Here is a 54,802-nt window from a genome sequence, read left to right as displayed (position 1 = left end):
GTAGACGGGTGTTTTCCATGTATCGATGTCTTTATATTCTTTCATCAAGAGTGTATCGATGATGATCTCGAGACGTTGGTGCTTGTTTCCTTCAAGCCCTGCTCGATAATGAATGTAAGGATGAGTATTGCGGTCAAGAATATGATGAGTAACGAAACCAAGAATATAAGCCTGCAGTCGCGCATCTCCATTTCTTCCGTATTCGATCATATCGATGAGGAATGGACCACACTCTTTTTTATGAAGAACTTCACCGATCTCTTGAACGGGTGTTTCTTTCCATGGCCAAAAATTATGATAAAAAAAAGGGTCCGGCCCTTGAGCTCCAAGGCGAAAATATGGGAGGTGGCATTTGATCGAATTCCACAGGCCAGATTCCGTCATCGCATCTTCTCCGAACAAGATATGCGTCCAAACATTCGGCATCTGTATGTCCCCTCCTATTGAAGTCTTTCTTCTATTATACCTGAGATAGACCTGTCTTCTTGCTATATTTGCAAAGAAAAATTTGTGGAGGGTTGTCAAAGGTTGTCTAGCTTGATAAAAAATGAAAAAACCCGGTCAAAGACCGGGTTTTAGATTACTTCAAGAAAATCTTTTCAATGTCATCTAGTGTTTTGTTTGCTGAAATAACGCCGCCTGACGTGTTCCAGATAGCATCGCTCACTTCATGAACATTACCTTCTTTAACAACTTCGAGGTTGTTCCATAATGGATCGTTCGTCCATTCTTCTTCTGTTGAGTTAGCTTCACCATCTCCAGCTTCATAAGTGAAGTAGAAGAGAACATCTCCATCCATTTCTGGGATGCGTTCTTTTGTTACTTCTTCCGCAAAGTCTTCTTTTTGCTGTGATTCAGGTCGTGCAAAGCCTAGCTGTTCTAAAATTACTCCTGAGAATGAATCTTTATAGTAGATTCTTGTTGTTCCTGCAAGGAAACGAACAACAGAGACTTTTTTGTCTAGTTGCTCACCAAGTTCAGAGCTCATTGAATCGATACGCTCATTATAAGCGTTCATAACTTCTTTCCCTTTGTCTTCCATGTTCATTGCTTTTGAATAGAAGTTAAAGTTTTCTTGCCAGTCGCCTTTCAATGTTTCAGAGAAAACTGTAGGAGCGATTGAGCTTAGTTGATCATAAACAGCTTCTTGACGCAGCTTGTTACCGATGATGAGATCAGGTTTAAGAGCAGCGATTGCTTCAAGGTTAACTTCACTCTCTGTTCCAACTACTTCAACGTCCTTCATATCTTCAGAGATATGTTCGTACCAAGGATCACCTAACCAAGATTGAACGGCACCAACCGGTGTTACACCTAGAGCAAGAAGAGCTTCTGTCCCTTCATTTGTTAGGATCACGACTTTCTCTGGTTCAGCAGGTACTTCAGTTTCACCCATTGCGTGTTCTATTGTGCGCATTTCTGCGTTTTCAGAACTATCATCACCTGATGATTCCTGGTTATTTGTATTTCCTCCGTTAGTTCCACAAGCTGCAAGGATCATCACGACTGCTAGTAACGTAATCATCCATCCTTTTTTAAGCATAGCTTGTACCCCCTTATGTATAGTGATAATCATTTTCATTTACGGTGTTTATCATACTGAATTGTCAAACATGTGTCAACATTTAATTGATAGTGATTCTCAAAATCATTGACACGCTTTCAAACTTTTTCTACACTTAATTTGGAAGGTTTAGAAAGGGACTAATAAAATGACTAGCATAAAACCTATGACGTTAAGGTGGCTGGGAATTGCGTTTGGAGTACTTTTCGTAATGATCTTGATGGCGATGAGCGTTGTCTACGGTCTAACGAGCATTTCCTGGGAAACGGCCTGGAAGTCATTTACTAAATTTGATGGAAGTAATGAACATATCATTATAAGAGAAAACCGCGTGCCTCGAGCTTTTATAGGAGCAACGGTTGGGGCTAGTCTTGGTGTGGCTGGTGCATTGATGCAGGCGATCACACGAAATCCTCTTGCATCTCCTTCAATACTAGGTGTGAATGCAGGAGCGAGCTTTATGATCGTTATTGCAGTGACGTTTTTTTCTGTGTCCTCACTCACAGTGTTTAGCTGGCTAGCATTCCTAGGAGCAGCGGTTGCTTCAGTAATCGTGTATGCGCTTGGATCATTAGGAAGAGAAGGTCTTACTCCAATGAAGCTAACGCTCGCTGGGGCAGCAATCGCTGCGATGTTCTCTTCTCTCACACAAGGGATGCTCGTACTGAACGAGAAAGCGCTAGAGGACGTTCTTTTTTGGTTAGCTGGATCTGTTGAAGGACGCAGTCTTTCGATTTTAATATCAGTTCTTCCTTACATTTGTATCGGTTTGATCGGATCCATTCTTATCAGCTCAAAAATCAACACACTCGTTATGGGAGAAGATGTTGCGGTTGGGCTAGGACAGCGAACGCTTCTTGTAAAAGTGATGGCAGCCGTATTTATCGTCTTGCTTGCAGGAGGATCGGTTGCGATTGCGGGTCCAATCAGCTTGATCGGAATCGTCGTACCCCATCTAGCGCGCTATGTTGTAGGTTTTGACTATCGCTGGGTAATTCCATACAGTGCCATTTTTGGAGCGGTTCTACTGTTACTAGCAGATATTGCAGCACGGTATGTCATCATGCCACTAGAGGCACCTGTTGGGGTGCTGACCGCTGTGATCGGAGCGCCGTTCTTTATCTACATCGCTCGAAGGGAGTTTACAAAGCTATGATGAAATATGCTTCCTTCAGAACGAGATTGTTTTCATATTTAATCGATCGAAAAGCAGTGTGGGTGACATTCATCCTCGGTTTATTCGTTATCTTAGCAGGGCTGATCAGTATAGGCGTCGGTGAGATCTTTATGACGCCTGTCGAGGTTGGAAAAGCGCTTTTTGGATATGGAACTGAGATGAATGAGCTCGTAGTAAAACAGTTTCGTTTTCCAAGAGTAGCCATGGCGATCCTTGCAGGTGGAGCGTTAGCTGTTTCTGGAGCCATTCTGCAAGGGATGATACGAAACCCGCTCGCTTCACCAGATATACTAGGAATCACATGGGGAGGAGCTCTTGCAACGATTGGATTCTTGACGATTTTTAGCGATCGAGCAAACGCCCTTACTGTCAGTATCCAGTGGCTGCCTCTTGCCTCATTCATCGGTGCGATCGCAACTGGATTTCTCGTGTTCGTTCTCTCCTATAAAAATGGGATCTCTCCAATCAGGCTCGTGTTGATCGGAATAGGGCTTGCCGCCGTTCTTCAAGCACTCACGACGCTTCTCATGATTGTTGGACCTATTTACAGAGCGTCAGATGCAAATATATGGATTACAGGGAGTGTTCATGGGACGAATGGGAAGGATGTTCTCACTCTTCTTCCATGGGTTGCGATATTACTACTCGTGTTGATGGTGTATTCGAGGCGCGTCAACCTACAGGAGCTAGGTGACGATGTCGCAAAAGGCGCAGGAGCCATTCTCATGAGAGACCGAATCGTTCTGTTGTTCATCAGTACTGGGCTTGCCGGTGGTGCAGTCGCATTTGCAGGAGGAATCGGCTTTGTTGGCTTGATGGCACCCCACATTGCAAGAAAGCTAGTCGGGGCATCTTTTGGTGTACTCGTTCCTGCCTCAGCACTAGTAGGGAGTATGCTTGTCATCATTGCGGATCTGATCGGTAGGACGCTGTTTTCACCTCTAGAAGTTCCAGCGGGTGTGTTTACAGCAGCGATCGGAGCCCCTTATTTTGTTTACTTACTCTATCGCTCTAGAAACTTATAAATTGACGAGGTGAAAGCCATGTATGCTCTGCAGACAAAAGACCTTACATTGGGATACGGTGAACATACCGTTATAGAAGATCTGAATTTGCTTATTCCTGAAGGGGAACTGAGTGTATTGATCGGTGCGAACGGATGTGGCAAATCAACGCTACTGAGAAGTTTAGCGCGTCTCTTAAAACCACATTCTGGTGGAGTTGTGCTTAATGGAGAAGCAATCTCAAGCATGCAGACGAAAGAGATCGCACGTAAGATGGCTATTCTTCCTCAAGGGCCGGTTGCACCTGAAGGTCTTACTGTGCTTCAACTCGTCAAGCAAGGGCGCTATCCATATCAAAGCTGGTTGAATCAGTGGAAGGAAGAAGATGAGGAAGCCGTCCAGAGAGCTTTAAAGTCTACGAATCTTGAAGAGTTAGCAGAGCGGAGCGTTGATTCTCTGTCAGGCGGACAGCGACAGCGAGCGTGGATCGCTCTGACACTCGCTCAAGATACAGATATTATTCTGTTAGATGAACCAACAACGTACCTCGACCTTGCTCATCAGGTCGAAGTGCTGGATCTCTTGTTTGAGTTAAACAGACGCGATAACCGTACGATCGTTATGGTACTGCATGACTTGAACCTTGCGTGCAGGTATGCAGACCACATTATTGCAGTGAAAGATAAAGGGATTTATGATCAAGGAAAACCTGAGGATATTATATCAGTCAACCTTGTGAAGGATGTATTCGGACTGGATTGCAACATACTAGAGGATCCGCTCTTTGGGACGCCGTTATGTGTACCACATGGAAAGGGGAGAAACATTCATGCTAGCCAAACCGCAAACGTTTAGTAATGAAGAAAAAGCGATACTTGAGAAGCTAAGACTCCATGTGGGAGTGGACCCTTCAGCTACCGGTCAGCTCGGAGAAGTGAAAGATCTATTAGATGCAGATCATCTGAAACGTTTCCTTCAGAAACTTGTTGATGAAGGTCACTTTCCTTCCTTGATCGTCGCAGGATCGCAGTTTGTAAAACGATATGCTTTCATGCTTCTCGTCCCTTTCTTTTATTCGTTCACGAAATGGAATAAGCCTATTGTCGCTGGGCCGGAAATGCTTAAGTACAATGTCGATACAAGTACGACACCATGGATGATGAACTTTGTTCTCCCGAATGACACGATGAGTAAGTCTGCAACGAGAAGCGAGATGAGAGCAAAACTTGCTGATGAGTTGATCAATAAAAACCTTGCTCCACTTATCGAGACCATCGTAGGATCTACAAAACTTTCACCTACCATTCTATGGGAAAATGCTGCAATCTATTTATTTTGGTTGTACGAAACGGAGCTTCAGAAGGATGCGGACGAAGAACAACTAGCTAGGATCCAAGAGGATTTTCACTACCTACTAAAAGAGTTTCAGTGCACGAGCTTTACGTGTGGCGTAAATCCATTCATTCAATATCACACAAAAAAAGAAGATTCAGCAAACGGCATACAACGCTTTCGAAAAACCTGCTGTCTTTTCGATCAAGCGTCAGATGACGGCCGCTGCTGCAAAACATGCCCTAAGATGAAGTGACAGGCACCACCCGGTTTATGTTGAACTCTGTCGAACTGTCTGCTCATCATATAGGACCTCTCGCCGATACGTTCTTGTGAATAGGAAGAGCCCAGTCAAAATGATCCCACCTCCTACCCACTGCAGGAGGTGCAGTGTTTCGCCGAGCAGGAGATATGCGAGAATGCTAGCTCCGATGGGCTCAAATAGAATGCTCATGGCGATAACGTTAACACTGACCCATTTCACTGACCAGTTTAGTAGTGAATGCCCTAGTAAAGTAGGAAAGACCGCTAAAAGAACAAACATCATCCAATCCGAGCCTGCGTAACCGATGAAGGGGTACGTGAGTACAGCGTTATACAGGATGAGCGTGATCGCCGCGATTCCATATACGATGAATGTATATGGGATAAGATCGAGTCGCTTCCGAACGTTTTGACCGAATAACAAATAACCCGTCACCATCGCACAAGCAGTGAGGGCAAGCATGTCGCCGAAAAGGGCGATGCCGCTCACTCTGAAATCTCCCCAGCTAATCACAATAGAACCTGCAATGGCGGTTATTCCACCAACAATTGCAGGCCAAGATAGTTTTTCTTTAAAAAATAGATAAGTACCGATAAAAGCAAATAATGGCTGAAGCGTGACGAGTACAACAGAACTTGCAACTGAAGTGTAGTTGAGTGACTCGAACCAAAGAATAAAATGAAAAGCGAGGCTGATGCCTGCAAGGGTTCCAAAACCCCAGTCTCTTTTGCTAACTCGTTTGAAATCGCCTCGGTACCGGAAGATTACGAGGGGCACCATCAAGCAAGTCGCAAAGATCAGGCGGTACATCGCGATGATCGAGGCAGGAGCGGACGTTAGCTTAACCATAACCGCTGATGTTGAAATAAAAGCAACCGCAATCGCGATCGCTACATACGACTTTTTTTGTTGGGAAGTAGACAACAGTATTCCTTCTCTCTCTTCGTAATCTATTAAACGAGTTCTGCTTCAGCTTCTTCATTCGAATGCTGATCAAACGCATCACACCTTCTGTATCCTCCAAACTTTTCTTCAAGTTTCTCTCCCATTTGAAAAAGTGCTTCTTCGTTTCCATTTCGACTAACAAGCTGAACACCGATAGGCAAACCTTCTTCTTTACTTGTTCCGATTGGGACCACGAGCGAGGGAAGTCCCCAAACGTTTGCGAATGCAACGTAGGGCATATAGTTTAAGAATGTTCTTCTGATCGAGAAAATTTCTTGGTATAGTTCTCCATGCAGCGGAGCAGGTGTATGATAGACCGGCAATACTAGTATACGTCTATCTAAATACTCTTGAATGAGATCCTCACCACGCGTGATCATCATGATGATGTTGTCCGTCTGTTTTCGATTCGGTTTAAAGAGCTTTGCTCCGATTAATGCCCAAGATAAGTAGGAATGAACAGAAGAGGTTCTGAAAAACTTCTCCTTCATATATTCTGCAATCGGAACAGCGCTTCCATCTTCACTCATAAGTTTAGCAAGAGATGCGCCACCGTCGATCGACATGATCTGTTGCCACAGAAGTGCTGCTTCATTAAAGAATGGAGGGTTATTCTGCTCGGTGTCGATTTCTTCTGTAAATGTATCACGAATACTCGAGAGAAGCTGAAACGTCTCACGGTTAATCGGAATACGGTGATGAGGAGTTGGGAAAACGAGTTTAAATTCATCCAAGCTAGACGTTTCCGAACGTTCGTCTGAAATGATCTGGTTGATCAATCGGGCATCTCGAACGGATTTACTTATCGCTCCAATCCCAAGCATCCGCTCCTGTTCACGGATGTGAACGAAAGGAAAGGTTCCTTCGTGGGATACTTGGCGATTACCAGACTTGAATCCTATGACACCATTAAAATGAGCAGGTATCCGAATTGATCCACCGATATCTGATCCGATCCCAACAGCTGCACCTCCTGCAGCGATCAAGCTTGCTTCGCCACCACTTGATCCACCAGCCGTTCGAGAGATGTCCCAGGGATTGTTTGTCCTTCCATAGTGTTTATTATCTGTCTCCTGACAAAAACAAAGCTGCGGCGTATTCGATTTACCCAAAATGATCGCACCCTCGTCCTTTAAGCGTTTCACAACGTGGGCATCTTGCTTTTCACGATGTGTTGTACGATAGCTAAGTCCTCCGGTTGTGTACATCCCCTCCACGTGAAAGCATTCCTTCACACTGATCGGAACACCGAACAAACGACCTTCTGCCTTTTTAGTTGCAAGAGTATAGTCTGCAAGTTTGGCTTCTTCGAGCGCCTTATCAAAACGGTCTTCAACCAGACAGTTTAGAGTAGGATTGATCGATTTAAGCTGGTCGATATACGTTTTGACAACTTGAGAAGACGAAACTTCTCTACTTGCAATCTTCTTTGACAGGGAAACGGCATCCAAATCTACTAGTGACATCTTATCCCTCCATCGTGTCGGACTGAGCCCCGACAAGGTTTACTTAATTAATTCGTCCCCTAACAACATAATCCTTTAAATGACAGGTGACAGGCACCACTCACATATGCTCGAAGAATGTCGACAGAACGGCAACAAAAAAAGCATTTCGTAACGTACGAAATGCTAGTTTCGATTATGAAACAGAGTGCTGAGAGGGAAGAGATGACTGAAAGAGTTCGCTTCTTGAGGTTTTCGGATCATAGTAAACAACAAGAAGCTCCTTTTCACCGTTATTTATCATCGTGTCGACGATCGTATGCTTTTGAAGTTCTCTCTGTGTAAGGCTCAACGATTTAAACCTTTCCCCAAGTAACTGAGGCGTATCTGCAAGTGTATGAAGAAGAGATAGCTGAGTTGCTTTCTCAAGACGATTTTCCCACCAAACCGTTCGTGGTTTCGTTTTAGCGTTCGTTAAGTAATCGATCTTCATAAGAGCAATGATCTGATCAATCTGTTCAGGTGCTCGCATTCTAAGGAAAGTCGCAAGTCTTTTAAACAGATCTTCAAGCTGATGACCGATTCGAGACCAACCATTCTCCTCCCAATAGCTACCGAACTCCTGGAAAAAGTCGAATGGAGAATCGAAAACCTCTGTGACAAGGTACTCGATTGTACGATCCATTCGATGGTCATTCCAGTACTTTTCTAACACATCTTCAACCTGCTTAATTCGGATGATGTCATCAAAGGACAACACATTGTTTCCTAGTATTTCATACGGAGCGTGGTCCATGTAGAGGTAACCATGGTTTGCAGCATTAATCCGAACCCCGGTTCCTCTTAGCATCTTAAGAAAACCAAGCTGTAGCTCTTCTGGTCGAAACGCAAAGACATCGTTAAACGTTTTACGAAACGAGCTGTAATCTTCCTCAGGGAGTCCAGCGATCAAATCGAGGTGCTGATCGATCTTTCCGCCGTCTTTGACCATCGTAATGGTTCTCGCAAGCTTTTCGAAGTTTTGTTTTCGCATCACGAGCTCATTCGTCGCATCGTTTGTAGATTGAATGCCGATTTCAAAACGAAACAGGCCAGGAGGTGCTTCACGATTAAGAAATTCCAACACCTCAGGTCTCATGATATCCGCCGTAATTTCAAACTGAAAAACGCACCCAGGTCGGTGGTGGTCAATAAGGAATTGAAACAGATCGATCGCGTAATTTCTTCGGATGTTAAACGTTCTGTCAACAAACTTAATCGTTTTTGCTCCGTTATCCATCAAGTAAAGAAGTTCATCTTTCATGCGCTCGACTGGAAAATACCGAACACCCACTTCGATGGAAGACAAGCAAAACTGACAGGAATAAGGGCACCCTCGACTCGTCTCTACATACGTTACACGCCGTCCTAATTCTGCGATGTCCTCTTCAAAGCGAAAAGGGGAAGGGATATCACTCAACGAAAGCTTCACAGCAGGAGCGTTGATATGATTTTTTCCATCTTTTCGAAAAGCGATGCCTTTCACGTCGTCCACTGACTCACCAGCTTCAATACGCTTTAGAAGCTCTTTAAACGTAGCTTCACCTTCTCCCATGACGATGTAATCCACCTCAGGAGCCCGATCGAGCCACTCGTATACATCATACGAAACTTCAGGACCGCCAAGAACGATCTTAAGAGAAGGGTTCACTTTTTTCAGCATCTTGATAACTGGGAGCGTTTCTTCAATATTCCATATATAACAGCTGAACCCGAGGACATCGGGCTTCATGGTGTGAAGATCACTAACAATATTCATAACGGGGTCTTTAATCGTATACTCAGCCATCTTTACATCGAACTCCGGTGCAGCAGAAGCTTTCAGGTAGCGTAGCGCAAGACATGTATGAATATATTTAGCGTTCAGCGTACTAACAACAACGTTCATCTTTCCAACTCCTGTAAAATTATTCATTACAATTATAGCACCTCTTGATCAAAAGTAATCAGTTTTAAACATCTGATTATTCAGAATAATAGTTGAAGCAAGTGAAGCTCCGTGAGATGATAAATAAAAAAAGAGGAGTGACTGTTTTGGAAATCGCTTCTGTAACGAGGGAACATCCGTTTACGGAACAGGATCTTGAGTACACTGCGCTTTTGCCACATTATCGTGTTGACCTCAGAAGAGGTAGTGATGAAAAACGCGATCACTTTTACAATGCCGGTGTGAGTGACTGGTCACAGCTGTCCTGGAAAGAAGTAGGAAGGCCGTTCGAAGTTAAAAAGCTTGCAAAGGATCGTGTGGAGTGGGAACAAAGAAACGATACGACAATGCCGGTTAAAACCTCTTGGGAGCATTTTAACCGTTCCTTCCACAGTTTGTTCATGCAAGATGTACCAGCAGAACAGTACAGGCTCAAAGCTGAATTGAAAGATAGTTTCAAAGGTTTTCGGATGCAGGATGTAAAGCACGGGCTGGGTGAGATGATTCGACTATCACTATGGAATTACGTTCATCGAATCGAAGACGGCATCTGGGATCCAAGAGGAAAGCGGGCGTTGTTTGAAGGATTGGATGTGTCAAAACCGCGTATTCTATTTCTAGGGGCAGCTGAAGGGTACGAAGCGATGCAGCTTCATGCGATGTATCCCGGCGGAGAAGTCGTGATGGTGGATTATGATGCGTTTTGTAAAACCGATCGTTTCGGCAAATTTCCAAACACGTACCCTTTTCTTGGAACGAATCCTCAAACAGGTGCAACGAAAGTCTGGTACAAAGACGAGATGAACATTACGTATCTAGTAAAAGATATTCGTGACCTCGATTTTCAAAACGAATTTGATATCGTGTTAAGTGTTGGATTACTAGAGCACGTTCCTGACGAATTTAAGCCGGACATCTTAGAATGGCATAGGAAGTTTGTGAAGCCAAGCGGCTATGTCATCATGACGACTCCACGAAATCAAGTGAAATCGAGAATCTACTATCACATTATGGCGGATATTATGAACCACACGTATCGTGAATTGATGGACATTCGTCAGATGGGACTATACGCTTACGAAAATGGATTCGAGATCTTAAGGAACGGCTATATCAAAGTTCATAACGGAATTATTGCAAGAGCACGCTGATCGTTGGTGAATCTCTCAAATATATGGTATGTGTAGAGGGAAACCAATAGGAGGGATAAGATGACTGTACATTCATTTACGGTAAAAACGATCCAAGGTAACGATGTTCAGCTATCAGAATATGAAGGGAAGGTTCTTCTCATTGTAAATACGGCTAGTAAATGCGGCTTAACACCTCAGTATGAAGGCCTTCAAGAACTCTATCGATCATTAGAAGAACAGCCTTTTGAAATTCTAGGTTTTCCATGTAATCAGTTTGGTAGTCAAGAACCTGGTTCTGAAGAAGAGATCCAAGCGTTTTGCTCGCTTAACTATGGCGTTGATTTCCCTATGTTCTCAAAAATCGATGTGAACGGTGACGATGCTCACCCGCTGTACAAGTATTTAACGCACGAGGCACCTGAAGTCGAACACGGCGACATTCCTTGGAATTTCACAAAGTTTCTTGTCGATAAGGGTGGCAACGTTATCAAACGGTATTCCCCAGAAACAGAGCCACAAGAATTGAAGAAAGATGTCGAAGAAATGCTCTGATTGAGGTTCAATTTTTGTCGGATGCGGGTATATCACCTTTGAGGTGATATCAAAATGAAATGGTGGATTCCGTTTTGCTATATGATTGGAACGTTTTCAGGAGCCATGCTCAGCGGTTGGGGCATGGACAGAGAATGGGATGTGTTTCCTTCGTTTGCAATGGCGATCACAGCGTTTTTCATTAGTTTGATATACATGGTCTTCCGAGACATCGTTCCTAAAGTGTTTCAGGAAACGCTGCGCAACTAAGCGCAGCGTTTTTTGCAACATACAAAAAGCCCTGCTTATAGGGCTTTTAGCTGTAAGTATGTGTCGTACTAGGTGTGATTCGCGAAACCATTTCCTCTAGTAATGACTGTACGTTCCCGGATTCATACAAAGCAAGAAACCTCTCTGCCGAATGTTTGTCTACGTGATACGTTAATCCAGTGTGGTAGTCAATCATAAAATACGTTTCTTCGCCGTTATGATTTCCTGAAAGCAGTTCATACTTCTCATACTCGTAATACACTTCAGTTCCATTCTGGGTCTTTTCTAAATACGTCTCAAAAGGTGCAATCGTAAACACAGCTTCCTTTTTCATCATACTTCCTCCTCTAAATGACTTACCTTAATTGCTAGTTTGTCCAGAAGGAAACGTTTTATACATAGAAAAATAGTTTACGAGTTTGTTAACGCTAGCATCCAATTTCGAATGGATGGATCGGGGGATCAGGTGGAAATAAGAAAGAAGATTTTCCGTTGTTCCATTTCCATGCCGCATAAGCCGCTAGACAAGCGTCGAATGAATGCGTTGACTCAAGAGCTTTTTCCGGAATAGCGAGCACACCTTCACGTTCTAAGAACGATTTAATTCTTTTCCTTGAAATGATGTCCGTTTTATAGGTGAGTACAGCTTCCTTATCTAGCATCCTAAGGCCCACTGCTGCTCCTGGATGAACCTCTACGATACTAGAGTTTAAAGCAGCAAGTCCCCTTGATAAAGCAACTCCTCTCAACGTGAGGTAGACCATTCGGGTCATCGTAGGTGTCATGATCGACCCACTCTTCATACCAGCTTCTTTAGTGCGGTTTCTAAGTGCTCTGTCACCAGGGCGATCTCCTCCTCCGGGTTGATAGGAGAGCGGGGCGTCCATTCCGATCACCATGTGCTTCTTTTCACTACTAAACCGTTTGTAAATTTCCTCATCAGAGGCTCCTTCTATCAATTCGTTGAAGCAAATTCTATTTTCATCACCTGAAAAGATACTGATCGATGTGTCTTTCGTATTAGAGGGACCAGATAGGTCGATGCCAATATATAGCGTCATCACGTTTCTCCTTTTTACACAGTATAAGGTAACAGTAAGCCCAAGCGTTGTTTATGTAAACTCTCATGTAAGATATAGTGAAAGGACAGAAATGGACTGATTAACGATGGATCTGAAACAGAAATTATTTAAATTTGTAGGAGGACGAATACTAAAAACGGGTCTTGCCGCGTTCATTACGGCTTGGATTTGCGATGCGCTTGGATTGCCTGTTCTTTTTGCTGTCATCACAGCGATCGTAACGGTTGAGCCCACCGCTTCTGACTCGATCAAAAAAGGAATCGTACGATTTCCAGCAGCGGCGATCGGCGCAGGCTTTGCGATGATCTTTGAGTCGTTCCTCCACCAATCTCCTTTTACTTATGCACTAGCAGCAACACTTACACTCATCGCATGTCACAAACTACATCTCGATTCGGGCATGCTCGTCGCAACACTTACCGCTGTTGCGATGATTCCAGATGCGACGGGAGATCATATGACGACCTTCGTACTGAGACTCAGTACAACGTTGATCGGGATTGTCGTATCCACTGCGATAAACTATTTTGTTATGCCTCCAAAATTTCACTCGATGATCAACCAGAGCGTTGAAGGGCTGTATCACAGTGCCGGCGATCTTCTTGATCAAATTATGAAAGACCTTCCGCACGCACGAAAGCAAAACATGGTGTACCAACGCGTAAGTCGCGAACTTCAACGAACGTATCAATTGATTGAATACCAAAGGGAAGAATGGAAGTATCGCCGCCATAGCATGCAGGAGGTGAGAAGTTTTTCCGTCATCCTAAAAAAGCTCGAATATATGCAGAAAATCCTCTATCACCTTGGAAACATGCTTTTTGTCGATACAAAAAAAGGGTTTGATGAAGGTGACTACGACACGATCATCGATGCAGGGTGTTCGATCTCCAAAGCCTTCCATGATCCAACGAATCAGATTGGGGAAGAGCACCTTTTGAAAATAGAAAAACTTGATCAGCTTTTTCATGAGCTCGACGATACGAGAACGATCTCGTCAACTTCCCGTCATCATTTTGATGATAAGATGATCATCATCTTCGAGCTTCTATCTCTCAACGATGTACTCGATGATCTCTATATGCTAGAGCAAAAAGAATTACGTCACTACAGAAGGAGTCCTCATCATGACGCTGAAGTTTGAGGAGAAATGGGAGAGAACGATTTCCGAGAAAGATCGCATGCTTTTCTATGAAACATACAAGCAGTATCCGATCAAGTTACATACGGTAGCATTCGCGCCTGTACGGATCGCCATCAATCATCACGGTTCACTTCTTGCAACCGTCCTAGTCTTGAACGGCAAGGAACGTGAATGGAAGCTGGATGACACAATTCTTCACTATTGTGAGAGAGATGAATTGGTCGCTGAATATACTTTCTCACATCCATCTCTTGTCGTTCCACCTCGTTGTGCGATGCCCTGGACGTTCATATTTAACTCGAATACGTTTCAGAAAGAGCCCAATTAAAACATTGGGAAATAAAATTTTTGTAAAATACGAAAAAGTCTATCGGAAAGCGGTTCCAGTGTTTTACAACAGTAGAATATAAGGCTTCTGTACCACCTTACTGTATTAAAAACAAAAGAAATATGTTACAATTGTTTTTGGAATGTGTCTAAAATTACAAAGAGGGGGACAAATGGATGGCGAAGAAAAGAGTATTCAGTTTGTTCGTAGCATTATTATCGATCTCTATGATTCTTGGGGCTTGTGGATCTGGAGGCGGCGATGGAGCTGGTGGATCACCTAAAGAGCTAAGCCTACTAACTGGTGGTACTGGTGGTACATACTTCCCGCTAGGTGGAGAAATTGCAACTTCAATCCAAGACAACACAGACATTGAAAGTGCTAACGCACAGTCTTCAGGTGCATCTGTAGAGAACATGCAGACACTACAGAGCGGAGATGCAGATGTTGCGTTCACTCAAACAGACATCGCTGCTTATGCAACAAAGGGCGAGCTAATGTTTGAAGATGGAAAAGTTGATAATGTACAAGCTATCGGAACGCTTTATCCTGAAACGATTCAAGTTGTAACACTGAAGGAAAGTGGAATCGCTTCAATCGAAGATCTTAAAGGTAAGAAGGTTTCTGTTGGAGCTCCTGGAAGTGGAACATATGCAAACGCTGAGCAAGTCCTTGAAGTTCATGGCATCACGATGGACGACATCGATGCACAGCACCTTGCATTCGATGAGTCTACTGAAGGAATTCAAGATGGTAACATCGATGCAGCATTCATTACTTCTGGAACGCCGACTGGTGCAGTAGAAGGATTGTCTGCAGTAAAACCTGTTAACGTTCTGCCGATCGAACAAGATATGATCGATAAGCTTATCGAGAAATACCCTTACTATGCAGAAGACACGATCAAGAGCGGTACTTATGGACTTGAAGAAGATACAACAACTGTTGCAGTACTTGCAATGCTTGTTGCTCGTTCTGACCTTGATGAAGAGTATGTATACAACATGACGAAAGCTATTTTCGACAACGCAGATAAAATTACACATGCTAAAGGTGAATTCATCACAGCAGATAGCGCACTTAACGGTGTAGGAATCGATCTTCACCCAGGTGCAAAGAAGTATTTTGATGAAAAAGGAGTCAAAAGCGAGTAAGCTTCTTTATAATCTATAAAAAAAGGATGTGATGGACGCAGGCTGCGAGCAGCCTGCGTCTTCTTACAATGATACTATCAACCTCAACCAGACAGTTTCTGTTTCACACAAGCTTGGCGATCGTTCTGATTATGGTTGTTTTTACGTACCCCTTTTTTACAGTGATGGGTCTTGAGAATGGAAAGACTGGTAAGTTTTTAGCTTATGTTCCGATTGATTCTGCACCGGAAGATTTTGATATCCGCTACACGCACTCTGTACACCGCACGCCTGTCTTAGAGTCTTACTATATTTCAGAGGACGGCACGATTGTTCAATATGAACTTTCTTATGAAAACTTTGCAGTTGGAATGCCGGCGAATGCGGGTGAAGGAGAGCGGTTTATTCAAGACGAAGAGGGATACAAAATCAAAGACATGAACCGTGAACTGCCGTCGATCGACTTGCGTACCGGTAAGGTCATAGCAGATCATACGCTTCTTGTGGAAGATCAAGAAGTGAAGCTTAGCAAGGTGATTGAACCTGGCTCATGGCTTCACATGGAACCGGGAACAATAAGTTTGTGGAAGTGGATGAAAGGAGTTAATTTGCTTGAGTGACAAAGACAAAGAAAAAGATAAACCAATAGATCGTGAAGAAAACGAAGAATTTACAGAAGAACAATCCAGGGACTTAATGGCGAAATTTGACCCAGAAGCAGGACACCGTACGCTTACCGGCGTTATAGGGTGGATTTCAGTTATTGGACTCGTTGGATTCTCTGTATTCCAATTGTATACTGCAATATTTGGAGTTTTTACCGCTCAACTGCAGCGTTCCATCCACTTAGCTTTTGCGCTTGGTCTGATCTTCTTGTTGTTTCCTGCTTCAAAGAAGCGTCTTAAGGATAAGAAAAGAAGGTTTCAAGTAGCCTGGTATGATGGACTGCTTGCGCTTGTCGGTGTTTATGTCGGTATGTACTGGCCGCTCAATTTCGAAGAACTTGTGTTTCGTGTTGGTCGTTTGACGACGCTCGATTTAATCGTTGGATTCCTAGCGATTGTTCTCGTCCTTGAGGCAACGAGACGTGTCGTGGGACTGCCAATTACCATCATTACGTCGATCTTCCTTCTTTATGCATATTTAGGACCATATATGCCAGGGTTCTTACAGCATAGAGGATTGAGCATCGATCGTATTATCCGCTCGATGTATTTTACAACAGAGGGGATACTCGGAACCCCACTTGGCGTTTCGGCAACGTTCATCTTCCTCTTCCTCCTATTCGGAGCTTTTCTCGTCAAAACTGGCGTGGGGCAGTACTTCAATGACCTTGCGCTCGTGATTGCAGGAAAAAGAGTCGGTGGACCGGCAAAAGTTGCGATCTTCTCTAGTGCACTACAGGGAACGATCAGTGGAAGCTCGGTTGCGAACGTTGTGACATCAGGTTCCTTCACAATTCCGATGATGAAACGTCTCGGTTATAAAAAGGAATTCGCTGGTGGTGTTGAAGCGGCCGCTTCGACTGGTGGACAGCTTATGCCACCGATCATGGGTGCCGCAGCCTTCCTAATGGTCGAATTTATTGGAGGGGGCATCACGTACTGGGAAATTGCAAAAGCAGCAGCAATACCAGCTGCTCTTTATTTCACAGGAATTTGGATCATGACCCACTTTGAAGCAAAGCGTATCGGACTACGTGGGCTTACAGAAGATGAAATGCCAGATCGTAAGCAAGTATTGATGAAAATTTACCTTCTGCTCCCGATCGCAGCTGTTATTTTCTTCTTGATGTCAGGTACGTCTGTTACTAGAGCGGCGCTTTATGCGATCTTAACGTCGATCGTTGTTGGAGCGATCAACAAAGAAACGAGAATGGGTATCGGTGATTTCGTCGACGCACTAGCAAACGGTGCACGTACCGCACTTGGAGTAGCAGCTGCAACGGCAGCCGCAGGTATGATCGTCGGAGTCGTTACGTTAACAGGACTTGGATTAAAGCTTGCGAACAGCTTAGTGTCACTATCTGGTGAGAACCTCTTACTCACGTTGTTCTTCACGATGATCGCATCACTTATCCTTGGAATGGGATCACCGACAACCGCGAACTATGTTATTACCTCTACGATAGCGGCACCAGCACTAATCGTGCTATCTGTGCCTGAACTATCTGCTCATATGTTCGTATTCTACTTTGGTATCGTAGCGGATATCACGCCACCAGTAGCACTTGCGGCCTTTGCTGCAGCTGGTGTGTCTGGAGGTGAGCCGCTCCGAACCGGGGTCAATTCAGCCAAGCTCGCCATCGCCGCGTTTATCATCCCATACATCTTCGTGCTATCGCCGGAGCTCATGATGATCGATACAACGTGGCAAGAACTTCTGTGGGTACTGTTCACATCACTCACTGGTATGATCAGTATCGGTGCAGGTATGATCGGGTACTGGTACAGAAAAACGCATGCCATCGAACGTATCGCTGGCGTAGCCGCTGGTATCATGCTGATCTACCCTGAAGGATCTACAGACCTTTACGGCCTAGGTCTCTTCATCGCACTACTCGTTCTACAATTTGTAATCAAACGAGACGACCAAGATAAAAAGCAAGTTGCGAACGCGTAATTTGAAAGCCGCTCATTTTGAGCGGCTTTTTTTAGGTTGTGTTGATGGCCGTTTTTTGAAACCTATGCAAGGATAACGTTATGTGGAGGTCTGGGAAGTTTGTCTGCGTTGAATACGATCTAGTAGGAGTGAATGCCGCTTGACGCATACGATACGCCTAGTGTTCTCTGATCGAATTCATCAACGACTTCCTTTACTTTCTGACAGCGTGCTAACATACTTACAAGCAAATTGGTTGCTACTAACATCGAAATTTTCTTCATGATGTTACCTCCTTTTATCTACCTCTCTTCTTATATTCAAGTTGATCTTTCTTGGTAAGTAACGAACTCCATTGAATTTGAAGGAAAACAAATGCGTTCACAAGTTCTCTCCAGACAAAAAACACCACCTAACGAAGCGTAGTGTTTTCTTATTCATGTTAAATTGGGTAGTTGGAGCGGGTCTTTTTTGTAAGCATCCCAATACCAAAAAACATACTTCTCAACAAATTCAGGCTTCTGTGAAGCTTCTAATTTTAGCTTTCTCTTTTCGAGATAATCTTCTTTCGTTAAGCCAAATACTTCACCAATCACGGGTTTTTTCTCTGTGAAATAAAACATGTCCGGGGTATAGTTCCCATATTCCGGTATTGGTTCGAATGGCTTGTAAAAGAGAAGGTCATTTTCAACCGAAGCTTCATACGCTTCTTTTTCTTTAGAGCTTTCTACAAAGAGACCCTGTTTCGTGATTGGCATGACCGTAAAGGATGTGAGGGTTAAGATCGATGTTCTTTTCCTCTTTTTTTCAGCGAACCCGGCGATAAAATATTCTTTGCTATGCTCAGATTCCTTTTGATACTCTTTGACCCACAGCTCCTTATCACAATAGAATTTGGCAGGTTTGCCAAATGCGCTTCTACAATAGACAAAGAATTTTTCGTCGGTATCATATATCACTGTCTCAGAACTTTCGTATGTCATATAAACAAATCGAAAATCACCTTTCTTCATAGAAGATATGTCCTTCCGTTTATAAATCAACTCTTGTAATGAGCGTTTGGTGCGTTTTGAAATGTAGATGTCAATGAACTTTAGTTGCCCAAACACTTTCTTTAGTACATCCTCTTTATCCTTTGGCATTATGGATTGTTTCATGACAGCATGTTTCCAAGCCATAAGATTTAGCCGACTCGAAAAACCAAGCATGGTGGCTTCTCCCTGCTGTGTTCCACCTTCACCTGAATACGAACCGGGCTGCGATTGCGTTGATTCTTCTGGAGCCTCTCTTTCTTTTTTCGGGATCAACCCTTCAATGCGAACAGCGAAACGATCGCCGTTTTTCTTCCATCCTGATTCATAATGCACGTTCGACTTGTAGTGATTATAGCGACAACAGTTCCGATCGTGTTCAACATTCTTCTTTGCGTTATAAAACGCCATGTCTTTTCGGATGCGTTGTTCAATCTCGTTTTGACAGCAACACGTTAAGATAACCTTCCCGTCATCTATCAACTTTTTTAACTCCTCTTTTTTTGAGTTTGATGCGTTCTCATAGGAATGATACGCAACTTCATGTGTGACGAGGTTTAAAACCTTAAAGAAATAGTTTTTTCTCATTCATTTCCCTCCTCTCTTATTTCCAAAGTCTTCTGTCTTATGTGCGCAATTCCTGCATTTACGATTCTACGATTTCATTTACTTACTGCATTAAAGAAGGTGTGTATTCTGATAAAACAATTCCACCTTCTAAGAATGGAAGGTGGGTACACGAATAAGCGGTTTTCGGTTCGGTATCTTCTGCAAAACGTACCAATATTGGCCTTCCTCACATCCATTTCTCTTACTTGTTGATTACTAGGGATACTACTTGACTCCCGCGGTAAAACGGGGGACAGAGACCCCGGACCGGACGTTTTTGATCTGACCCCTAAAAATTGGACACTTATGTAATTATGCTGCTTTCTGGACATGAGTCCGGTATTTTACCGGACTCATGCTTTTTAGTTTGGATTTAATTCGTACATGATTGTAATAATGGATATATGTTTCTAGCTCTTGTTTGAAATGCTCGATATCTTTGAACTCTTTTCTGTGTAGGAATTCGGATTTCAAAATGCCAAAGAAACTCTCGATAACCGCGTTATCGTAACAGTTGCCCTTTCGGGACATACTTTGCGTAATATTATTTTCTTTTAGTTTTTCCTGGTATTTTGCCAATTGATAATGCACACCTTGATCCGAATGGACAAGAAGCTCATGGTTCCCATCCAAATGCTCTAGAGCTTGATTCATCATCGTTTCCACTAGCTCATAAGTAGGTCTAGAGCGAATGGTGTAGGAGATAATCTCCCGATTAAATAAATCCAAAACAGGTGAGAGATACAGCTTCTCACCGAAAAGTTTGAACTCCGTAATGTCTGTGACCCACTTCTGATTTGGCTTTTCTGCATCAAACTCACGATTGAGGATGTTGTCTGCAAGTTTACCGATTTTTCCTTTGTAGGCCTTGTATTTCTTCATTCGGACTTGGCACTTTAGCCCCAACGCTTTCATAATTCTGTATACCTTTTTGTGGTTCACATAAATACCTTGATTCCTGAGGTCATCGCGTATGCGTCGATAGCCATAACCCCGATCATGAAAGTAATACAAAGAAGTGATTTTCTCTTTTAGCTCTTGGTCAGGGTCAGGTTGACTCATCTTATTAATCATAAAGTAGTACGTACTGCGCGGCAGACCAGCAACCTTGAGTAGTTTCTTCACAGGAAAATTGTGCCTTAGCTCAAAAACTATTTGGGCTTTTTCTTGTTTTGAGACGATTCCTTTTCTTGAACTAAGGCTTTCAACTTTTTTAGGTACGCATTCTCCATTCGAAGGTATTCAAGCTCTTCCTGCATCGCCTCGACAGAGTCTTTCTCTTGCGCTTCTTTATTGGTATTTTCCTTTTTGTGAGATGACATATGGCTACGCCCCCTTCCGGATGGTTCAAGGGCATCGATCCCACCTGTTTCCCATTTCTTCTTCCACCTTCGAACCATAGAGAAGTCTGGGATATGAAAGCGCGCCGAAGCCTCTCGAACAGAAGTATTCGTTTCTTGAATGTACTGAATTACACTCAGTTTAAAGGCTTTGGAATAGTTTGTATAGGGATTGGTAAACGCACGGTCTCCATGATACTCATACAATTTCACCCAGTATCGAAGGATAGAGTCGTCTACTCCTACCTCTTCAGCAAGTGTTCTATAACTTATATTTTCGTTAAAATACCTCTTTACTACTTCGTTTTTTTCATAAAATGAAAACTTGCCCAACTAAAACAACCCCCAATGTTAGATTTGTGTCCAACAATTGGGGGTCGCTTCATTTTTTGTCCGGGAGGAGGCTCGAGCGTTCGTCCGCAGGAAAGCAAGCGGTATTCGTACTGCTATGGCATAGGGAGGGCAATAACTAGGGCTTCCCAAATGTATGTAAATTGTAACGATACCATCGTAAAAATATGATATGATGAAAGCGTCGTCATAAAAAAGAGAGAAGGTTTAGCCTTCTTTTCATGGAAGTGAATCTTGTTAGTCTTTTACTTAAAGGAGGATCACAATGGATTATAGAATTGAACGCGACACAATCGGAGAAATAAAAGTACCAGCAGACAAAATGTGGGGTGCACAAACGCAACGAAGCAAAGAAAACTTCAAAATCGGTAACGAACAAATGCCGATCGAGGTTGTGAAAGCATTCGCTATCCTTAAAAAAGGTGCAGCACTAGCGAATCAGCGTCTTGGAAAGCTTGAAGATGTAAAAGCCGATGCGATCGTACAAGCTGCAAACGAAGTGATCAACGGAGAACATAACGAGCACTTCCCGCTAGTTGTTTGGCAAACAGGAAGCGGCACACAATCGAATATGAACATGAATGAAGTCATCGCATTCCGTGCGAATGAAATATTAAAAGAACAAGGTAGTGACGCGACAGTTCACCCGAACGATGATGTGAACAAATCACAATCATCGAACGATACATTCCCAACGGCGCTTCATGTAGCAGCTGTTTTGGCAGTCGAAGATCACCTATATCCAAATCTGATTGAATTAAAAGAAACGCTTTATCAGAAGATGCAAGATTTCGATCACATTATCAAGATCGGTCGTACGCATTTACAGGATGCAACGCCTCTTACGCTTGGACAAGAAATTAGCGGATGGCATCGCATGCTCGTGAAATGTGAAAACATGCTTCTTGAAAGCGTGAAGTACATGAAGGAACTTGCGATCGGCGGAACTGCAGTCGGTACGGGCCTTAACGCTCATCCTGATTTCGGTGACATGGTTGCAGAAGAAATCAGCAAGATGACTGATCGCACGTTCAGTTCTGCGCTTAACAAATTCCATGCGCTTACGAGTCATGACGAAATCGTTCATGTACACGGCTCACTGAAAGCACTAGCGGCAGATCTGATGAAAATCGCAAACGATGTGCGCTGGCTAGCGAGTGGTCCACGCTGTGGCATCGGCGAAGTAACGATTCCAGCAAATGAGCCAGGAAGCTCGATCATGCCTGGTAAAGTGAATCCAACACAAAGTGAAGCTCTTACGATGGTAGCAGCTCAAGTGATGGGGAACGATGCGACGATCGGTTTCTCTGCAAGCCAAGGTAACTTTGAACTAAACGTGTTCAAACCGGTTATCATCTATAACTTCCTTCAATCTGCAAGACTGCTTGCAGACGGCATGAAGTCGTTTAACGACAAATGCGCGGTTGGTATCGAACCGAACGAAGAAGTGATCGGTGAATACTTAAAGAACTCACTGATGCTCGTTACAGCACTGAATCCTCATATCGGATATGAGAATGCAGCGAGCATTGCGAAGAAAGCTCACCAGGATGGTACGACACTTCGCGAAGCTGCACTAGAAAGTGGTCATCTGACAGCTGAGCAGTTCGATGATATTGTACGACCTGAAGAAATGATTTCACCTAAATAAACACGAAAAAAGCGGGGGCTTGGAACCCCGCTTTTTTTCTTTCTTTCAAGATTAGGTAAGCGCTTACGATTTTGACGGAAGAACAGCCCTGATGCCTTTGTAGATCAACACAAGTGCAAATAGCAGCGCCGCTAAGTATCCAACCACTTCGAATACCGGGTTGAGACTTGATAGGAAAGAATCAGCCTCAGATAATCGAAGCATTGCAAAACCAGCAATCATAGCAGCTACGAAAAGCAATGTACGATCCAACATAATCAGCACTCCCTTTGAAAGAAGAATTTTTTATTGCCATACAAATATATGCAGAATAAGCAGTTGGCAGACCCTAACTGTCCTAATTATTCATAAATATTTTTTGTGGACAGGCGCATGCCTTCCATTAAAAAAAGAGCTTGGCACGTGCCAAACTCCTTTTGATCTCTATTTCCACTGCGCTACTTTATCCGTATCCGTTACAAACATAAAGATTTTTCCTTTATCCATTTCTGATTCATACCGTTCAGCATCTTCTTCGGAGAAGCCGATCTCTTCCATCTTGTTACGTAGTTCGTCGCCTTTTCTACTGAATACGTTCTTAAGGCTTTTCAGACCCATTTCTTTTCTGTCGATCGTGTTGGCATCTACACCGTCTGCAACGCGCTCTGTACGGTCATCGTCGTGAGAGAGGACGTAGATATCATCCTTTGAAATTCCGATGTTGCTTAGCTCTTCAATGTCGGCCTTTAGCTTCTCATCGTTCTGGTATTCACGGACTAATGGTCTACTCATGGTCAATGCCTCCTTGGATATCTGAATTCATAGGTAATATAGACGCTAGGCTGAAGAAATAAACATAAGATTGAGAGTTGTGCTCGTGAATTGGTTACAATAAGTGCATAACGAGCCGTAAAAGGGTATAACAAAGAAGAACGGTAGAAAAGGAGGCGAAACCGATGAGCGAAGAACAATTAGGTGTAAGAGATGGCAAGTTAGCACCTTGTCCGAACAAACCAAACTGTGTTTCAACTCAGAGCGAAGATGAAAAGAATAAGATGGAATCATTTTCTTACAGCGTGACAGAAGAAGAAGCGCTAGCGAAACTGAAAAGCATTTTACAAAACAGAAAACGTACGAAAATCGTAAAAGAAGAAGCAAACTACATAAGAGCTGAAGAAAAATCGAAGCTTTTTAAGTTTGTTGATGATATTGAATTTTACCTTGATGAAACATCAAAAACCGTGCACTTTCGGTCCGCATCACGTATGGGCTATTCAGACATGGGCGTGAATAAAAAGAGAATGGAAGAAGTTAGAGAAGCGTTTTTAAGTTAAACAGAAAACAGGTGCCAGCGTGGCACCTGTTTTTTATGAAAAGTCTTTCGCTTTTTCACTTTCTTCTTCTAAGGTATCTTCGTTTTCGTCTTCACGTTCACTCTCATCACGCTCAGAAGAGAGGAACCATCCTCCAAGAGCAATCGCGACGAGGACGCCCCAGAACGTAATTTTCCATGCTGGTTCTTTCGGGAAGGATTCTTCAAGAATACCGAGGTTCGGGTGAGCGAGCGTATAGATCGCTAACTTTACCCCGACCCAACCGACGATGATGAACGCAGCTGTTTCAAGTCCTGGTTTACGGTGAAGCAGCTTTACGAAATAACTGGCTGCAAATCGCATGATGATCAGTCCGATAATTCCACCGGTAAGAATAACGGCAAATTGTGCACCATCTAACCCACCGACTTTTGGAAAGTTTGTGGTCGGAAGAGTGAGTGCGAGCGCGACTGCAGCGAGAATGGAATCGACTGCAAAGGCAATATCAGCTAACTCTACCTTAAGCACAGTCGTCCAGAATCCTGATCCTTCATTATTCGGCTTATTTTCTTTCTTCGCTTCTTTCTTATCGCTTAATAAGAATTTTTTCACGAGATGATTGATGCTAAGGAACAGAAGATAAAGTGCACCGATCGCCTGCACCTGCCAAATATCAACTAAGAAGGAAATGATGAAGAGTGAACCAAAGCGGAAAACGAAGGCCCCGCCTAGACCATAGAACAGCGCTTTTTTACGCTTATTTGGTTCAAGATGCTTGACCATGATTGCCATAACAAGCGCGTTATCTGCTGCAAGTATGCCTTCGAGCCCGATCAAGACAAGAAGCACCCATGCGTATTCAAGAATTAGACCAGCATCCATGACGATCTCTCCTTTAGTACTAATTAGTCTCCCCAATTTTTATGACCTTACTATAGGCGCTGCTTATCCAAAAGTCATACGTTTAAAGGTATGTTCAGACGATGGGAAAAAATACACACCGAGGGAAGGGCTACATTACGTTTTTAATACCCTCAAAAGGTTTCAAGAAACCCGTCGTTTTGAAATGAGCACAAAATGGTATATCGTTAAGGTGGAGGTGAAAGTATGCGTTTATCAAATAAAAAAGTAATCAGTCTCGTTCATCATGAATTTGAAGACCTTGAGCTAACGTATCCTTACTACAGATTGATCGAGGAAGGTGCAACCGTTCATTATGTAGGTGAAAAAGCTGGAGAGAAGTATGTTGGAAAGTATGGGGTTCCCGTTGTATCTGACTATGCATACAGCGACATCGACCCTTCAGATTATGACGCCATCCTCGTACCGGGTGGATGGGCACCGGACAAGATTCGCCGCTTTCCTGAGGTGTTGCAGATGGTGCAGCATATGGAAGAGAACAAGAAGCCGATCGGTCAGATCTGTCACGCAGGATGGGTGCTGATTTCTGCACGTATCCTTGAAGGGAAGAAAGTGACGAGTACTCCAGGCATCCGTGACGACATGGAGAATGCAGGAGCAACATGGATCGACGAACCTGTTGTCGTTGATGGCCATCTTGTATCCGCAAGACGTCCGCCAGATCTACCACCTTATGGGAGGGCGTTCGCAGATCTTCTTGCATCGCAATAAGAAAAAGCTCACTCGATCGAGTGAGCTTTTTAAATGCTTATTTTTCTACAAGATCAAGCTTTCCAGTCTTTGGATCGATCACTAAACCATGAACAGGCGTTCCTTCCGGCAATAGAGGGTGGTTTTTGATCGTTTCCACACTTTGGCGAACGCCATCTTGAACAGTTGAAAAACCTTGAAGCCAATTTTCTACATCGATGCCTGCATGCTCGAGTGTTGAAACCACTTCTTTAGAAACGTTGCTCGCCATTTTATCGCGAAGTTTTGCAGGATCAACTTTACCCATTCCACAGTCATGATGACCGATGACAAGAACAGCATCAGCTTGAAGTTCGTATACTCCGATTAGGATGGAGCGAACAACGCTATCTAGTGGATCCGTTACATAAGCGCCTGCATTCTTAACCATTTTCACATCGCCATTCTTTAAGTTCATCGCACGAGGAAGTAGCTCGACTAAACGAGTATCCATGCAAGAAAGGATCACCATTCTCTTATCAGGAAGACCTGACGTTATGTAAGGTTCATAATCCTTGTTCTCAACAAACTTCTTATTGAATTCTAGAATGTCACTTAATGTTTCCATGAAATAAATTCCTCCTACGTTGATTTTTTTATTTCCTTTTTGTTTCTGGTACACTTAAAGCAAGAATCCCTTCCTAATGAAAAAGGAGTATGCATATATGAAGGATATCCCTATTGAACAACTTGTTCAACAGATGAATAGCAAAATGAAACAGCTTACTTATCATGTTGAAGAAAATGATGCCGATGTCAATGGTATCCGTGAAGATCTAATCGCGATTAAAACATACTGCGACATGCTTTTACAGGCGTCAAATGGTATGAAAGAAGCGCCGACCCCTTCTCCACAGAAACCAGCATACACGGCTCCAGTACAGCCCATCCAATCTCCATCAAAGCCGATGCAAGATGATGATGCAAATGAAGATTCAATCTTTGATTTCTAAACGCGTATGTCCAAAGTGACATACGTTTTTTTATATGCCGAATGCCGCTGGATAATGGACGTGTCCTTTTTCAGGCAACGTCCCTTTCTTAAGTTCTTTTACCATGAATGAATCTCCTGCTTCTTTAAACGGACCTGTTATCCCTTTCTCAGAAGCCGGAATAAAACCAAATTTTGCATAATAAGCGCTGTGTCCAAGAACGATGACATGGCGATAGCCAAGGGCAGTCGCTCGCTTGAGGCTTTCATTGATCATGAACGTTCCGATTCCCTCATTTTGAAACAGAGGAGAGACAGAGACTGGCGCAAGAGCAAGGGATGTGACGGTATCCTCTGCTTCGATTTCGATCTCACTTAATAGAATATGCCCAACCAGAGTCGTTCGATTATGAAGCGCAATCAGTGCTAATTCTGGAATATAGTGCTGCGAATCCCTAATCCGGTGAATTAATGCAACTTCGTCTTCTCCATCAAATGCATTCCTTACGATGTCATCAATTCCCTCTACATCACTTTTCAATTCTTCCCTTATTTCAATCATGCCAACACCTCCTTATGTGTCCTTACTTCACGAGTAACGCAAGTCCTAAAGCCCTCAATAAGTGATTCAGTCAGTGAAAGATTTCCAACATAAAAAACGTGTGAGGGGACAAATTGATAGTAATCCCAAAGAAAGGAGGGAGACAGAATGCCGGATCTACATCCTTATTCAACGGATGATTTTATAGAAAATGAACAGAGCTACAACGTATATGTGAATGATAATTATATCGGCAATAAAATTTTGTTCTCTTCTCAAGATAAAATAGAAGATGTAAGCGACTATTTAAATAATAAAGGCTTCTACAACTTCCAAGCAGAGGTGGAAGGGGACCATTACCGCCTCCAGATGACAGAGCTCGATCAAGGTGAGCTTGTCATCGACGAACTGCACAGTTATTTAGGTCATCCTTAGCGAACGATTTTCTCCCAAACCCTAAAATCACGTTCCTGAGCGATCGCAATCTCTTGTGCTTCTTCAACCGTGATCTCTTTAAAACGAACCGAACCACCAGGAGCGAGCTGGGCGATCAATGGAAGATCAGGGCCGATGACTGTACCGATGCGAATGTAACCACCGGTTGTTTGCCGGTCTGCCAAAAGAATGATCGGCTCACCGTTTGCCGGTAGTTGAATGCCGCCAAGCGGCACAGCATCAGAAATAATATCGCCTTCATGATCTGTTTTGATACCGTCGCTCACCAACCGGTATCCCATCCGATTCGATTGCGGGGATACCTCATGCCGATTCGAGAAAAACTTCTCCAATACTTCAGGACTGAGCTTATCATCGTGAGGCCCTTTTACAACGCGAACGATAGCGTCGCGGTCATATGCAGGAATCTCGGTATGAAAGAGCCCGATTCCTGTTTTTTGCTTCTTAGGATTCCCATGTAGTTCATCCCCAGCTTCTAGCTTACGGCCTAGTCCTGCTGGTTCATAAACCGATTTGCTCCCCATGTACTCTTCTGCTTCAAACCCACCGTTTACCGTTAAATAGGCACGAACCCCGCTTCTTGGGCGTCCGAACTCAAGTACCTGTCCCTTCTTAATAGTGAGAGATTTCCACATTTGGATGCGTTCACCGTTGATCATCGGTGATAAATCGGCACCTGTTATGCTAATCACTGCATCCACTTCTGCTACCAATTCTGGACCCTTCATCGTAATTTCAAGTCCTGCTGTATTCCGTGGGTTTCCGACTAGGATGTTCCCTACTTGTAGAGAGAAGCGGTCAAGTGCACCAGAAGCCGGGACTCCGTATTTTAAATAACCTGTTCTTCCTAAATCTTGATACGTTGTATAAACGCCTGGTTTTTCTACTGAAAATAACTTCAACGGTTTCCGATCCTTTCCATCAGGATATTTTCTGCTTTAAATCTTTTTCTTAGTGACTGGATAAATGCAAGTGCCGACGGTTCATCGCCGTGAACGCAGACGGTGTCAGCCTCGATCGAAATCGATGAACCATCTACCGCTGTCACTATGCCATGTTTCACCATCGAAATCACCTGGTCGATCGCAGTCTCCTCGTCTGTAATCATCGCATTTTTTTCTGTTCGTGGCGTGAGGGTGCCATCTGGCTGATACGTTCGATCAGCAAACACTTCTGAAGCATACCGTACTCCTGAAAGCTTAGCCGCTTGTATCAGTTCTGAGTTAGCGAGTCCAAACAGGATCAGCTCTGAGTCAAAGTCTTTCACAGCTTGTGCGATCGCATTCGCAAGTTCGGCATCCTTTGATGCCATGTTATATAGAGCTCCATGAGGTTTCACGTGCTGCAGTTCGACTTCATGCGCACTGCAAAACCCATGCAGTGCGCCGATCTGATAAAGAACAAGCGTATAGGCTTCTTCAGGTGTGATAATCATCTTTCTTCTTCCGAACCCTGTTAAGTCAGGAAAACCAGGATGAGCCCCGATCCCAACGTGATGTTCTTTTGCCCATTTGACCGTTCGGTTCATGATGCGGGGATCGCCCGCATGAAAACCACATGCTACGTTTGCTGACGAAACGAGCTCGAGTACTTTTTCGTCTTGCCCGATGGAATAAGCACCAAAACTTTCCCCAAGATCACAGTTAAGGTCGATCGTCGTCATCTAGAAACCTCCTCACGCTGAACTTCATAAGCCCCTTTTTCTAATTGCTCTAAAATTTGATTGAACTCTTTTTCACTAACGGATTGGAACTTGAGGTAGTCACCTTGATTCAGTAAGAATGGATTGTCTTTTTCAGGCTGAAAAAGGCGAAGTGGTGTCCGGCCGATAATATTCCATCCCCCTGGAGATTCGATTGGGTAAACGCCAGTTTGCGCTTCAGCAATACCAACTGAGCCTGCAGGAACCTTTTGCCTTGGCGATTCAAGACGAGGCGCTGCAATACGCTCGTTCAGTCCGCTTAGATACGGAAAACCAGGTAAAAAGCCAATCATGTTGATAAGATAGTCTTCGTTTGTATGTAGTTTTATGATGTCATCTTGGGACATTCCTTTTTCCTTTGCAAGATCTTCAAGGTCTGGTCCGTGCTCTCCGCCATAAAGGGTCGGAATCGTGATGATCACTTTTCTTTCAGACGCCTCTGTTGCAACGGCTGTGATATCTTCCAATATGTCCGTTATCTCATCATAGTTGAGGACCCATGGCTCGTAATAAACGGTAACAGAATCGTACGCTGGTACCCATTCTGTGATGCCCTCTTTGTTAATAGACGAAAGTTCACGGCAAAAAGCTTGAATGCGGCTAGTGAGGGATTGGGACACTTCTTCATGATACGTAAGCTTTACGCAAGCTTCACCGAGCGGGTGTAAGGTGACGTTCATTTCGATAGACTCCTTTCGTAATTACAAGAAAAGTTCTAGTATTCCAAGCGAATGAAGGGCGAGAACGAGCGTTACGAGTAGCACGATACCGCCGAAAATATTCGAATATGTGCGATTGACGTATTCACCAAGTAGTTCTTTATTATTCATAACGTAAAGTAAGAAAATCGAGATGATTGGCAGCATCAAGCCGTTTGCATACTGTGCGAATAGAATAACGGTCGTAGGACTCATCCCGAGAGCTGAACCAACGATCCCAATTAAAATAACGACTCCCCAGATCACTCTGAATTTCGTTGCTTTAAGATCCATCGACCACCCGAAAACACCGCTGATCGCATAGGCGGCTGCGAGTGGAGCAGAAATAGAAGATGTGATTCCTGCTGATAACAACCCGATCGCAAAAAACACCTTCGCCCATGAACCGAGAAGGGGTTCTAACTGAACGGCCATTTCAGAAGCATCCGTTATGTTTGTACCGAGCGGGAACGCAACTGCAGCCGATACAACGATAGAAAGTGAGATCAACCCTCCGACGATGATCGAGAAAACGGTATCAAAACGACTTTCCTTTAACCCTTCCTTTCCTCGCCAGTGCTCTTGAACTGTAGAAGAATGAAGAAAGATGTTATAAGGAACGACCGTCGTCCCAATCAAGGCGATCGCAAACAGTGTACCACCAGTTGGGAACGTTGGCACGAATGCGCCTTTAATCATTTCCCCAAGATCCGGCTTAATGACGATGGCAGTCGCTACAAAGCAAACGCTCATGACAAGTACGAGAACGACGAACACTTTTTCAATTGCTTTGTAGTTTCCTGAGTAAAGAAGAATCGCAGCGATGATCCCGATGACTGGTCCCCATATGTTCACTGAAATGCCCGTCATGGTAGAGAGACCGAGCGCACCGCCCAGGATGTTGCCTGTTTCGTAGGCGGCCGTTCCAACACCGATCGCTCCAAGAACGAGAATAATGCTGATTCCTTTCATCAACGGGCTGCTGAACTGCTTCCTCATCGCTTCGCCAAGCTGCATTCTCGCCGTGATTCCAAGTCGCGCTGACATCTCATGAAGGGTAATCGTTGCGAGTATCGAGAAAACAAGTGCCCACATCAACGCAAATCCGAATCCAGCTCCTGCCTGAGTAGCGGTCGTGACGGTTCCTGGTCCGATAAAAGCTGCGGCGACGATAGCGCCAGGGCCAACGCTTTTAAGTTTCTTTAGAAACGTGTTTTGATCGCTCATAAGCTCCTCCTTTAAGTGTATCGAATTTTAAAATTTTCAACAAATTCAACCTGTTAAAAGACGACAAAAGACTTATAATGAGGATAGACTTTTACAGATAAAGGAGTTTTTTCTATGAAAATCCTCACGACCCGCTTTGGTGAATTAGAAGTGAACAAAGATTCCCTCATCACCTTTTCGAACGGAATTCCCGGCCTTGAACAATACACCACATATTGTCTATTACCCGCTGATGAACAGAATGAGTCGCCGTTTTTCTTTCTGCAATCAACGGAAGAAAGCAGTTTGTGCTTTATACTAGCTGATTCATTTTCTTTCTACCCGGACTATGAAATTCATTTAGATGAAGACTTGTTGCAAGAGTTAGCGATTGAAAAGCCTGAGGAGGCGATGGTCCTCTCCGTCCTCACCGTACAAGGATCATTACAAGAGGCAACGATGAATTTAAAAGCCCCGATCATCCTGAATCTTTCGAGCGGAAAAGGAAAGCAGATCGTACTCAGTAAAGATTTTCAAATTAAAGCGCCATTGGTGAGTGCGATAGAGGGAGGCAGATAAGATGCTTGTACTCGGACGGAAAAAAGATCAGTCAATCATCATTAACGATGAGATTGAACTGAAGGTCATCAGTATTGAAGGCGATACGGTGAAACTGGGGGTGGATGCTCCGAAAAACATTAGCATACATAGGAAAGAAGTGTACGTGGAGATTCAAGAGGAGAATAAGTTAGCATCCTCACAAGAAATTAACCTAAGCGATTTACAAAACTTTCAATTGAAACGCTAGGAAAAGAACCGCTATAAAGCACATAGCGGTTCTTTTTAATTTATTTTTCAAAAAACTATAAACAACTGAATTTTCCAGCCGATAATGAAAATATCAGGAAGTCCAAACGGATGTGGGCTTTCTAGAAAACACAATACACGGAGGTAATTTAGAATGAGAATTAACCATAATATCCAAGCGATGAACACGTACCGTCAGATGGGTGTAAACCAGAATGCAGCTAGTCAGTCAATGGAGAAGTTATCTTCTGGACTTCGCATTAACCGTGCTGGTGATGATGCGGCAGGATTATCTATTTCTGAAAAGATGCGTGGGCAAATACGTGGTTTGGATCAAGCTAGTCGTAACGCACAGGATGGTATTTCAATGATTCAAACTGCTGAAGGTGCATTAAGTGAAACACAAAGTATCTTACAGCGTATGCGTGAGCTGGCTGTACAAGCATCAAACGATACGAACACAGAAGCAGATCGTAAAGAGATTCAGAAAGAAATTAATCAGATGAATACTGAAATTAATAGAATTTCAGATACGACAGAATTTAATACTCAAAAGCTTCTTAATGGTAGCATGGGAGCTACAGGAACATCTAGTGATTCAACGAAAGTACAAATTGATACTCTCAGTGGGCTAAAAGCCGGTGATTATAACTTCACTGTTACTCAAGAAGCTACTAATGCACAATTAGTAGGCTCCGTTACTTACGCTGATGATAATGCAATTAATACAGCATTCGGTGCAACTGATAAAGATATTACTATAAATAGCGTACAAATTGATACTACAGGTGCTACTACAGGGGCATTGTTAGTGGATGCTATCAATGCTAAGAGTGACGAAACTGGGTTTACAGCTAGTTGGAATGCAACAGAAGGTGTTACATTTAAAGCAAACGAGTTTGGTTCTGGAAAGTCACTTGCTATCGCAGGTGCTGACTCTGGTCTAATTGACAATGGCAATACGAATCTGACAGATGGGGATGACGTTAGTGTTACTATTGGAGGTCCTGATCAAACAGTTGTTGTTAATGGGACTGGACAGGAATTAACTTATGGAAATGCTGAATTTACAATTGCTGGTGCAACTAATGATACAGCTACTGTGACTGTTGATTCAAGTGGAGCAAGCATCCATATTGGTGCTAATAAGGATCAAGTTATGTATTTAGATATGAAGGAAATGTCTACCTCCACTCTGGGAACAGAAACTACGAAAATTAAGGATCTTAATGTAGTAACTTCTAAAGGAGCTGAAAGTGCAATTGAAACTCTTGATGCTGCTATCCAACAAGTTTCTTCTGAAAGATCTAAATTTGGTGCTTCACAAAACCGTCTAGAACACACAATCAACAACTTAAACACTTCTTCAGAAAACCTATCAGCCGCTGAATCTCGCATCCGCGACGTAGACATGGCGAAAGAAATGATGAACATGACGAAAGAAAACATCAAATCTCAAGCTGCACAAGCGATGCTTGCACAGGCTAATCAGAATCCACAGCAAGTACTTCAACTTCTTCGTTAATTTCTAACAAGAAAGGCCTTAGATCTCTCATCTAAGGCCTTTTTATTCGAAGGGAGTGTGTTGTGATATGGATATTGCAGCGCTTTCGGTGGTGCTGAATCAAGCAAAGGTCCAGCAGCAGGTTGATGTATCGTTAACCAAAAAAGCTTTGAATCAAGCACAAGAAAATTCGAATGGACTAGTGAAGATGATGGAGCAGTCGGTACAGCCTCATCTTGGAGGTTCAATCGATATAAAGAAATAATCTCATTAGAGGTCGGGTTTAAGTAACTCTTATTGAAGGGGATCGGACCATGGAAATAAAATTAATTTCAAATCAAATACCTGGTATAGGGAAGCAAGTGCAACAGCCCACTGAAGGTAAAGAAGTCAAGGAACTAAAAGAAGAGAAGAAGGAACAGAAAGAAAAGGTTCACACAAAGGAACAGGTCGTTCAACAGATCGAACAGCTGAATGATTTCATTATGCCAGTAAAAACGAACCTTAAATTTCAGCTGCACGATAAGTTGAATGAGTTCTATGTTCAAATCGTCGATAGCACGAGTGATGAAGTCATAAGAGAGATTCCGTCAAAGGATTTTCTCGATCGATATGCGGCAACTGCTGAACTACTTGGCTTTATGGTGGACCAAAAAATATAAAATGCTGAGAACCTTCACAAACGAAGGTTCTTTTTTATAGTACTATTTACATCTTAAAACCGGGCGGATCTTTGCCGATAGTATGTGTATGAGTGATGAACGGAGGAGATGTTCATGAGGATTTCCGGGCTTGCATCGGGAATGGATATCGATCAGATGGTGAAAGATCTGATGAGGGCGGAACGCATACCGCTCGATAAACTATCACAGCAAAAACAAACCGTTGAGTGGCAGAAGGATTCTTATCGGGAACTCAACACGATGATGTCAGACATGAGAAGTGCTGCATCGAAGCTAAGACTTCAGTCAACGTTTAACGCATATAAAGCAGGTTCATCGAACGGAGCTGCTGTTACGGCAGAAGCAACACCTACTGCGGCACCCGGGTCTTATGCCGTCGTCGTGAACGGGCTTGCTGAGAGTGCCAAGCTAACGTCAGCACAGGCAGTTACGAACGAAGCTGGTGATGCAGCAAAAGGAACTGATCGAGTTCTGCAATCTGGCGCAAACGACACAACGTTTACCCTTACGAACGGAAAAGGGCAGGGAACAACGATCACGATAACGGCAGCAGATACGTTTAAAAGTCTTGCTACAAAGATTGCTGAGGCAACAGATGATAAGACTGGTGAAACGCTCGGTATGAGAGCGAACTTTGATGATACAACGTCACGTTTTTTTCTATCAACAAAAGCGATGGGTGGAGATGAATCGATCACTCTCTCGAACTTTAGTGATGCAGGTGTTGAAAACCGCTTATTTGGAGGGGCAACCACTGCGAATGGTTCGTATGGTTCGGTCACTTTCGACGGCATCACGGTAAATAACTTAAAAACAAACGAAACAACAATCAACAATATAAAGCTTAACCTTGCAGAAAAAGGTGCTTCGACAGTATCGATTCAAAGCAACCCTGATGCTTCTTTTGAAAGCATCAAATCTTTCGTCGAAAAGTACAACGAGTTGATTGAGAAGACACAGGGGCTACTTACTGAAAAGCGCCATAGAGATTTTCCTCCTTTAACAGATGCGCAGCGAGAGGACCTTTCTGATAAAGAGATCGAGCTCTGGGAAGAGAAAGCGAAGAGTGGATTACTTCAAAGCGATGCAACGGTGAGAGGCATTGCAAGCGACCTTCGCAGTGCCTGGATGACGCCTGTAAATGGTATTCCAGCTGGGGAACTATCGATGCTATCTGAAATCGGCATCAATACAGGGTCTTATCGTGATGGCGGAAAACTTTTTATAGATGAAGCGAAGTTGAAAGAGGCTATCTCACAAAAGCCAGAGGAAGTGATGAACCTTTTTACAAAAGGGGACGCTGGAATCGGAGATCGAATCTACGAGAAGGTGAACGAAGGGATCGATCAACTCGGTAAAAAGGCTGGCACACCTGGGGTTCTTGTCGATAATAGCTTCTTATCGAAACGGTTGGATAGCATCAACCAGCAGATGGATCGCTGGGAAGATAAGCTCGGCTCTATCGAAGACCGCTATTGGAAGCAGTTTACCGCGCTAGAAACAGCGATGGATAAAATGAATCAGCAAAGCATGTGGGTACAACAAAACTTACTTGGTGGGATGTAGAAATGAAAAGAATTGATGCACTGAATCAGATGCACGTTGTGACGAATCAAATCGTAAAGTCGCTCGATGGACTGAATCCTTCGATGGATGAAAACGGGCCTGATGAATTAGATGGGATCAACAACATGATCAACCGACGAGAAGAAACGATCCAGCTTCTAGATAAAGCGATGAAGCAAGAAGGTACCGACTGGACAGAGGAAGAGCAGCTCATGCTTCAGCAGTTGAGTACGCTTGAAGAAACGATTCAACCTCGTCTATCCGATCTTTATGCAGCGTTTTCTGAGCAGATGAGGCGTTTGCAGCAAGGAAAGACAGCAGCGAATAAATATAGCTCTGGACAAGCTTACACAGACGGCGCATTTTTCGATAAGAGAAAATAGGGGGAACGTTAGATGGCAATGCAAAATCCTTATCAAACGTATCAACAAAATTCAGTCACTACATCCTCTCCACAGGAATTGACGCTCATGCTGTACAACGGATGTCTTAAATTTATCCGGATGGCAGCGATCGCGATGAAAAAAGGCAATGTGGAAGGCAAGCATACAAATATTATCAAAGCACAAAACATTCTTGAAGAACTTCGCGCAACGCTCAATATGGACATGGACCTTTCTCAATCCATGGATTCGTTATACGCGTTCATGATCGAGCAGCTCGTGTCTGCAAATATCAATAACAATATTGAGAAGCTGCAAGAAGTTGAAGAGCTAGCAGAAGAATTCCGAAATACTTGGAAAGAAGCGATGGAACAGAAATAAGCAGTGTAGAGGGTGAAAGCATTGGAAAAAACATCTTTGTTCGGATTATTGCTCGGCTTTGCCGTCCTCGTAGGCGGGTTGATTTTGAAGGGAGCCAATCCAGCTGCTCTACTTAATCCAGCTGCCCTCGTCATCATCTTTGTCGGGACAGCCGCAGCATTGTTGATCGGTTTTCCATTTTCCGAAATCAAAAAATTTCCGATTTTATTAAAGATTATTTTTACGAATCAAAAGTTAGTTTCTGCTAAGGAAATCATTCCGATGTTTCGTGAGTGGGCGACGATCGCTCGTCGAGATGGCTTGCTGTCACTAGAAGATAACCTCGATAAACTAGAAGATGATTTTCTAAGAAGAGGGTTTCAAATGGTCATCGACGGTCATTCTAGGGAAATTATCGAAGAGATCCTTGTAGAAGACATCGAAGCGATGAAAGAACGACATAAAGCAGGAGCGGGGATCTTCACGCAAGCTGGAACGTATGCACCGACGCTTGGTGTTCTCGGTGCCGTCGTAGGACTTGTCGCTGCACTCAGTCATCTCGGTGATATGGAGCTTTTAGGAAAATCGATCGCTGCAGCATTCATTGCGACGCTGTTCGGAATCTTTACAGGATACGTCCTGTGGCATCCGTTTGCGAACAAGCTGAAACGAAAGTCGAACGCGGAAGCGAAGATCAAGATGATCATGCTTGAAGGCTTGCTAGCGGTACAGTCAGGCGCAACACCTACGATGGTAGAAGATAAACTGCTCGTCTACCTTCCAGAGAAAGAACGGAATCTTGATGAAATGAAGAAATCAAGTGACGTCAAAGTTGGAGAAGGGGTAGGTGCCGATGCGTAAGAAAAGGCATGACGAGCATGACGAGCACGTCGATGAAAGCTGGCTCATCCCGTATGCGGATATGCTCACGCTGCTTCTGGCTCTTTTCATCGTTCTATTCGCAGCGAGTACCGTTGACGCAAAAAAATATGCCGCGATCACAAAATCGTTTGAAGAAGTTTTAAATGGAGGCACCGGTGTACTAGAAAGCGAGCCATCGGTCATGGAGCCTGAAGATAATTCGTTCGTTGGGTTAACAGAAGAAGTTGAGAATACTGAAGACGTAGAGGAACAGCCTGAAGAGGAAGACGAAGAAAAGCTAGAGGAAGATCTTCATAATCTGCAAGAATTAAAAGAGCGAATCGATCAGTATATTTCGAAACAGAGCCTCGATTCGTATTTACAAACGAGTTTAACCGAAGAAGGGTTATTGATCACGATAAAAGAAGCTGCGCTGTTTAATAGCGGGCAAGCCTACTTAACGAATGATGCGAAGGGGATCGCAAGCGAAATCTCTCGTTTTCTCGTCACAGATCCTGCGAGAAATATTACTGTGACAGGTCATACAGATAACAAACCGATCAAGACATCTCAGTATCCGTCGAACTGGCATCTTAGCTCAGATCGAGCGCTGAACTTTATGACGGAGCTTTTAAAAAACAGTAAGCTAGATCCACAGCTTTTTAGTTTCACAGGCTATGGAGAGTATCGTCCGGTCGCCTCGAATGACAGTGAGAAAGGCAGAACGAAAAATAGACGCGTAGAAGTGTTGATCCTGCCTTACGATGTTGAAAATTAACAGTTGAGGTGAATAGAGTAGATGAAACGTATCCTATTGATTATTTTGGCAACTCTCGGTGTTGTTGCAGGGGGTGCCATAACAGCAGTATTCTTCCTAGATATCGATCTAGGAAAAGTACTTGCTCAGGAAGAGAAAGAACCGACTGCTGAGGAGCTAGCAGAAAGGAGCTACAGCATGGAGCCGATCACGACGAACCTACTGTCTGATCACTATGCTGTCGTTCAGCTAAATTTATTAGCAGACGGAGGAGAAAGCTACCACGAACTAGAGGTTCGTATCCCAGAATTAAAGTCAATCGTTATTGCTACACTTGCAAACTCTTCAAGAAACGATCTGAAGGGCGCGGAAGGACTCAAGACGTTCGAATCAAGCATCAGAGAACAAATAAATGAAGTCCTGCAAGATGGAGAGATCGAGCGAGTACTCGTAACTGATTTCAAAATTCAGTAAATAGTAAACTTTTGTAAAGAATTTTCCGATATTAACGGTAAGATGCTCAAAATAGGGTACGAATAATAGAATAGGAGTAGTTTTACTATTATCGGAGAGGGGTGAACGGATTGAACGTTAACAAACCGTCAGCACCGCCATTTGTTAACCCTTACAAAAAGCACAATCCTGTTACAAAAGTCGAGCAAGCAAAAAAAGCTCCTCGTGAAGATGAGCTGCAAATCTCAAACAAAGCGAGAGAACTATATACGATGAAGGCTGAAGAAAAGCGCGAAGCCAAACTAGATGCAATTCAAAAGAAAATCGAAAATGGAACGTATAGTGTCGACAGTAAAAAAACAGCCGAAAAACTGTTTGATCAGTTGTTTTAACAGGAGGCAGCACGATGGGGCAACAATTACTGGCTACAATGAGCAACATGATAACTCTACATGAGAAGTTGCTATCACTCGGAGAGCTGAAGCAAGAAGCGCTCATCGAAAGAAATGTGAACAGCTTATCAGATTTGATGAAGACGGAAAGGGAGCTTCTGCAGGCCTTAAGCGCGGAAGAGGAAAAACGGCAGGGACTTGTTGAGGAGCTTGGCGGATCGGGAACGCTTAAAGAGGTGCTGCCAAAGCTAAGCCCTGCCGTTAGAAGAATGATCGAAAATAGAGCGACCACATTAAAAGAAAAGGCAGTAGCATTACAAACGTTGAACGAACAAAACGATGTTCTACTAAAAGACGCGATGGCGTTCGTTCATCATATGATCGGGCATTTGACTGCATCGCCCGATCAAACCCTTACATACTCAAGACCAAATCAAAAACCGGCATCATCCACACCAAGAGGGTACTTCGACACAAAAGCATAGGCTTAGAAAGGAACGTGACAATATGACGTCTACATTTCATGGGTTAGAGATCGGACGGAGAAGTTTGTATACGCAGCAAACGGCACTATCGACCACTGGTCATAATATCGCGAACGCAAACACTCCAGGTTATTCCAGACAGCGTGTGAATATGGAGGCGACGTCGTCGATTACGAATCCTTACCAGAGCGGCACATCCTCTGAGCTCGGAACGGGTGTTAGCGTTGGGTCCATCGAACGGATCCGCTCAAAGTACCTCGATACACAGTATCGGGAACGAAATGCAGCGCTCGGCTCAGAATCTATGAAACTAGAAACACTTCAGCAAATCGAGATGATGTCAGCAGAGCCGGGTGAAAACGGACTGAATGCGTCCCTCAACAAGCTCTGGTCTGCTTTCGAAGATCTTTCAGCCAACCCTGATAGCCTTGCTGCTCGATCTGTCGTTGTTTCACGGGCAGAAGAGGTGCTGGATAAAGGGAAGGCATTTAACAAAGACCTTCAAAATCTATCAGAAAGTCTGCAATCACAGACTGATGCGGTTCTTAAAGACATCGATTCGTTGTCAGAGCAGATCAACGAATTGAACAAGGAAGTCGTTCGTACGAACGGCGCCAATGATGTGAAGGACAAGCGTGATCAGCTGATCGACGAACTATCTAGCCTCATCGATGTTGACGTAACAGAGAAGAGTAACGGTGCACTCGAGGTGAATTACGATACAGCTAACCCGAAGGCGGGGAAGCTTAAGGGTCTTGAAGAAGCTGCTGCGTTGACGAAAAATGTCCAAACAAATTTGAACGCGGTGTTTGAGCAACTAGCTCCTGAGATCAATACCCTTGCAGAATCAGGGTATTCGCTCGTGAAAGTGAATGGCACGATGCAGCAGGGAAAAGCGCTATTCACAGAAGCTACAGGTGATGGAAGTTACCTTGAACGCCTAAGTGTATCGAGCGATTTGAAATCGAATCCAGCGAATCTAGCAGCTTCCTCAACAGAGGGAACGGTAAGTAACGGCGACCTCGCTGCAAAGATAAGCGAGTTGAAAGACAAAACACTATCTTTCGATTTAGCAGGTTCAGCTGATCAAGTCGATGCGACGACGAACGACTTTTACAGCATGCTCATCTCAGATATCGGTTCAAGAACACAGTCTGCCGAGCGAACTGTTGGGAACAATGAGACGGTTCTTCAGTCAATCGAATCAAACCGGTTATCTGTGAGTGGTGTCTCTCTCGACGAAGAGATGGCGAACCTCGTACAGTTTCAACATGCGTATAATGCAGCGGCTCGGTACGTAAGTACAACGGACGAAATACTAGATGTGATCATCAACCGAATGGGCGTCTAACGGGAAAAGGAGTCATATGATGAGAATTACACAGCAAATGTTAACTCAAAATGTTACGAATCAGATGAATCGAAACTTGTCCCGCTTAGAGCGAGCGAATGAAGAAGTATCGACAGGAAAGCGAATTAACAAACCTTCTGATGATCCGATGGGAACTGAAAAATCGTTGAAGCTCTCATCAGAGCTTGCGAACAACGTACAGTTTGAGCGAAATGCGGATTACGCACAGTCCTGGTTAGAAGTAACAGAGCAGTCATTGAGCAGTGTATCTGACCTTCTTCAACGGGCGAATGAAGTTGGTCTGCAGGGTGCGAGTGGAATTAATTCACCTGACGAACTGGAGAACATGGGTAAAGAAATCGATCAACTTCGGGATGAGTTAAAAAATCTTGCCAATGCGAAACTTGACGGGAAATTCATCTTCAATGGACAGAAAACAGATCAGGCGATTGAAATAAGCGCATTTGGTGACATCACTCACGATAACCAATCACTCAAACAGCGTTTATCCCCGTTTAGTTCGATGACGATCAACGTCCATGCAGGTGAAGTTTTTGGTGGAGAAAACAACCTGTTTAAGTCTCTCGACGCTTTATCTACCGCACTAAAAAGTGGTGATGGAGATGCTCTGCAAAGTGCGATCGGTCAAATTGAAAAAGGATCCGAGCAAGTGCTCAACAAGTGGACCTCTCTTGGAGCAAAGCAATCGAGAGTGGAAAGCTTGTCACAGCGCCTTAAGGAAGAAAACGTTTCGCTGCAAAAGCTTGTTTCCAAAAACGAAGATGTGGATATTGCGGAGGCGATCATGAAGCTGAAGTCTGAAGAAAGTGTATACCAGGCTTCACTAGCATCGAGTGCAAAAATCATTCAGCCTTCTCTAATGGATTTTCTCAGATAAAAAACACTCATCCAACGCGGATGAGTGTTTTTGTTATCGCTTGATCGTATTCGCAAGTCCCATCATTTCATCTGCCATTTTCATCGCTCGGCTTTGGAACTGTAAAAGTCGCTGAGTGGTGATCATCTCTGTCGTTTCATTCGCAAGATCAACGTTGGACATTTCTAGAAATCCTTGTTTCAAATTAAATCCTATATCTGCGATCTCACCTTCTCCTTCACGCAGTCGGAATTCGTTCCCGCCTTCGTTTAGCAGTGATTGAGGACGATCGATTCTAGCAACGCTCAACTCGAACGTTTCGTTAGTAGGTTCAACGCTTATCTCACCAGAATCTGAGATGACGATGTTGGTTGGTTCGCTGCTAAATGAGATAGGATCTCCATTTTTATCGAGAACATTGCTCCCGTTGCTATTTACAAGATTAACCCTTCCATCCTCGGTGTTTTGAAGCTGGAAAGCACCATCTCTTGTGTAATGAACATTGTCACCATTTTGGACTCGAAAGTAGACGTTTTCTCCCTCTAACATCACATCGAGGTTTCGTCCTGTTTCATTCGCAGCTCCTTGATCTGTACGGAGATTTGTCATCGCAATCTTCGCCCCATAACCAACTCGTAAGTTTTCAGGGGTGAGTCGTCCTGGTTCCGTTGCTTCGGCAGTATTATTTTGATATTGCTGCGTTAAGAGGTTTTGAAAGCTTGCTTCCCGTCTCTTATAACCAACTGTGTTCACGTTCGCGATATTGTTTGCGATCGTATCCATCTTCTTCTGTGTCTGGCTCAATGATGAAGAAGCACTATACATCCCGATGTTCATTCAATACCCTCCTAGTACACTCTACCGATATCATTAACAGATTTGTCGATACTCTGATCATAGGTTTGCAGGACACGCTGGTTCGCCTCGTACATCCGGTACGTGTTGAGCATATCTGTCATCGTCGTCGTAAGGTCGACGTTTGATCCTTCAAGAAATCCTTGTTCGACGGTAAACTTATTGAATTCAGTAGTTCGAATGTCACGAGGAGCATTATTTTCATCTCCAGACCATTCGAAAACTCCGTTCCCAAGTTGAGTCAATCCTTCTGGATTACCAGTATATCCGACCCAGAGCTCTTGCTCGTTTCCGTTTGCCTCGATCAGGTTGCTGCCTCTTAATGTAAATTGTTCACTGGATAGTTGGATTGGCTCGAGGTTCGCGTTTAAAACGCGATATCCCTCACTCGTAGCCAAGAAGCCGTCATCGCTTAGTGTAAAGTTCCCGTTTCTTGTATATCGAATCGTATCATCATCTGTTCGCACTCCAAAAAGGGAGATCCCTTTCTGGCCGGTTTCTTCATCTATCGGGAGGCGATCATCGAGCAAAGCAAAATCAGTGTTATTCCCTGTTTCCTTCAAGGTACCGCTAGAGAAAAGTGGTACCCCTTCTTGCGTATAAACACCATGAGAGAGTTCTCCCACTTGTTTATTATTTTTGAGAGAGTCCGTATTTCGTTCTTTTAATAAATATTCAGGAAAAGAGCGAATGACAGCTTGATCTTGTTTAAACCCCGGAGTCTGTGCATTCGATAAATTATTTGTGAGGTAGTGCTGTTTTCGTTCACTCGCCATCATTCCTGATGTTGCAGTGTACATTCCTCTAAACATTTTTTCCTCCTAGCCTCCTAGATAGTTCCTTTTAACTATCATTTCATAGATATTATTTCCATTATACCGTTGATTTTTGGAAAAAATAAGTGAAAAAAGTAGTTTATTAGGTTAAAACTCTCATTTACTATTAATTTTGACAGTGCTATGCTAAAAACAGAGAAAATATTGTCGAATGAAGATGATTATGGAATGATTACCAAATATTAACAAATAAACCAATATTTCATGAGGAGTGTGGAATGCTTCGTGAAGGTATTTCAATCGATAAATCCAATGCAACATGCGTTGAATGCTTCAATGACTCAGCAGCGGACAATAACGTCAAATATATCAAATGTTGATACCCCTAATTACAAACGGAAAACCGTTTCGTTTCAGGATAACCTACAGGAGGCCGTAAATCAGCGCTTCCAAAGCTACAAATCAAACCCCAACCATGTGTCTTTTAGTACAGAAAAACAATCACCAAACGTCACTGTGAAAACGGATCGAAACACCTTAAATAAATCAAATGAAAATAACGTCGACATGGATGTTGAGATGGCAGAGCTCGCCAAGAACCAGCTCTGGTACAATTCGATGATCGAGAAAACAAACAGCCAGTTTCGTGATCTGCAAACTGCTATTCGAGGGAGCTGAACGAAATGAAATTGTTTAATGGATTCAATACGAGTGCTTCTGGTCTTACAGCAAATCGTTTACGAATGGATGTCGTTTCGTCCAACATTGCCAACGCTGAAACGACTCGGGGAGAGCTAGTAGATGGTGAATGGCAACCGTATAAGAGAAAAGTCGTTCAACTTCAAGAAAACTCTTTTGAGAGTCAGCTTCAATCTGCGATGGGGCAGAGGAATTCATCTTCTTCTGGAGTGAAAGTATCCGAAATAACCGAGGACCGAGCACCGAACAAGCTTGTTTATCAACCGACTCATCCAGATGCAAATGAAGATGGGTATGTGGAAATGCCTAACGTTGATATGGTGAAGGAAATGGCCGATCTTATGTCGGCTTCAAGGTCTTATGAAGCAAACGTGACGGCTCTAAACGCAACGAAAAGTATGTATATGAAAGCCCTTGAACTTGGGAAATAGTTTAATAGCTATTTGGGAGGAAATAAATGAACACGATCAATGCGCTTCAAAGCCCAACGCTTCAAGCTCCTAATTCATCTCAACCAAAGGAAGCTACAGGGGATTTTGGAAGCATGTTAAAAGATGCGATTCAGCAGGTGAACAAGAATCAAGTTGAATCCGAACAGATGTCAAAAAAGCTCGTAACAGGCGAGGTACAGAACGTTCATGAGGTGATGATCGCAGCTCAAAAAGCTTCTCTTTCACTTAATTTAACTGTACAGGTTCGAAACAAGGTGATCGAATCTTATCAAGAAATCATGCGTATGCAAATGTAGTTCTTCAGGGATGGATGGCAGATGAATGAACAATTACTAAAAATGAAAAGCCGCTGGGGCGAGACGTGGAGTAGTTATTCCTCTAAAACAAAATGGTTGATAGGTGGGACGTTTCTAGTAACACTCCTACTTCTTTCTTTCCTCGTTTTTTGGATGTCTAAACCTAATTTGACGCCAATTTATTCCAATCTCACTCCAACGGAGGCTGGTGAGATCAAAGGAGCGATCGAGCAGAGAGGAATCGCAGTAGAAGTTTCGTCTGATGGAACAACGATCAGCGTCCCGAAAGCAGAAGCTTCAGATTTGAAAGTGAGCCTGGCAGCTGAGGGTATTCCGAAAAGCGGTAATGTTAACTACAGTATCTTTAGCGAAAACATGGGGATGGGAATGACCGATAAGCATTTCGATGTTGTCGAACGAGATGCGATGCAAAATGAACTGAGTTACCTGATCGAACAGATCGATGGCATTCAGCAATCCAAAGTCATGATCACCTTACCAAAAGATAGTGTTTGGCTAAATGAAGAAGGCGATGTAGCAACTGCATCGGTCGTGGTGACAAGAGAGCCTGGTTTCAATCTCGATCAGGGACAAGTGAACGGCCTTTACCATGTGATCAGTAAGAGTGTTCCGAACCTTCCGATCGAAAACATCGTCGTGATGGACCAGAACGGCTCATCTTTTGATTATGGTGAAAGTAAAGTTGACTCTTCCCTCACAGCGTATCAGCAGCAGGAGCAGATTCGCCGTGATATCGAAAAAGACATGCAAAAAGACCTTCAACAAATGCTTGGATTACTTCTCGGTCAAGACAAAGTAGTCGTATCTGTCATGACGAGCGTCGATTTCACAAAAGAAAAGCGTGTTGAAGATTTAGTTGAACCTGTAGATGAAGAAACAGGCGAAGGAATCGATATCAGCGTTGAAAAAATCATGGAAACCTACTCGGGTAATCCTGATGTTGCTACTGACGGTACAGGAACTGCCGAGGGTGAGATTCCGAACTATAATGCTGATGATCCTGATGCCGAGGGCGATGGATCGTACGAAAAGGTCGAAGAACGCATCAATCGAGAAGTCAATCGAATCCATAAAGAAATCGAAGAAAGTCCTTATGTGATCGATGATGTTACGATCAACGTCGGTGTTGAACCTCCGATCGCAGACGACATGACGTCGCTTACAGCAGCACATATAGAAGATATTCGCACCGTACTAAAAAATGTTGTCCGTACTTCCTTGAGTGGAAGTGACGTACCCCTTGAAGATGCCGATCTAGAAGATCGAATCTCGGTATTTGCAAATGAATTTAGAGGAAAACCTGGCTATGTTGCGCCTGAAAAGAACTTTTTCTCTAGTACTCTAGACATTCTCCCGCCATGGGCGATTTACGCAGCTGGAGCAGGTGTAGGCATTCTTCTTATAACCGGTACGATGCTCCTCTTCCGCCGAAGAGGAAAGCGTGAAGAAGAATACGAGGAGTTCGAACGAACGTATGCACCGAGTGAATCGGAAGATCACTATCTACCTCGTGAAGAAGAAGAAAAGGAAGTCGACCTGACACCTGAAGTGATCATGGGTAAAGATGAAATTGAAAAACTCGCAAAAGAAAATCCAGAGGACTTTGTTAAGTTACTAAGAGTATGGATGAACGAAGATTAGGAGGAGCGGTGGCGTGAGTAAAACAAAAGAAATATCTGGGACACAAAAAGCAGCAATTTTACTTACATCTCTCGGTCCTGAACTCTCGATTCAAACGTTCAAGCTTTTGACTGAGAAGGAGATCGATAAACTAGCATTAGGGATCTCTGAACTGAATAGGGTCGAGTCGGCAGATCGTGAAAACATAATGGATGAATTCATCCATATGGTTAAAGCGAAAGACTATATTGCTGCAGGTGGTATTGATTTTGCAAGACACGTGTTAGTGGAAGCACTTGGCCCGAAGAAAGCTGAGGAAATCCTTGCGCGTTTGCAGTCGAATACACAGGTGAAGCCTTTTGCATTCGCAAGGAAAGCAGATCCAGAGCAAATTTTAAACATCGTTCAACAAGAGCATCCTCAAACGATCGCGCTTATTCTTTCGTATTTGGATGCGCAGCAGTCATCGAAGATCTTGTCGGCTCTTCCTCAAGAACGACAGGCGGATGTCGCTAGGCGAATCGCTTTGATGGAAAGTACGTCACCAGAAGTGATCACTAAGCTAGAAGACATCATCGAAAGAAAATTAAATGCGAGCGGCTCACAGGATTACACGTTTACTGGTGGGGTTGAATCGATCGTAGAAGTACTGAGCGGCGTTGATCGTAGTACAGAAAGAACGATTCTAAGTGCTCTCGAGAAGGACGATCCGAAGCTTGCTGAAGAAATCAAGCAGCGGATGTTCGTCTTTGAAGACATCGTTCTACTCGATGATCGTTCGATCAGACTTGTGATAAGTGAAGTGAAGGATGATGATCTATCGATCGCACTTAAGGTTGCTAGCGAAGAAGTGAAAGACCTCATCTTCCGAAACATGTCCAACAGACGAGTGGAAACAGTAAAAGAAGAACTCGAATTGATGGGCCCGCTGCGTCTTAGCGAAGTGGAAGAAGCTCAAACACGCGTCGTTTCTGTCATTCGTTACCTAGAAGATACAGGGGACATCGTGATCGCACGTGGTGGAGGAGATGATGTGATTGTCTAATATCATTCCAAAGTCGTATAAAGGGGTAGACGATGCACCGAAAGTAATCGGTCAACGAGACATCGTAGAACCTAAGAAACAGAGGGTGCTGCAATCACGGAAATCAACAGTCGAAGAAAAGAAATCTCAATTACTACAACAGATGATCCGACTCGAAGATCAATACCACACGATTCGAACGAGGTTACAGAATGAAGAAGATCACGTGTTATCGAGTCTAGAACAGAAGCAGCTACAAAAGGAAGAAGAGTGGGAAAAGCTCGCTGAACAGAAGTACAGGGCAGCTGAAGATAAAGGGTTTGAAGCAGGCTACCAGGCTGGTCTCCAACAAGTACAGTTCGAGCTTCAAGAAAAACGAAAAGAAATGGAATCGGTTCTAACCGAAGCCTACAAGAAAAGAGATGAATTGATCCAAAGTGCTGAGCCGTTCCTACTCTCACTCAGTACTGCGATTGCAAAGAAGGTCATGCTGAATGAATTGAAACAACACCCTGAGTCGATTTCTGAGATGGTCAGAAAGACGCTGCAAACGGTTCAGGACCGAGGGGAAGTTGTTCTTCACGTTTCAGTTGAAGATTATGCTCATATAACACCTATGGTGGAAGAACTCGAGAAACAGCTTGATGGTCATGCGAGCTTAAAACTTGTTCCGATGAGTGATCTCCCGCCCGGCTCCGGAATGATCCATACTCCGAGCGGAAGTTATGACATTTCCATACACAGTCAGCTAAAGGAGATCAAGAAGGAGCTATTTGCACTATTTGAGGAGAATGATACCGATGGGCATTAACGTGGATCGTTATCTTTCTCACCTTGAATCGATTCAATCCGTTCAAAAGTATGGAAAAGTAACGCAGGTGATCGGATTGACCATTGAATCGATGGGCCCTGAAGTGAAGATGGGTGAGCTTTGCTATCTACATCCAGGTCCAGGTCACACCCCGATCGAGGCAGAAGTCGTAGGATTTCGAGAAAACCGAGTTCTCCTCATGCCGATGGATGATCTTTCAGAAATTGGACCAGGTTGCCTCGTTGTTGCAACGGGACAACCGTTAGAGGTGAAGGTAGGGTATTCGATTCTCGGGAGTATTCTTGACGGTAGAGGAAAACCACTAGATGAAACCCTACTACCTAGTGGGCTTAAATCAGTCACTACGAACAGACAGCCGCCAAACCCGATGACAAGACCAAGAATTTCGACACCTTTTCAGCTCGGAGTCAGAGCGATCGATGGGCTGCTTACTGTTGGACATGGTCAGAGAATCGGCATCTTTGCTGGAAGTGGTGTTGGGAAGAGTACGCTTATGGGAATGGCAGCACGAAACTCTGAAGCTGATGTGAACGTCATCGCGCTTATCGGTGAACGTGGACGAGAAGTTCGAGATTTTATCGAACGTGACCTTGGTGAAGAAGGTCTCAAGAAATCTGTGATCGTCGTAGCAACTTCTGATCAATCCCCACTTCAGAGGATAAAAGGGGCGCTCACTGCAACCTCGATCGCTGAGTATTTCCGTGATGAAGGCAAGAACGTCATGCTGATGATGGATTCCGTTACGCGATTTGCGATGGCTCAGCGTGAAGTCGGGCTCGCGATCGGTGAACCGCCTACCAGTAAGGGGTATACACCTAGTGTTTTTGCATTATTACCAAAATTGTTAGAACGATCAGGAACGTCACATCATGGATCGATCACTGCCTTTTATACAGTTCTCGTCGATGGTGACGATATGAACGAACCGATTGCAGATGCCGTTCGCGGGATCCTTGATGGTCACATTGTGCTAGATCGAAAGCTCGCACAAAAAGGACAGTACCCTGCGATTAACGTTTCACAAAGTGTAAGTAGGGTGATGAAGGAGATCGTACCTCCTGAACATATGGAAGCAGCAAATGAATTGAAGCGACTTCTTTCTGTTTACAACTCTTCTGAAGACCTTATCAATATTGGTGCTTATAAATCAGGTACTAACAGCAATGTTGATAAAGCGATCGCAAGCCATTCAGAGATCGAGAGATACATCAAACAAGGAACAGACGAATCAGCAACATTTCAAGAGAGTCAGGAGCGGCTTCTATCAAAGTTTGGAAAGGGTGATTAGCGATTTACAAATTTCCGTTTCAGCGCATTCTCGATATGAAAGAAAACGAAAAAGAACAAGTGCAGCTCGAGATGGCGGAGACCTTGAAAGTTCAGAGCAATCTTGAACAAGAAATAGCGATGCTCGAACAGAAAGTGAATAGCTTCCGTGAAACCCTTGAAAAAAGGCAGTTTGAAGGTCTTTCCGTTACTGAATTGATCGAAGAAGAAGCGCACGTTTCCTTTTGGGATCAAAAGCTCAATGAAAAGAAAGAGGCTCTCAGACAATTAGATGAGCAGGTGTCAGGTCATCAAGAAAACTTAGCTGAGAAGGTAAAAGAAGAAAAGACGTGGCAGTCGATCAAGGAAAAGCGACGTGAAGAACACAACCGCGAAATTAAAATTATCGAACAGAACGAATTGGACAGCTTCAATACAGTTAGAGCTTACTTGCAATTGAAGAATGGCTAGCGCGTAGAAAGGGTGAAAAAAGTGCGAAAGAAGCGGACGACCACATCGATCAAAGAAGTCATCATACATAACATTCTTCTGCCGCTTACTTTCGTAGTGACGGTACTGTTGATCATTCTTCCGTTTATGGGCTATGACCTCAAGGCAATCGCTTCGACCGTTAGTGAAAAACCACTCGCGTTTATCCAGAATACGTTTGCGGCAGAGCTAGACGACGATGAGCAAGCGCCTAATCTCGAGAAAAAAATCGCAGAACAAGAGCAAGAGATCGAGAGACTAACTCGAACGGTGCAAGAGCAAAAAAGCGAAATCTCTGATTACGAGAGTCAAATGAAAAAACTAACGAATGAAATGGAACAAAACGCAAAAGATGCGGAGGATCTAGAACAAAAACAGCAAAACCTCGCCTCTATGTACGAAGGGATGACGCCATCCAAGTCAGCGGCAATCATCGAGAAGCTAACTTTAAGTGAAGCGGCGCTCCTGCTCGATAGGATGGGGAGTACTGAAAAGGCTGCGATTCTCGGGAAAATGAACACAGCGATCGCTGCCGATATTACGATTGCTCTAAGAGACCTTGATCAAGCAGAACAACCAGAGGTAGCTGCAATGCAGGAAAGGCTCTCCCTACTGATGAATGCGATCGAACGGAAAGAAAGTTCGATACCGATCGAAGATCTCGCAAAGCAAATGGAGGATATGGAAGAAACGAAAGCAGCCGGCATTTTAGAAGCGATGAGCGAAGTGAAAGAGGAAAAAGAAGTTGCTATTGGAATCCTTTCTGCACTCAACGAATCGAAGCGGACGCTCATTCTTTCAGAAATGGATGAATCGGTTTCGTCTACCTATGTAGCAGAGTTAGCCGATTGAGTTTAAAAGGAGGTGAAAATGTGAGTAATACGATTCAACCCCTTATGAATGGAACAAAAGCTCCTGCAAATAAAGGCGAGACCGCAAAGGGCAATTCTAATTTTGAGAAGCTATTGACGATGCTTGCCGATGGAAAGACCTTGGAAAAGAAAAGTGTGAATTTACCTCCAGAAGTAGAACCTGCAGAATCAGTACCCGAAGAGCCATCACTCGATTCAGGCGAAACCAGACCTAGCAACTCACACGCACAAGCGATTCAGTTAATGGAAAAGTTGGCGGATAACCCAAAGCTTAAGCAACTCCTTTTAGGAAGCTGGAAAGGGAATGGGTCTTCTGAAGTGGGGGTACATGGATTTACAAGAGAAGAATTGCTCAAGTTTGAATCAGCACAGCAGAAAAGTCTCCCAACCTTAAGTACGTCAAATACAAGTGAAGAATCTGAAGCTAACGTGAAGGTGATGAAATTGGCTGAAACAGAGCCTGCGTTACTAAAACAATCGCAGTCAGAACTTCATCTTTTCTTAAAGCGAAACGGTATCGATTTAAGTTCTTTGACCGGTAAAACGATGAATCAAGAGCAAGCTGCTCCGCTCGAACCCGCTACAGTTCGAATACCTGAAGAAAATGAGCAAATTCAAGTTAAACCAAACGAAACGCTTACGCAGACAACGGTGAAAGAAGAAACGCCCGTGATCAAAGCTCGCCAATTCACAAGTGAGTTCAGTCAGCTATTAGAACGAATGCAAGTGATGAAGAACGGAAAAGAATCGCAGCTTCGTATCAAGCTTTCTCCTGAAAACCTAGGGCAGCTTGATATTCGATTATCGACGGTGGATGGAAAAGTAACAGCCCAAATCGCGACTTCCACTGCAGCAGCGAAAGAAATGATCGAGGGACAGTTACATCAGCTGCGACAAACGTTCGTGCAGCAAGGGATTCAGCTCGACAAAGTAGAAGTCGTGCAGCAGTCAACGCAATCACTCTTGCATGACCAACAAAGTCAGCAGCAGGGACAACGCCAGTTTGGGCAGGGAAATCGCCGGGAGAAACAGTCCGGTCAGTATGAAGTTGAAGAAAATCCAGTCGTCACTCATGAGCATGAACAGGAAGAGACGATGGGAATAAATTATTCCGTTTAGGAGGGGTGGTATGAATACAGGCTCAGTTACTAATGCAACTACATCTGCTCAACAGCGTCCGCAGCTGCCTGGACAACTCGGGAAGGATGACTTTCTCAAAATCTTAGTAGCACAGTTAGGCAACCAGGATCCCATGAAGCCAATGCAAGATACTGAATTTATCGGACAGATGGCTCAGTTCAGTTCTCTTGAGCAAATGACGAATATGAACAGTTCACTCACGCAATTTGTAAACAATCAAATGCAGAGTTCAATAACCGATCATGCTCATCTCATTGGAAAAACGGTGAAGTGGAAAGAGAACGAAGTACTAAGTGCTGGGAAGGTATCGGCAGTAGTGTACAAAGAAGGCGCTATTCTTGCAGAACTTCAAGATGGAAAACAGGTGAACATCTCTTCGTTAGAACGAATTGAAACGGGGGAGTGAGATGACGAAGATACACGTCCATGAGAGGTACCATCCTAATCAACCGCTCATAGCCCCAAAAAAGAAGGCGTCGGCATTTGCAGAACAGCTGAAGAAATCCTTACATAAACCAGTATCCTTCAGTCATCATGCAAAAGAACGATTGTCACAGCAAGGTATCTCGCTATCTGATGTTCAGCTGAAAAAGCTGAATGAAGGCGTTGAAACGGCTCGTGAAAAAGGAGCTCAAGATTCACTTCTGCTTATGAAAGACCTTGCTTTTGTAGTAAGTGTGAAGAACAACAAGGTTATCACTGCGATGAAGCAAGACCGGATGGAAAATCAAATCGTAACAAAGATCGATTCTGCACTCATCATTTAAAAGGCTGGACCAATTGGAGGCCTAACGCTGTGGACCGATTGAAGCAGCGACTTATAATCTAGGGGGAAAACACATGCTACGTTCTATGTATTCAGGTGTATCAGGTATGAAGGGCTTTAATACAAAGTTAGATGTCATCGGTAATAATATCGCAAACGTAAACACGGTAGGATTTAAGAAAAGCCGCGTGATGTTTCAGGATTTGCTCAGCCAAAACATGGGGGATAGACAGGTTAACTCAACGCAAGTGGGACTCGGGGTAACAGAAGGATCGATCGATACGTTACACACAACGGGGTCGTTTATGACGACTGGCGTGCAGACGGATCTTTCTATTGAAGGAGATGGCTACTTCCGAGTAAGACGTGAAATCACGACAGACAATGGAACGACAGAGACAGATCTTCTCACAAGGTCAGGGAATTTTTATGTGAACAACGATAGTGAGCTCGTTACATCACAAGGATACTTCGTTCTCGGCGAAGATAATCAGAAGATTGAGCTAGACGGACCTTTTACGATCAACCGACAAGGTGAGATCAGTATGATTGGTGCGGACGGTGAACCTACGTTTTATAAGAAAATAAGCATGGGAACAGTAAGCAATCCGTCAGGCTTATCAAAAGACGGAGGATCAATGTATATGGAAACCCCTAAATCAGGCGATTTCGATCCAGGTCTACCAGAAGCATCCCGCGTCGTTTCCGGCCAGCTTGAAATGTCGAACGTTGACCTTACAGAAGAGTTTACGGAAATGATCGTTGCGCAGCGAGGGTTCCAGGCTAACTCAAGAGTCATCACCACCTCAGATGAAATCCTTCAAGAAATCGTCAACTTAAAACGATAGGAGGTAAGAGCTGAGGAAGGTTCCCTTTCTCGGCTCGTTCTGTTCTTATGATTACCCTTACGAAACTAAACAAAGAACCTTTTACGCTAAACGCAGTTTATATCGAAAAGATTGAGGCAACGCCAGATACGATGATTTTCCTTACGAACGGAAAACATTATGTTGTACTCGAGCCAGTTGATGAAGTGAAAAAAAGAGTAACGGCATTTTATCGTGATATACACGTATTGAAATAATGGCTAGTAAAAGGAACGGAGGTGACAACGTTGTCTGATATGCTATCTCCTGAAACTGTCGACGCATTATTATCTGCGATCGATGATAAACCTAAAGGTCCTGATCCGCTGGATGGGCGGCGTGTCCGAACATACGACTTTAAACGTGCCCTTCGTTTTTCGCAGGACCATATTCGAATTCTAACAAGAATTCATGAAAACTACGCACGGCTCATGACGACATACTCATCTGCACAGCTTCGGTCGATCGTACAAGCTTCCGTTGAATCAGTTGATCAAATGTCGTTTGACGAGTTTGTGAAATCTCTTACAGACCAATCAATCATAAGTCTTTTTGTCGCAAAGCCGCTATCAGGACAGATGGTGCTCGAAGTATCTCCAGACCTCGCCTTTGCTATGTTGGATCGTATGCTCGGGGGAATGGGGCTCCAGCCAGATAAGCTATCTCACTTAACAGAGATCGAGACGATGGTGATGGAGCGTATCTTCAGTAAGATACTAGAGAGTTTTCAGGATGCGTGGAACTCAGTTTTGAAGCTGAATACGGAACTGCAAGAGCTTGAAGTGAATCCTCACTTTCTTCAAATCGTTTCTCCTAACGAGACGGTTGTCACAGTTACGATCAAGGTGAGTGTTGGAGATGTGACTGGAATGGTGCGCGTTTGCCTACCGCACGTGGTTCTTGAACCGATCATGCCAAGATTATCAGCGCATCACTGGTTATCAAATCAAAAGAAAGACCCTGAACCTCTC

At 43.7% G+C, this 54,802-nt stretch carries 68 protein-coding genes (2 of these 68 running past the window's edge); 47 read left to right on the top strand and 21 right to left on the bottom strand.

Going from position 1 to position 54,802, the window contains the following annotated elements:
• On the bottom strand, positions 1-426 hold the 5' portion of the coding sequence (locus ACXAHI_RS12145) for a zinc dependent phospholipase C family protein (RefSeq protein ID WP_474848022.1). The gene continues 489 nt to the left of window position 1, outside the view; 426 of the gene's 915 nt are visible here — the first part of the coding sequence; its start codon is at positions 424-426; its stop codon lies beyond the left edge, outside the window.
• A gap of 154 nt (positions 427-580) precedes the next feature.
• Positions 581-1,543, bottom strand: coding sequence for an ABC transporter substrate-binding protein (locus ACXAHI_RS12140; protein WP_474848020.1), 963 nt, complete (start codon positions 1,541-1,543; stop codon positions 581-583).
• Positions 1,544-1,775: 232 nt separating this feature from the next.
• On the opposite strand from ACXAHI_RS12140, the gene ACXAHI_RS12135 reads away from it, so the two are divergent.
• From ACXAHI_RS12135 to ACXAHI_RS12120, 4 genes are read left to right on the top strand one after another with little or no spacing between them, the layout of a single operon-like run.
• The gene (locus tag ACXAHI_RS12135; RefSeq protein WP_474848158.1) at positions 1,776-2,720 is read left to right on the top strand and encodes a FecCD family ABC transporter permease; all 945 of its coding nucleotides are present in this window, start codon (positions 1,776-1,778) and stop codon (positions 2,718-2,720) included.
• The gene (locus ACXAHI_RS12130; protein ID WP_474848018.1) at positions 2,717-3,766 is read left to right on the top strand and encodes a FecCD family ABC transporter permease; all 1,050 of its coding nucleotides are present in this window, start codon (positions 2,717-2,719) and stop codon (positions 3,764-3,766) included. The genes ACXAHI_RS12135 and ACXAHI_RS12130 overlap by 4 nt, the downstream gene beginning before the upstream one ends.
• Positions 3,767-3,784: 18 nt before the next feature.
• Positions 3,785-4,600: an ABC transporter ATP-binding protein gene (locus ACXAHI_RS12125; RefSeq protein ID WP_474848016.1), complete on the top strand. Its 816-nt coding sequence runs from the start codon at positions 3,785-3,787 to the stop codon at positions 4,598-4,600.
• Complete coding sequence (locus tag ACXAHI_RS12120; RefSeq protein ID WP_474848014.1) at positions 4,575-5,333, top strand: IucA/IucC family C-terminal-domain containing protein; 759 nt, start codon at positions 4,575-4,577, stop codon at positions 5,331-5,333. Before ACXAHI_RS12125 ends, ACXAHI_RS12120 begins: the two co-directional genes overlap by 26 nt.
• 15 nt (positions 5,334-5,348) lie before the next feature.
• On the opposite strand, the gene ACXAHI_RS12115 is transcribed toward ACXAHI_RS12120, so the two are convergent.
• From ACXAHI_RS12115 to ACXAHI_RS12105, 3 genes are all read right to left on the bottom strand, one after another.
• Positions 5,349-6,266 carry a DMT family transporter gene (locus ACXAHI_RS12115; protein WP_474848012.1) on the bottom strand — a complete coding sequence of 306 codons (918 nt, stop codon included), beginning with the start codon at positions 6,264-6,266 and terminating at the stop codon, positions 5,349-5,351.
• Between the two features lie 29 nt (positions 6,267-6,295).
• Complete coding sequence (locus tag ACXAHI_RS12110; protein WP_474848010.1) at positions 6,296-7,753, bottom strand: amidase; 1,458 nt, start codon at positions 7,751-7,753, stop codon at positions 6,296-6,298.
• A gap of 175 nt (positions 7,754-7,928) precedes the next feature.
• A complete protein-coding gene (locus tag ACXAHI_RS12105; RefSeq protein WP_474848008.1) occupies positions 7,929-9,659 on the bottom strand; it encodes a B12-binding domain-containing radical SAM protein in 1,731 nt (576 codons plus the stop codon).
• A gap of 146 nt (positions 9,660-9,805) precedes the next feature.
• Between ACXAHI_RS12105 and ACXAHI_RS12100 the strand changes: the two genes are divergently transcribed.
• Genes ACXAHI_RS12100 through ACXAHI_RS12090 form a run of 3 tightly spaced genes read left to right on the top strand, consistent with a single transcriptional unit; the run spans position 9,806 to position 11,632 of the window.
• The gene (locus ACXAHI_RS12100) at positions 9,806-10,849 is read left to right on the top strand and encodes a class I SAM-dependent methyltransferase (protein ID WP_474848006.1); all 1,044 of its coding nucleotides are present in this window, start codon (positions 9,806-9,808) and stop codon (positions 10,847-10,849) included.
• A gap of 60 nt (positions 10,850-10,909) precedes the next feature.
• Entirely contained in the window at positions 10,910-11,383 is a 474-nt protein-coding gene (locus ACXAHI_RS12095; RefSeq protein ID WP_474848004.1) for a glutathione peroxidase, read from the top strand.
• Between the two features lie 54 nt (positions 11,384-11,437).
• Positions 11,438-11,632, top strand: a complete 195-nt coding sequence (locus ACXAHI_RS12090; protein ID WP_474809855.1) for a hypothetical protein — start codon at positions 11,438-11,440, stop codon at positions 11,630-11,632.
• Between the two features lie 46 nt (positions 11,633-11,678).
• On the opposite strand, the gene ACXAHI_RS12085 is transcribed toward ACXAHI_RS12090, so the two are convergent.
• A complete protein-coding gene (locus ACXAHI_RS12085) occupies positions 11,679-11,966 on the bottom strand; it encodes a hypothetical protein (RefSeq protein ID WP_474848002.1) in 288 nt (95 codons plus the stop codon).
• Between the two features lie 94 nt (positions 11,967-12,060).
• On the bottom strand, positions 12,061-12,693 hold the full coding sequence (locus tag ACXAHI_RS12080) for a DUF429 domain-containing protein (RefSeq protein WP_474848000.1): 633 nt from the start codon (positions 12,691-12,693) through the stop codon (positions 12,061-12,063).
• A gap of 106 nt (positions 12,694-12,799) precedes the next feature.
• Between ACXAHI_RS12080 and ACXAHI_RS12075 the strand changes: the two genes are divergently transcribed.
• The 5 genes from ACXAHI_RS12075 to ACXAHI_RS12055 all read left to right on the top strand — a co-directional run bounded on the left by ACXAHI_RS12075 (position 12,800) and on the right by ACXAHI_RS12055 (position 17,941).
• Positions 12,800-13,858 carry an FUSC family protein gene (locus ACXAHI_RS12075; protein ID WP_474847998.1) on the top strand — a complete coding sequence of 353 codons (1,059 nt, stop codon included), beginning with the start codon at positions 12,800-12,802 and terminating at the stop codon, positions 13,856-13,858.
• On the top strand, positions 13,842-14,186 hold the full coding sequence (locus ACXAHI_RS12070; protein WP_474847996.1) for an SLAP domain-containing protein: 345 nt from the start codon (positions 13,842-13,844) through the stop codon (positions 14,184-14,186). Before ACXAHI_RS12075 ends, ACXAHI_RS12070 begins: the two co-directional genes overlap by 17 nt.
• A 176-nt stretch (positions 14,187-14,362) precedes the next feature.
• Positions 14,363-15,340, top strand: a complete 978-nt coding sequence (locus ACXAHI_RS12065; protein ID WP_474847994.1) for a TAXI family TRAP transporter solute-binding subunit — start codon at positions 14,363-14,365, stop codon at positions 15,338-15,340.
• 131 nt (positions 15,341-15,471) lie between these two features.
• Positions 15,472-15,939: a DUF1850 domain-containing protein gene (locus ACXAHI_RS12060; RefSeq protein WP_474847992.1), complete on the top strand. Its 468-nt coding sequence runs from the start codon at positions 15,472-15,474 to the stop codon at positions 15,937-15,939.
• Between the two features lie 76 nt (positions 15,940-16,015).
• Positions 16,016-17,941 carry a TRAP transporter permease gene (locus ACXAHI_RS12055; RefSeq protein ID WP_474848156.1) on the top strand — a complete coding sequence of 642 codons (1,926 nt, stop codon included), beginning with the start codon at positions 16,016-16,018 and terminating at the stop codon, positions 17,939-17,941.
• 119 nt (positions 17,942-18,060) lie between these two features.
• Here ACXAHI_RS12055 and ACXAHI_RS12050 read toward each other — a convergent pair whose 3' ends face one another.
• From ACXAHI_RS12050 to ACXAHI_RS12040, 3 genes are all read right to left on the bottom strand, one after another.
• The gene (locus tag ACXAHI_RS12050) at positions 18,061-18,204 is read right to left on the bottom strand and encodes a hypothetical protein (RefSeq protein ID WP_474847990.1); all 144 of its coding nucleotides are present in this window, start codon (positions 18,202-18,204) and stop codon (positions 18,061-18,063) included.
• A gap of 153 nt (positions 18,205-18,357) precedes the next feature.
• Positions 18,358-19,539, bottom strand: a complete 1,182-nt coding sequence (locus tag ACXAHI_RS12045) for a hypothetical protein (protein WP_474847988.1) — start codon at positions 19,537-19,539, stop codon at positions 18,358-18,360.
• A gap of 333 nt (positions 19,540-19,872) precedes the next feature.
• Positions 19,873-21,233, bottom strand: a protein-coding gene (locus ACXAHI_RS12040; protein ID WP_474847986.1) for an IS3 family transposase whose coding sequence is annotated in 2 segments (ribosomal slippage) — positions 19,873-20,762 and positions 20,762-21,233 — 1,362 coding nt in all. Because the reading frame shifts where the segments join, the coding sequence is not laid out codon by codon here.
• Between the two features lie 283 nt (positions 21,234-21,516).
• On the opposite strand from ACXAHI_RS12040, the gene fumC reads away from it, so the two are divergent.
• Positions 21,517-22,902 (top strand): class II fumarate hydratase, encoded by a 1,386-nt coding sequence (gene fumC / locus ACXAHI_RS12035; protein WP_270180497.1) that lies wholly within the window; start codon positions 21,517-21,519, stop codon positions 22,900-22,902.
• Between the two features lie 63 nt (positions 22,903-22,965).
• Here the strand turns inward: fumC and ACXAHI_RS12030 are convergent, their stop codons facing one another.
• Both ACXAHI_RS12030 and ACXAHI_RS12025 read right to left on the bottom strand, forming a co-directional pair.
• On the bottom strand, positions 22,966-23,157 hold the full coding sequence (locus ACXAHI_RS12030) for a hypothetical protein (RefSeq protein WP_224884125.1): 192 nt from the start codon (positions 23,155-23,157) through the stop codon (positions 22,966-22,968).
• A 168-nt stretch (positions 23,158-23,325) separates the two neighbouring features.
• Positions 23,326-23,673: a YflT domain-containing protein gene (locus ACXAHI_RS12025; RefSeq protein WP_474847984.1), complete on the bottom strand. Its 348-nt coding sequence runs from the start codon at positions 23,671-23,673 to the stop codon at positions 23,326-23,328.
• Positions 23,674-23,837: 164 nt separating this feature from the next.
• On the opposite strand from ACXAHI_RS12025, the gene ACXAHI_RS12020 reads away from it, so the two are divergent.
• Positions 23,838-24,215, top strand: coding sequence for a DUF1499 domain-containing protein (locus tag ACXAHI_RS12020; RefSeq protein WP_474847982.1), 378 nt, complete (start codon positions 23,838-23,840; stop codon positions 24,213-24,215).
• A gap of 33 nt (positions 24,216-24,248) precedes the next feature.
• Here ACXAHI_RS12020 and ACXAHI_RS12015 read toward each other — a convergent pair whose 3' ends face one another.
• On the bottom strand, positions 24,249-25,076 hold the full coding sequence (locus ACXAHI_RS12015) for a TerC family protein (protein ID WP_474847980.1): 828 nt from the start codon (positions 25,074-25,076) through the stop codon (positions 24,249-24,251).
• 225 nt (positions 25,077-25,301) lie between these two features.
• Between ACXAHI_RS12015 and ACXAHI_RS12010 the strand changes: the two genes are divergently transcribed.
• Positions 25,302-25,826 carry a type 1 glutamine amidotransferase domain-containing protein gene (locus ACXAHI_RS12010; RefSeq protein ID WP_474847978.1) on the top strand — a complete coding sequence of 175 codons (525 nt, stop codon included), beginning with the start codon at positions 25,302-25,304 and terminating at the stop codon, positions 25,824-25,826.
• A gap of 37 nt (positions 25,827-25,863) precedes the next feature.
• Here the strand turns inward: ACXAHI_RS12010 and ACXAHI_RS12005 are convergent, their stop codons facing one another.
• Complete coding sequence (locus tag ACXAHI_RS12005) at positions 25,864-26,412, bottom strand: beta-class carbonic anhydrase (protein ID WP_270180492.1); 549 nt, start codon at positions 26,410-26,412, stop codon at positions 25,864-25,866.
• Between the two features lie 97 nt (positions 26,413-26,509).
• On the opposite strand from ACXAHI_RS12005, the gene ACXAHI_RS12000 reads away from it, so the two are divergent.
• Entirely contained in the window at positions 26,510-26,797 is a 288-nt protein-coding gene (locus ACXAHI_RS12000; protein ID WP_474847976.1) for a DUF5327 family protein, read from the top strand.
• A 30-nt stretch (positions 26,798-26,827) separates the two neighbouring features.
• Here the strand turns inward: ACXAHI_RS12000 and ACXAHI_RS11995 are convergent, their stop codons facing one another.
• Positions 26,828-27,337, bottom strand: a complete 510-nt coding sequence (locus tag ACXAHI_RS11995; RefSeq protein ID WP_474847974.1) for a GNAT family N-acetyltransferase — start codon at positions 27,335-27,337, stop codon at positions 26,828-26,830.
• 147 nt (positions 27,338-27,484) lie between these two features.
• Between ACXAHI_RS11995 and ACXAHI_RS11990 the strand changes: the two genes are divergently transcribed.
• Positions 27,485-27,751: a hypothetical protein gene (locus tag ACXAHI_RS11990; RefSeq protein ID WP_474847972.1), complete on the top strand. Its 267-nt coding sequence runs from the start codon at positions 27,485-27,487 to the stop codon at positions 27,749-27,751.
• On the opposite strand, the gene ACXAHI_RS11985 is transcribed toward ACXAHI_RS11990, so the two are convergent.
• From ACXAHI_RS11985 to ACXAHI_RS11970, 4 genes are read right to left on the bottom strand one after another with little or no spacing between them, the layout of a single operon-like run.
• A complete protein-coding gene (locus ACXAHI_RS11985) occupies positions 27,748-28,674 on the bottom strand; it encodes a 5-oxoprolinase subunit C family protein (RefSeq protein ID WP_474847970.1) in 927 nt (308 codons plus the stop codon). The genes ACXAHI_RS11990 and ACXAHI_RS11985 overlap by 4 nt on opposite strands.
• A complete protein-coding gene (locus ACXAHI_RS11980; RefSeq protein WP_474847968.1) occupies positions 28,671-29,435 on the bottom strand; it encodes a 5-oxoprolinase subunit PxpA in 765 nt (254 codons plus the stop codon). Before ACXAHI_RS11980 ends, ACXAHI_RS11985 begins: the two co-directional genes overlap by 4 nt.
• Positions 29,432-30,154 (bottom strand): 5-oxoprolinase subunit PxpB, encoded by a 723-nt coding sequence (pxpB, locus tag ACXAHI_RS11975; RefSeq protein WP_474847966.1) that lies wholly within the window; start codon positions 30,152-30,154, stop codon positions 29,432-29,434. The genes ACXAHI_RS11980 and pxpB overlap by 4 nt, the downstream gene beginning before the upstream one ends.
• A gap of 21 nt (positions 30,155-30,175) precedes the next feature.
• The gene (locus tag ACXAHI_RS11970) at positions 30,176-31,399 is read right to left on the bottom strand and encodes an Nramp family divalent metal transporter (RefSeq protein WP_474847964.1); all 1,224 of its coding nucleotides are present in this window, start codon (positions 31,397-31,399) and stop codon (positions 30,176-30,178) included.
• A 114-nt stretch (positions 31,400-31,513) separates the two neighbouring features.
• Here ACXAHI_RS11970 and fliW point away from each other — a divergent pair, with 114 nt between their 5' ends.
• From fliW to flgL, 15 genes are all read left to right on the top strand, one after another.
• Entirely contained in the window at positions 31,514-31,957 is a 444-nt protein-coding gene (fliW, locus tag ACXAHI_RS11965) for a flagellar assembly protein FliW (RefSeq protein WP_474847962.1), read from the top strand.
• A gap of 1 nt (position 31,958) precedes the next feature.
• A complete protein-coding gene (gene csrA / locus ACXAHI_RS11960) occupies positions 31,959-32,186 on the top strand; it encodes a carbon storage regulator CsrA (RefSeq protein ID WP_474847960.1) in 228 nt (75 codons plus the stop codon).
• Between the two features lie 153 nt (positions 32,187-32,339).
• The gene (locus tag ACXAHI_RS11955) at positions 32,340-33,710 is read left to right on the top strand and encodes a flagellin N-terminal helical domain-containing protein (RefSeq protein WP_474847958.1); all 1,371 of its coding nucleotides are present in this window, start codon (positions 32,340-32,342) and stop codon (positions 33,708-33,710) included.
• A gap of 67 nt (positions 33,711-33,777) precedes the next feature.
• Entirely contained in the window at positions 33,778-33,954 is a 177-nt protein-coding gene (locus tag ACXAHI_RS11950) for a YjfB family protein (protein WP_270180481.1), read from the top strand.
• 49 nt (positions 33,955-34,003) lie between these two features.
• A complete protein-coding gene (gene flaG / locus ACXAHI_RS11945; RefSeq protein ID WP_474847956.1) occupies positions 34,004-34,351 on the top strand; it encodes a flagellar protein FlaG in 348 nt (115 codons plus the stop codon).
• A 114-nt stretch (positions 34,352-34,465) separates the two neighbouring features.
• A complete protein-coding gene (gene fliD / locus ACXAHI_RS11940; RefSeq protein WP_474847954.1) occupies positions 34,466-35,938 on the top strand; it encodes a flagellar filament capping protein FliD in 1,473 nt (490 codons plus the stop codon).
• 2 nt (positions 35,939-35,940) lie between these two features.
• Positions 35,941-36,321 (top strand): flagellar protein FliT, encoded by a 381-nt coding sequence (gene fliT, locus ACXAHI_RS11935; RefSeq protein ID WP_474847952.1) that lies wholly within the window; start codon positions 35,941-35,943, stop codon positions 36,319-36,321.
• 12 nt (positions 36,322-36,333) lie between these two features.
• Positions 36,334-36,702, top strand: a complete 369-nt coding sequence (fliS, locus tag ACXAHI_RS11930) for a flagellar export chaperone FliS (RefSeq protein ID WP_474847950.1) — start codon at positions 36,334-36,336, stop codon at positions 36,700-36,702.
• A 21-nt stretch (positions 36,703-36,723) separates the two neighbouring features.
• Positions 36,724-37,542 carry a flagellar motor stator protein MotA gene (motA, locus tag ACXAHI_RS11925; RefSeq protein ID WP_474809897.1) on the top strand — a complete coding sequence of 273 codons (819 nt, stop codon included), beginning with the start codon at positions 36,724-36,726 and terminating at the stop codon, positions 37,540-37,542.
• Entirely contained in the window at positions 37,535-38,320 is a 786-nt protein-coding gene (motB, locus tag ACXAHI_RS11920) for a flagellar motor protein MotB (RefSeq protein ID WP_474847948.1), read from the top strand. The genes motA and motB overlap by 8 nt, the downstream gene beginning before the upstream one ends.
• Before the next feature lie 21 nt (positions 38,321-38,341).
• Positions 38,342-38,773 (top strand): flagellar basal body-associated FliL family protein, encoded by a 432-nt coding sequence (locus ACXAHI_RS11915; protein ID WP_474847946.1) that lies wholly within the window; start codon positions 38,342-38,344, stop codon positions 38,771-38,773.
• A 110-nt stretch (positions 38,774-38,883) separates the two neighbouring features.
• The gene (flgM, locus tag ACXAHI_RS11910) at positions 38,884-39,144 is read left to right on the top strand and encodes a flagellar biosynthesis anti-sigma factor FlgM (protein ID WP_270180473.1); all 261 of its coding nucleotides are present in this window, start codon (positions 38,884-38,886) and stop codon (positions 39,142-39,144) included.
• Between the two features lie 14 nt (positions 39,145-39,158).
• The gene (locus ACXAHI_RS11905) at positions 39,159-39,629 is read left to right on the top strand and encodes a flagellar protein FlgN (RefSeq protein ID WP_474847944.1); all 471 of its coding nucleotides are present in this window, start codon (positions 39,159-39,161) and stop codon (positions 39,627-39,629) included.
• Positions 39,630-39,651: 22 nt separating this feature from the next.
• On the top strand, positions 39,652-40,980 hold the full coding sequence (gene flgK, locus ACXAHI_RS11900; RefSeq protein ID WP_474847942.1) for a flagellar hook-associated protein FlgK: 1,329 nt from the start codon (positions 39,652-39,654) through the stop codon (positions 40,978-40,980).
• Positions 40,981-40,999: 19 nt separating this feature from the next.
• Positions 41,000-41,878 carry a flagellar hook-associated protein FlgL gene (gene flgL, locus ACXAHI_RS11895; protein ID WP_474847940.1) on the top strand — a complete coding sequence of 293 codons (879 nt, stop codon included), beginning with the start codon at positions 41,000-41,002 and terminating at the stop codon, positions 41,876-41,878.
• A gap of 33 nt (positions 41,879-41,911) precedes the next feature.
• Here the strand turns inward: flgL and ACXAHI_RS11890 are convergent, their stop codons facing one another.
• Positions 41,912-42,694: a flagellar hook-basal body protein gene (locus ACXAHI_RS11890; protein ID WP_474847938.1), complete on the bottom strand. Its 783-nt coding sequence runs from the start codon at positions 42,692-42,694 to the stop codon at positions 41,912-41,914.
• 11 nt (positions 42,695-42,705) lie between these two features.
• Complete coding sequence (locus ACXAHI_RS11885; RefSeq protein ID WP_474847936.1) at positions 42,706-43,524, bottom strand: flagellar hook-basal body protein; 819 nt, start codon at positions 43,522-43,524, stop codon at positions 42,706-42,708.
• Between the two features lie 249 nt (positions 43,525-43,773).
• Here ACXAHI_RS11885 and flgB point away from each other — a divergent pair, with 249 nt between their 5' ends.
• The 15 genes from flgB to fliM form a co-directional block, all read left to right on the top strand.
• Positions 43,774-44,166 carry a flagellar basal body rod protein FlgB gene (flgB, locus tag ACXAHI_RS11880; RefSeq protein ID WP_474847934.1) on the top strand — a complete coding sequence of 131 codons (393 nt, stop codon included), beginning with the start codon at positions 43,774-43,776 and terminating at the stop codon, positions 44,164-44,166.
• A 5-nt stretch (positions 44,167-44,171) separates the two neighbouring features.
• On the top strand, positions 44,172-44,618 hold the full coding sequence (flgC, locus tag ACXAHI_RS11875) for a flagellar basal body rod protein FlgC (RefSeq protein ID WP_474809913.1): 447 nt from the start codon (positions 44,172-44,174) through the stop codon (positions 44,616-44,618).
• 26 nt (positions 44,619-44,644) lie between these two features.
• Complete coding sequence (fliE, locus tag ACXAHI_RS11870; RefSeq protein ID WP_474847932.1) at positions 44,645-44,935, top strand: flagellar hook-basal body complex protein FliE; 291 nt, start codon at positions 44,645-44,647, stop codon at positions 44,933-44,935.
• A 21-nt stretch (positions 44,936-44,956) separates the two neighbouring features.
• Positions 44,957-46,597 carry a flagellar basal-body MS-ring/collar protein FliF gene (gene fliF / locus ACXAHI_RS11865; protein WP_474847930.1) on the top strand — a complete coding sequence of 547 codons (1,641 nt, stop codon included), beginning with the start codon at positions 44,957-44,959 and terminating at the stop codon, positions 46,595-46,597.
• Positions 46,598-46,610: 13 nt separating this feature from the next.
• Positions 46,611-47,621 carry a flagellar motor switch protein FliG gene (fliG, locus tag ACXAHI_RS11860; RefSeq protein WP_270180463.1) on the top strand — a complete coding sequence of 337 codons (1,011 nt, stop codon included), beginning with the start codon at positions 46,611-46,613 and terminating at the stop codon, positions 47,619-47,621.
• Entirely contained in the window at positions 47,614-48,411 is a 798-nt protein-coding gene (locus ACXAHI_RS11855; protein ID WP_474847928.1) for a FliH/SctL family protein, read from the top strand. The genes fliG and ACXAHI_RS11855 overlap by 8 nt, the downstream gene beginning before the upstream one ends.
• Entirely contained in the window at positions 48,401-49,720 is a 1,320-nt protein-coding gene (gene fliI, locus ACXAHI_RS11850) for a flagellar protein export ATPase FliI (protein WP_474847926.1), read from the top strand. The genes ACXAHI_RS11855 and fliI overlap by 11 nt, the downstream gene beginning before the upstream one ends.
• A gap of 2 nt (positions 49,721-49,722) precedes the next feature.
• Complete coding sequence (gene fliJ, locus ACXAHI_RS11845) at positions 49,723-50,169, top strand: flagellar export protein FliJ (RefSeq protein ID WP_474848154.1); 447 nt, start codon at positions 49,723-49,725, stop codon at positions 50,167-50,169.
• A gap of 21 nt (positions 50,170-50,190) precedes the next feature.
• Positions 50,191-51,039 (top strand): MotE family protein, encoded by an 849-nt coding sequence (locus tag ACXAHI_RS11840; protein ID WP_474847924.1) that lies wholly within the window; start codon positions 50,191-50,193, stop codon positions 51,037-51,039.
• A 20-nt stretch (positions 51,040-51,059) separates the two neighbouring features.
• Complete coding sequence (locus ACXAHI_RS11835) at positions 51,060-52,178, top strand: flagellar hook-length control protein FliK (protein WP_474847922.1); 1,119 nt, start codon at positions 51,060-51,062, stop codon at positions 52,176-52,178.
• Between the two features lie 10 nt (positions 52,179-52,188).
• On the top strand, positions 52,189-52,605 hold the full coding sequence (flgD, locus tag ACXAHI_RS11830) for a flagellar hook assembly protein FlgD (RefSeq protein ID WP_474847920.1): 417 nt from the start codon (positions 52,189-52,191) through the stop codon (positions 52,603-52,605).
• Between the two features lies 1 nt (position 52,606).
• Positions 52,607-52,966: a TIGR02530 family flagellar biosynthesis protein gene (locus tag ACXAHI_RS11825; RefSeq protein WP_474847918.1), complete on the top strand. Its 360-nt coding sequence runs from the start codon at positions 52,607-52,609 to the stop codon at positions 52,964-52,966.
• A gap of 73 nt (positions 52,967-53,039) precedes the next feature.
• A complete protein-coding gene (locus ACXAHI_RS11820; RefSeq protein ID WP_474847916.1) occupies positions 53,040-53,813 on the top strand; it encodes a flagellar hook-basal body complex protein in 774 nt (257 codons plus the stop codon).
• A gap of 47 nt (positions 53,814-53,860) precedes the next feature.
• Positions 53,861-54,049, top strand: a complete 189-nt coding sequence (locus ACXAHI_RS11815) for a flagellar FlbD family protein (RefSeq protein ID WP_474847914.1) — start codon at positions 53,861-53,863, stop codon at positions 54,047-54,049.
• Between the two features lie 30 nt (positions 54,050-54,079).
• Positions 54,080-54,802: the 5' portion of a flagellar motor switch protein FliM gene (gene fliM / locus ACXAHI_RS11810; RefSeq protein ID WP_474847912.1), read on the top strand. It continues 264 nt past the right edge of the window; the window shows 723 of its 987 coding nt (coding positions 1-723); it begins with the start codon at positions 54,080-54,082; its stop codon lies beyond the right edge, outside the window.

It is taken from the genome of Anaerobacillus sp. ABD4_527, assembly GCF_056160805.1.
This window is presented reverse-complemented; position numbering and strand designations above follow the sequence as displayed.

Bases quoted from the DNA above. Each gene is read 5' to 3' on its own strand.
- ACXAHI_RS12075 (WP_474847998.1), top strand. From the start codon at position 12,800: ATGGATCTGAAACAGAAATTATTTAAATTTGTAGGAGGACGAATACTA.
- flgD (WP_474847920.1), top strand. From the start codon at position 52,189: ATGAATACAGGCTCAGTTACTAATGCAACTACATCTGCTCAACAGCGT.
- ACXAHI_RS12045 (WP_474847988.1), bottom strand. From the start codon at position 19,539: ATGAGAAAAAACTATTTCTTTAAGGTTTTAAACCTCGTCACACATGAA.
- ACXAHI_RS12105 (WP_474848008.1), bottom strand. From the start codon at position 9,659: ATGAACGTTGTTGTTAGTACGCTGAACGCTAAATATATTCATACATGT.
- ACXAHI_RS11885 (WP_474847936.1), bottom strand. From the start codon at position 43,524: ATGTTTAGAGGAATGTACACTGCAACATCAGGAATGATGGCGAGTGAA.
- fliF (WP_474847930.1), top strand. From the start codon at position 44,957: ATGAATGAACAATTACTAAAAATGAAAAGCCGCTGGGGCGAGACGTGG.
- ACXAHI_RS12140 (WP_474848020.1), bottom strand. From the start codon at position 1,543: ATGCTTAAAAAAGGATGGATGATTACGTTACTAGCAGTCGTGATGATC.
- ACXAHI_RS11995 (WP_474847974.1), bottom strand. From the start codon at position 27,337: ATGATTGAAATAAGGGAAGAATTGAAAAGTGATGTAGAGGGAATTGAT.
- ACXAHI_RS12130 (WP_474848018.1), top strand. From the start codon at position 2,717: ATGATGAAATATGCTTCCTTCAGAACGAGATTGTTTTCATATTTAATC.
- ACXAHI_RS11950 (WP_270180481.1), top strand. From the start codon at position 33,778: ATGGATATTGCAGCGCTTTCGGTGGTGCTGAATCAAGCAAAGGTCCAG.
- ACXAHI_RS12135 (WP_474848158.1), top strand. From the start codon at position 1,776: ATGATCTTGATGGCGATGAGCGTTGTCTACGGTCTAACGAGCATTTCC.
- ACXAHI_RS12015 (WP_474847980.1), bottom strand. From the start codon at position 25,076: ATGGATGCTGGTCTAATTCTTGAATACGCATGGGTGCTTCTTGTCTTG.
- ACXAHI_RS12060 (WP_474847992.1), top strand. From the start codon at position 15,472: ATGGTTGTTTTTACGTACCCCTTTTTTACAGTGATGGGTCTTGAGAAT.
- ACXAHI_RS11955 (WP_474847958.1), top strand. From the start codon at position 32,340: ATGAGAATTAACCATAATATCCAAGCGATGAACACGTACCGTCAGATG.
- ACXAHI_RS12095 (WP_474848004.1), top strand. From the start codon at position 10,910: ATGACTGTACATTCATTTACGGTAAAAACGATCCAAGGTAACGATGTT.
- ACXAHI_RS12020 (WP_474847982.1), top strand. From the start codon at position 23,838: ATGAGCGAAGAACAATTAGGTGTAAGAGATGGCAAGTTAGCACCTTGT.
- ACXAHI_RS12090 (WP_474809855.1), top strand. From the start codon at position 11,438: ATGAAATGGTGGATTCCGTTTTGCTATATGATTGGAACGTTTTCAGGA.
- ACXAHI_RS11890 (WP_474847938.1), bottom strand. From the start codon at position 42,694: ATGAACATCGGGATGTATAGTGCTTCTTCATCATTGAGCCAGACACAG.
- flgL (WP_474847940.1), top strand. From the start codon at position 41,000: ATGAGAATTACACAGCAAATGTTAACTCAAAATGTTACGAATCAGATG.
- ACXAHI_RS12030 (WP_224884125.1), bottom strand. From the start codon at position 23,157: ATGTTGGATCGTACATTGCTTTTCGTAGCTGCTATGATTGCTGGTTTT.
- fliD (WP_474847954.1), top strand. From the start codon at position 34,466: ATGAGGATTTCCGGGCTTGCATCGGGAATGGATATCGATCAGATGGTG.
- ACXAHI_RS12070 (WP_474847996.1), top strand. From the start codon at position 13,842: ATGACGCTGAAGTTTGAGGAGAAATGGGAGAGAACGATTTCCGAGAAA.
- fliT (WP_474847952.1), top strand. From the start codon at position 35,941: ATGAAAAGAATTGATGCACTGAATCAGATGCACGTTGTGACGAATCAA.
- ACXAHI_RS11915 (WP_474847946.1), top strand. From the start codon at position 38,342: ATGAAACGTATCCTATTGATTATTTTGGCAACTCTCGGTGTTGTTGCA.
- ACXAHI_RS12085 (WP_474848002.1), bottom strand. From the start codon at position 11,966: ATGAAAAAGGAAGCTGTGTTTACGATTGCACCTTTTGAGACGTATTTA.
- flgK (WP_474847942.1), top strand. From the start codon at position 39,652: ATGACGTCTACATTTCATGGGTTAGAGATCGGACGGAGAAGTTTGTAT.
- ACXAHI_RS12050 (WP_474847990.1), bottom strand. From the start codon at position 18,204: ATGAAGAAAATTTCGATGTTAGTAGCAACCAATTTGCTTGTAAGTATG.
- ACXAHI_RS11980 (WP_474847968.1), bottom strand. From the start codon at position 29,435: ATGACGACGATCGACCTTAACTGTGATCTTGGGGAAAGTTTTGGTGCT.
- fumC (WP_270180497.1), top strand. From the start codon at position 21,517: ATGGATTATAGAATTGAACGCGACACAATCGGAGAAATAAAAGTACCA.
- ACXAHI_RS11820 (WP_474847916.1), top strand. From the start codon at position 53,040: ATGCTACGTTCTATGTATTCAGGTGTATCAGGTATGAAGGGCTTTAAT.
- ACXAHI_RS12065 (WP_474847994.1), top strand. From the start codon at position 14,363: ATGGCGAAGAAAAGAGTATTCAGTTTGTTCGTAGCATTATTATCGATC.
- ACXAHI_RS11825 (WP_474847918.1), top strand. From the start codon at position 52,607: ATGACGAAGATACACGTCCATGAGAGGTACCATCCTAATCAACCGCTC.
- flgC (WP_474809913.1), top strand. From the start codon at position 44,172: ATGAAATTGTTTAATGGATTCAATACGAGTGCTTCTGGTCTTACAGCA.
- pxpB (WP_474847966.1), bottom strand. From the start codon at position 30,154: ATGAACGTCACCTTACACCCGCTCGGTGAAGCTTGCGTAAAGCTTACG.
- ACXAHI_RS12025 (WP_474847984.1), bottom strand. From the start codon at position 23,673: ATGAGTAGACCATTAGTCCGTGAATACCAGAACGATGAGAAGCTAAAG.
- ACXAHI_RS11815 (WP_474847914.1), top strand. From the start codon at position 53,861: ATGATTACCCTTACGAAACTAAACAAAGAACCTTTTACGCTAAACGCA.
- ACXAHI_RS11905 (WP_474847944.1), top strand. From the start codon at position 39,159: ATGGGGCAACAATTACTGGCTACAATGAGCAACATGATAACTCTACAT.
- ACXAHI_RS12110 (WP_474848010.1), bottom strand. From the start codon at position 7,753: ATGTCACTAGTAGATTTGGATGCCGTTTCCCTGTCAAAGAAGATTGCA.
- fliE (WP_474847932.1), top strand. From the start codon at position 44,645: ATGAACACGATCAATGCGCTTCAAAGCCCAACGCTTCAAGCTCCTAAT.
- ACXAHI_RS12005 (WP_270180492.1), bottom strand. From the start codon at position 26,412: ATGGAAACATTAAGTGACATTCTAGAATTCAATAAGAAGTTTGTTGAG.
- fliS (WP_474847950.1), top strand. From the start codon at position 36,334: ATGGCAATGCAAAATCCTTATCAAACGTATCAACAAAATTCAGTCACT.
- fliW (WP_474847962.1), top strand. From the start codon at position 31,514: ATGAAAATCCTCACGACCCGCTTTGGTGAATTAGAAGTGAACAAAGAT.
- ACXAHI_RS12010 (WP_474847978.1), top strand. From the start codon at position 25,302: ATGCGTTTATCAAATAAAAAAGTAATCAGTCTCGTTCATCATGAATTT.
- ACXAHI_RS12120 (WP_474848014.1), top strand. From the start codon at position 4,575: ATGCTAGCCAAACCGCAAACGTTTAGTAATGAAGAAAAAGCGATACTT.
- ACXAHI_RS12055 (WP_474848156.1), top strand. From the start codon at position 16,016: ATGGCGAAATTTGACCCAGAAGCAGGACACCGTACGCTTACCGGCGTT.
- csrA (WP_474847960.1), top strand. From the start codon at position 31,959: ATGCTTGTACTCGGACGGAAAAAAGATCAGTCAATCATCATTAACGAT.
- ACXAHI_RS11990 (WP_474847972.1), top strand. From the start codon at position 27,485: ATGCCGGATCTACATCCTTATTCAACGGATGATTTTATAGAAAATGAA.
- ACXAHI_RS11970 (WP_474847964.1), bottom strand. From the start codon at position 31,399: ATGAGCGATCAAAACACGTTTCTAAAGAAACTTAAAAGCGTTGGCCCT.
- ACXAHI_RS12000 (WP_474847976.1), top strand. From the start codon at position 26,510: ATGAAGGATATCCCTATTGAACAACTTGTTCAACAGATGAATAGCAAA.
- ACXAHI_RS12125 (WP_474848016.1), top strand. From the start codon at position 3,785: ATGTATGCTCTGCAGACAAAAGACCTTACATTGGGATACGGTGAACAT.
- ACXAHI_RS12080 (WP_474848000.1), bottom strand. From the start codon at position 12,693: ATGACGCTATATATTGGCATCGACCTATCTGGTCCCTCTAATACGAAA.
- fliI (WP_474847926.1), top strand. From the start codon at position 48,401: ATGGGCATTAACGTGGATCGTTATCTTTCTCACCTTGAATCGATTCAA.
- motB (WP_474847948.1), top strand. From the start codon at position 37,535: ATGCGTAAGAAAAGGCATGACGAGCATGACGAGCACGTCGATGAAAGC.
- flaG (WP_474847956.1), top strand. From the start codon at position 34,004: ATGGAAATAAAATTAATTTCAAATCAAATACCTGGTATAGGGAAGCAA.